Raw genomic sequence first — 57,671 nt, 5'->3', positions numbered from 1 at the left:
TTAAGTTCAAAAAGATTTTTTCTTAAAATGTTAATTGCATGCGGCGATATAACTTGTAACGCTTTAGATATACAAGATACACGTGTCTCTGCTGTTTCGTCATGATCATTCCTTAAACATAACAACGCAAGATGATCTGGGCGGAAAGGATGAATGGCATCTTCGGTATGATAGTCAAAAAAAACCTTGGATCCTGAGTTTTCAATACGATGTTCACAACCTTTGATAGGGTAGACATGATGAAATAATTCCCCATTCTGTTCATCTTCGTACCCAATAGGTTCTCCAATGAGAAGCATGTGCAAGAGTAATACAATTTTACTTGTCGTGATATCCGGCACTGTCCCGATTTGAGCAGTAGTCGGGGTAAGAGGTAACTGTACGTCAATTGGAAGACCACGAAGCAGTAGCATTCCATAATTGTTCGAAGAACGCTTAAAAGCAATCAGATTTGAAACCACCCTATGTGGCAACTGCAGGGATACCACTTCTATCCGGTTCAGTAATTCATCATTAACTTGTTCCATAGAGCCTACAGAATTTGATAGGTTCCTGACATGCTCCCTCTCACTTTCAGAAAGTTCAATAACAAAGCCTGGATCAACCTGCATTGACTCTTCCTCCCGTTCTCTATTTAATAATCAATCTATTCTTGCTTTTAAATAGAGAATCAAGCAAAATTCAGAATTTTTTCATCAATTTGTTTAAAGAGACGAAAATAGACCGTCGTTGCTCCTGTTTCGGAAATACTATATATGCCACCGTCCCAAGAGGCTGCTAGCACTTTCTCTCCAAGATTTCTAATAGCGCTTATTCCGTTTGGAGAGATTCTTTTTAATTGGGGTTCCTCTGAAGAAAAGGGATGCCAAATTGAGACATGTCCCCAGTAATCGCCAGCAAAAACAACATCTGAGCTATTAATTGCCACGGATTTAATCGAAAACCGATGTACGCGATGTTGATTTATAACTCTTCCAGTTTTAGTCTCAATAAAACGCGTAATTTTATCTCGACCTACGACAGCTATATATTCTCCATTTGTAGAGAAACACAGATCATTCACAATAAATGGCGTTACTACAAGCTCACAGTGTGTCCAATCGCGAAGGTCGAACACTCTGATCCGTCCATCACTCGAACCAGTGACTAGCATTTCACCGAATAAGTCTAGAGATTTAACGGCACCGTTATGTGCGCGAATAGTTTTCACTATATCCCTATCACTCAGACTAAATTCATGAATATATCCTCCGTAGGTACCAATATAAAATGCATTTTTCTCTTGAGAGTACTTTATCGTGTTTACTGGTCCGTTTGTGTTTAATGTGTTAATCAATAAATGCTCGTGAACATTAAACAAGCAAACCTGCCCCGCATGATTGCCCCATATTGCAAACTCGCCGTCTAGGGAAATGCAGGTAGCGTTGTTCAACGTTCCATACCTGTTCAAAACATCTTTCCCATTAATACGAAACACTCCATCATCCGAAGCCGTTACGATTGTTCCATTCCCACTAACAGCTATATCATTTATGGAAGGAGTCGCCAATATGTTGTCTGAAGATACACATTTTCCTGAATCAACTTCCCAAAAACAAAACGTTTTTCCGAAGCTGCTTCCAATAATGTTTTTTTCATCAGGAGTCCAAGCAAGTGAACGTTCCCATTGATAAGTCTGGTTTTCAAGTTTTCTTATCAACTTGTAGTCGTCAGTTTTCCAAATATTTATACTGTGATCATATCCGGAAGTTAAAAAATATTGACCGGAGGGAGAGAATACAATTTTCTTGACCCCACGCTCATGTGCAACTAATTCTCGTTCTAACTTTAGACTGTCAATGTTATAGAACAGTACCTTCCCATCATCGCATCCTACAGCAAATTTCCGTCTCGCCTCATCGCCACTGATACAGTCGAGGTCCATTTCCGCAGTTGACAATCTATCGATGATAGAACCTGTATCTATATCCCATTTAAAAACATTCCCATCATCAGCTACGGAAAAGACTAAGTTATCACAAACCCAAATACTGTTAACGCACTTTGAATGTTCCGAGAATTGTCTAATTATACGACCAGTTTTAACGTCCCATACAAGAATTCGATTGTCATGAATATTTGAAGCAGAGATTAGAAGTGTTCCATTCTTTGCAAAAGATATGGCTTCGACATCATCTGCATGCCCTATCAATTTATTCACTAATTTTCTTGTCTGTGTTTCATATATACTAATTGTGTAATCTGCACTGCCACAAGCAAGTAATTTCCCATCATTCGATAGAGCAAGGCAATTCACCAAATGATCATGTGAACCAATAATTTCATGGTTATTTCCATTAAAATCCCATGCTATTATTTTCCTATCATAGCCTCCAGTAAAAATATATCTCCCATCTTTAGAGACAATTACAGCGGTAATGGGACCTGTATGCATAAAATCAACCTCCTAGTTATTAGACCGCATAACTACCCTAAAACCAGTAAATCGAAATTCAGGATCTGGATGTCTTCCATGCCGACGCGCAACCCGTGCCAAGTCTCCTCCACGTGAAAAGGATCCGCCCTTTAGAATTGGATATTTTGGGCCAAGTAATTCCCACAGGTCATCTTTTATTAGTTGACCCCCTGGATGAGGTACATACTTAGAACTGACCCATTCCTCAACATTTCCTCCCATATCGTAGAGGCCAAAATATGAACGGCCTTCCCTAAAGGTACGCACAGGCGTTGTTTTCCCAATGCCTGTTTCATATACATTACAAACGTATGGATCAAACACATTTCCCCATGGATATTCGGAATTCGTACTACCTCGAGCGGCATACTCCCATTCCGCCTCTGTAGGTAAGGTTATACAGCTTCCTAGTTTTCCTGATAACCATTGGCAAAAAGATATTGCTTCCTCAAACGATACACCCCAAACAGGATGGGTTTCTCCACCACCTAATTCCAAATTCCTTAAACTCTCACTTGGGAGATGCCTCGTCTCATCACAATACTTACGAAACAAATTGTTAGTAATCGTGATGTCTGATATAGAAAATGAGTTCAACTGAATAACAGACGGTGGATATTCCTTCATTAACCAACTTTTAAAATCACCACGACACCCCGGCTTTACCAGCAGCCTTTCCTTCCAAAATTCAAAAGCTTGATCAATTTCATCCAAAGTACTGCCAACTCTTACTGACCCACCCGGGATAGGGATCCACTCAAAATCTAAATCCATTGATATCACATCCTATAGAACAAGGATAAAGAAGAACATTATAGGCTGATATCAAGTGATTCCTCCGTATTAACAGAAGTATCAGCCCATACACTCCATTTCCAAACGACCCAGAATGCAGACAAGCATGCTACACCAGCCAATATTAAAAAAGTACCCTGGATCCCTACACCTCTCTTAATAAGAGGTGTTACAAGTGGTGATACAAAAGCAGGAATCCCACCCAGTAAAAGGTATATACCACTGATTCGCCCATATGCAGATTCCGGTGAGTATGCCACTAATAGCATTCCGTCCATTGCTCCAAATGCGCCAGTAAAAAAAGCGTTCAGTATGACTGTGAACAGAACCAATGGCAAAAACGGAATAGGTAGCATTAGTAATACGACAAGTAACCCTATTACACTTATTGCAAGAAACAATCTAAGTCTAAATTTTTTCTGTTCACTTGCCCAAAGCGAGCCAATGAAACTTGCGATGTTTGCAATCGCATAAATTGTACTCACATTTCGAGCAGACAATTTCCAGTTGTGACGAAGATAGTAAATGACTAGCGCATCGACCACTGTTGAAAATGTGAGTGGCACCAAAACAATTAAGTAGTTTACAAGTTGCGGCTTGTTTCGGATAATTTGCCATCCCTCTTTAAGGTCCTGGAAGAATTGAAAGTGAAATTCGCCATTCTTCTGCACCCTAGGCGGATGTACTCCGATCCACCACACAATCATTGGAGCAATATAGGAAATTAAATTGGCCCACAACAACCCCAAGTACCCAATAGTAGGAAGCCCAACTGTGACTAGTAAGGGTCCTAAAATCGTAGATGCAACATACAGCGTAAATTGGCTCCCTCTTGCTTTAACCGCATTCCCCCCAAACATCCCAGGCAATCCACTCATCCATCCTCGCCGATATGCGTTACCCCCAATTTCTACGAAAAGCATTAGCGGTAAAAACGATAATAACATGCTTCCTTCGTGTACCTTTCCTAGCTCATTTATGGTCACCAAATTTATGCCAAGAGCAGCTAGCAATTGTAATGTCAATCCAGGAATAACAAGAACCCGTGATCCAAAGCGATCAGCTAGTGTACCGAAAATGGGGGCTAAAAGCATACTTAACGGCTGCATTGCGACGAAAAAGGAAATCGCAACTAACGATTTAGTAACATCATAGATAAATAACGGAAGTGCAACATTATAAATAGAACTACCCACATTATCTATAAAATTACCGCTCGCAAAGAAGAGAAATTGTTTATCCCGCCAAGGTGACCATTGTACCTGTTTAGTCATACGGTTCTGAGTATTCCTTCCAAAGAAACGGATAGATTCAGTTCAGTTTGCAACCCCATTCGCGGAATGTATGAATAATGCAGGTTTTCAAGAGCCCCTGATGGTCTATCCATACGTTTTCGATCCAACTCAAACATCCCTAGATACCCTCCTCTGCCTCCGACAAGGATAACTGGACAACCATTAGATTTGCGCAATACGTTGAGTCCCTTCGGAATATCGGGTAAATCCTCGATAAGACCAACAAGTTCTCCAGATATATAATCATAGGCCAGCAGTTGGCATCCATAAGTAACACCACAAACCGTATTATCTACAAGAACTGCGTTTTCACACGTATTTTCCATAAACTCCTCCCACTCACGAATAAGCCCGGATCCATCTGCACTAATCTCACGAACGCCTCCACCACCAACTACAAATAGAGAATTCGAATCCTTTAGGTAGTATAAACGTTTTGGGTACCCACCCAATTCCACTGTCCACTTGGGTGAAGTTTGGCCTGGTTCAAAAGAACAAACAGTACAGTTGCGATTCGCAAGAATTCGTTCACCATTAGGCAAATACGTACTTGCCCAAATAGGTAAATCATCAACAGAAAGCTGTTCAATGGTATCCCCTGTGTTCGCCTTTAAAACGAAGCCACCTATGTCGGCTGCCACCAATACTTCCATTAAGTTCGGAGAAACAGAAATGGTATTCAACAGCGGTGGTAAATCTCGAATCCATAAAATTTTATCATCATTACCTGACCGAAAAATTTTTTGATCTCGAGTTACACCAAGGTAGCCATCAGGAAGAGGAACAACACGACGCGTAAAACCGAGCCCGGTCACATAATGCTTTTTGGTTTGAACATTGGGTTCTCCACGGGGAGTAGTGTCGACCTCCATAGTAATCACTCCATCGTCTGTTGCACAAACTAAATGGTTTGGATTGGAAGGAGACCTCTGAATATCCCAAACCGCTTGGCGACGAAACGGAGCCTTAATACATTGTCCATTCTCGTCAATTTTCATGATTTCTCCATCTTGCGTTAAAACATATATTTGCCCATCCCGTCCAAGGGTACAATCGCTTAATTGGTGAGGGAACCCGGTAATAGTCCTTTCAATTTGGAGGTCGCGTTGAGTATTATCAAAAAATGTAAGAACCCCATCAAATCCACCTGAAATTGCTTTTTCAAAATTAGGTGTAAATACAAGAAATTCAATATCATCACGTGCGAACCGAAACTCTTGCTCTATTATTCCATCTAACGAAACCGTAACAATACCATTGTTTAAGTTTAACGGCATTCTGTTACCACCATCGCGGGTGACCCAAAAACGATTGTGTCTTTTATCGTATAAAACTCGATGTAATGAAAATTGATCAAGTGTTAGAGGGTTTCCAAACTCCATTGTATCCAGATTTCCGATGTATAAGTGTCCACGCCTATCGGTAATAGCGTGAATATCGGGATGATCTGTACATATCCATTCTATTGGTATGTCGCCAGTCGGAGAAGTTATAATTCTCTCAACGGCGAATGACTGTAGATTGAGAACCACAAGTTGCATATAACCATTATTCACATAAACCTTATCGCGCCATACGGTGATGCCGTGACTAAGTTTTGGGGAGGGTTCTTCATTTAACATTAACATCTCCGTATCGCAGACTGTATTCGCATTATAGATATTAAGTAGATCCAGATTATCTAACGACCATCTGAGTATATTTCCAGTTCTGTCTCTACCGACAATCCATTTGTCGGCTACATGAATAGCGTAAACGGGTTGCCCATTAGAAATTACGGGAGAAGACCGAATCATCCTCAAGTTCTCATCTAGTAAATGTATTCTACCGACAATATCAGATACCAAAATGCCACAGTCTTGGATATAAAGAACACGTACAACACGATTTGTAAGTTCCATATTAATCCCCCTGTAATTAGATATAGGGTAATCCGGAGTTGAATCCAACCTCCGGATTACCTTGCGTCCAAAATTTACTTGCCAGAGACAGCTGCACGACGAATAGGCTTTTTCATTTCTTCACCCCCCTTCAAAGGAATTAATGTCTTGGAATTCGAAAAGTAGCTGGACGACTTATGTCGTCACCTAAGGAACAAAAAATCTCCAAAATAGGGGTATTTACACTTTTAGGCATACTCGTATAAAAATAACCATCTGAATTTACTGAAAGTTCTATCGCATCTTGATTTCCATCCACATATACAATAGTTACCTTTATAGTTGGGACACCAATGGATTGATAGGCGACTCGTCCAGCTATTCTTAACATTGTTTCATTATCTTCAGTTTCAATTATATCGGCTGAAAAGGTAGTTGGACCGTGATCGATACGCTGTCCTATGGAATACATCGCGCCATGCTTTATAAGTGGAGAATTAATCATGGCCTCATCAAAATCACATCTTAATACCTCCCCAATGAATAAACGATATTCTGGGAGACTTATGACGTTTGAGAGGCGACACTCACAAGCCAATAAACCTCCGCGTATAAGATATGGATTGATATACTTCGCCGGATACAGGTCATACAAATTTGAATTGAGCTTCGTAATATCATTCCAACTGTAACTACCAGAAAAATTAGCTAGTGATGCTTGCTTTTCACTACAGAAAGTTATCCCAAATTCTTTTGTCTCTGCAATCCAGTCACCCGTTATATTCTCTTCATATATACAAACAAGAATATGAGGAGGCATTTTCGAAACCATATACGACCATTCAGCAGCCATCACGTTATGAGATTCACCCTTAGAGGTAGTAATGAGCCCAACGGTGGTTGTCATTGCTCCTGCCATTTTATTTACTTGATCCCTAGTCCACTCCACTAATCACCATCTCCAAAAAATACAAATTAAGTATTATCATAGAAAATATTTAATAAGTAATCTATGTTCAGGCTATTCTAGCGTAAAATTCTCCATCCTAAATTTGATGGTTTATTTTGTTTAGTTGGTATTTTCGATGAATTTAGAATGCACTTTGGGGTTGAACTTGTCAATATCGTATTCTAAATTAATCAAAATTAATTCTTTCGTAAGTGTGCTTTTTTATTTTGCTTTCATCAAAAAGATTAAAAATGGCCTCCCTCAATGTCTAAAAAAAGACATTAAGAAACGGCCATCCCCATCAGCCTTCCGCCATCATGATGTATACGTGGATGAAGAGCTTAACGGTGGATCAATTGTTGATGGACTTGTTGACGTGTTTGAAGTAACGCTCCAAAAGAACAACCCAAACATGCAACAGGCAATTACACTCAACCACTTAGTTTTCATAAATACACCTCCAAATAAAATATTTTACAGTATGATGTTATGACATTTCTATAAAAACAGTCAATTATTAAATATTGATTTAGTGAACTGTACTCTGGTTTACATCTAGTTAATATAATATAATAGAGTAAAAGATTGAGGATGGTGTATATTGAAATTCTCTTCTCATAAATTAAATATGCTTCTCACATCAAAATACAATGAAATTGATACTTCGAAATCATTAAGGGCAATAGCATCCGATATAGGAATTTCAGCGGGATATTTAGCACTGCTAAGAAACGGCTCCAAAAAAAACCCCGGACCTCGTACAGTTGCGAAACTCAGTCAATTTTTTAACATACATCCTAATGAGTTGTTTGAAAATGAAAATGTTGCATCGGCGAAAATGAATTTTTCATCGGTAAAGCCCACGCTTGATCTGTGCGATGAATTAATTTCTATGGATCGTGTTGACAAGGCAATTGACGTATTGAATTCTCTGCTGAAGAACCAAGAGGAAGAACTCCGTCTAGCTAACCTTTATGAGCACGCCAATATGTTGCTAGCTGTTGCATTGGCTCGGAGCGGAAAACTTGAAGAGGGATTACAAATTATTGATAAATATTTAGAAACATCTGTTACCATGGCGGTAAAAGCGTTAGCTTATTATGAAAGGTCGCGTATTAAATACAAATTAGGATATTTCCAAAAAGCAATTGAGGACACTCAAAATGCGATTGAGATAGTATCAGCTAACGATAATCCTGAGCTCTTTAAAAAAACAAGTTATGCACTAGGGATTTATTATGGACGAGTTTCGCGATACGCATTATCCATTATCCATTATGAACAGGCACGTAGGTTTATTGACGACCAAAACAGCGAAGAGAATGCAAACATATTATTCGGCCTTGGGCAAACATATTTATTGATGAATGAACCTAAGACAGCAGAGCACCATCTCTTAACTGCAAAAGGTATTTACGAAGCTTTCGAAAACTTTGAGTCTGTAGCAAATGCCAACCATAATTTATCTCGCTGTAAGTACCTTGAAGGGGACTATGATGGTGCAATTCGTTTAATCCACCAGGCATTAGAACTACATCAGAAAACTCAATCGATTAGAGGCATTGCGTACGATTACGTAGAATTAGCACGTTGCGCTTTTAAGAAAGGTGATTTCATCACCAGCAAAGAAATGTCCAATCGAGCAGTGAATATGTTCGAAACGATTAACGATGAAGGGCAAGCCGCCCGCGCCCGCCTGATTCACTACGAAGCCGCAATATACGCTAAAGACAAATTGAGTAATATTACTGAAACCTTAGACCATATCATCCAGTATTTTAATGCACATAACTGGCTAAGAGAATTTTGTAAAGCTCAAAGAATCTATGCAATTATTCTTGAATCTAATGGAAATCACAAAGAGGCGTTTCAATTATACAAACAGATTACTAACAAATACGAATGTTATCTTGATGAAATTATGTTTACCGATTAACACCATAAAAGTGACCAAAATCGACTGATAGGTTGATTATATTACAAATAATTTGACACTAAATTAGAGTGGTTAAATTTTGTAAATGAATTTGGCACTAAGGTACGCCATGGAGGTATTGAGAGATCCTTTTACAGATAAGGTGAACCCCCTTTGTCAAGACACTGATTTTCTAGTTTAAGTTATGAAAACATTACTGACTTTTCAGACAGCAGCAGGAGGATGTAGTGCAGTGCGCTCCTGCTGGAAATAAACTTCAGCCGGCGTCAGATAGCTCAGTGATTGGTGTGAACGGTCGTAGTTGTATTCTTGAATAAGGCTCCAATTCTCTGCCTTGCTTCCACCATAATCGCTCTGTAATGATATTATCCAGCGCTCTGTTCTTGCCATCCATGCTGATTTGAACTTCGGCTTCCTTGAGTAAACTGATGTACTGATCACTTGTAAAATGGCTTCCTTGGTCACTATTCCATATCTTTGGCTTCGCTTGTCTCAGTGCGGAGTGAACGGCCGTCAGAACGAACGGCAGCTCAAGTGTATCGCTCAGTTGCCAACTCACGATATACCGTGAGTACCAATCAATCACTGCGACTAGGTACATCCAACCGTGCTTGAGGCGGATATAGGTGATGTCGATTCCCCAGACATGATTCGAATGGTTCGGCGTTACATTGCGCAGCAAGTATGGGTAAATCTTGTGCTGCAGATTGCGCTTGCTCAGGTTTGGGCCTGGATAAATGGCCTCAATTCCCATCTCGCGCATGCAACGCTGCACCCGCTTGCGATTGACTTCCCAACCCTCACGCCGCAACATGTGAACGATTTTCCGGCTGCCATACGTCGGGTGCGCAGTGTAGATCTCATCAATCTGATGCTTCAGTTTCACCTCATCTTCCGACGGGCCAGCTGGCTTGTAATAAAGGCTGGATCGGCTCAGGTTTAGGAGATTCGCTTGGGTTCGCAGGGGAACCTGTTCATTCTCCCGCTCAACCATGGACACGCGCTCACTCCTTGTCCGGATCGATGCCACTCTTTTTTTAACCACTCCAATTGAGTGGTGAGTTGACCGACCTTTGCGTAGAGTCGTTCGATTTTCTGTTCCTGTGCCTTTTGTTCCTTCAGGGCCTTGCGTTCATCTACAAACAGGATTGCCATGTTCTCAACGGCGACTTTCTTCCAGTGGCTCAATTGGACGGGGTGAACACCGTACTCCGCAGCAATCTGTGCCATGGTTTTTTCCTCTTTGAGAATCTCTTGGACAACTTTCGATTTGAACTCGGGAGTGTATTGTTTTTTCATAGGCTTAGTGTAACCCAACTATCCTCCTACCTGGTGTCCAGTTTCTTGGGTCCACTATAGGTTGGTCTGACAACAACACTCAACCAGCCAAGGTCGTTCAGGCTCTACAAGCTTTCTCAATACCTGTTGATTCCAAACTTTCTTTCCACGTTCACCAAGCACGATAATATCGCTATAGTCCCCATATCGAATACGGTTCCCACTGTAGTGATAGATGAGCTCAGGCATGAACATCGCCATCCAGATTTCTCATCTGTTCCATTTTCTCGTATAGCCTTTTTATTTCGGACATCACCCGATCCCAAGATTCTATGACTTTCATATCCAAGTTTTTTCCTACTACCGATCGATTGGCTATTAGTCTCACTTCATGTCTTTGGATATCTGCCAATGCTTCTTTGCATGAACTTTCTAATTGTCGATTCCCATAAGCTATTCGCGTGGATTCGTCTTCCATTAAAACGATTTTTTCGGCAATTTCTTGTGTGGCGTCTTCGATTTTTTTTCGTTCTTCAGTACTATTCTTACCATGAGCTTCATCCACAGCATTGGCTGCCTCTAAATAATCCCTGCGATGTTCATCACTGATATAGTGGAGCGCTGCCGCTCCCACCGAGATTTTGTCATTTGATTTACCATACATCCACAACTCATCGTTAGAACCCTGACTATCTTGCTCTTCTTCGATCTTTAACGTTTTCTTGATGACATCTGATTGCATGGGCATAGCTACAGATGTCGTTGGTTTTTTGTCTATAGCATAGATTTCTGCCAGATTGATGGCTTCCTTTTCTCCGAGTCGATATTCCGATTTCATCCGTTGCGCTACAGGGATACTGTCATATAGTTTCTTTTGTTGTTCTTCGGGAAGTTTGGCTAATATAGTGCCAGCTTTTAACCCGATTTTTTCTTGTGAAACCATTTCTTTTAATTCGGGTATCAGTTTTAACAATTCCAGATATCTATAAAAATTTCTTTCTGTCATCCCGTAATATCCAGATATTTCTTTTAAGGTTCTTTTCCTTATTAAATTCATCAAACTGACATTAGGTCCGTTTGAACTTTCCTCAATAGAGGCGTCCGATGTGGCCATTGATAAGTGAATATTCTCTGCATCGACTTTTCTATTCCGATGACCTCCCCGACTATATCCAATCAAATCAACGATAGCTTTGAACGTCTCCGCCATTTTGATAGGATCTTTCTCATCACCCGCACGAAGATGATTATCGATCACCATCGTAAACTCCGCTGTTTCATCATCGACGTCCATGTACTGTACTGGTACCATCTGCATGTCAAGCTCTATCGCGATGCGTTGACGTGTGTGCCCGGCCAGGATGATGTTCGTCCCTGCCTGCACCTTGAGCGGCACTTCGATCCCATTCGCTGCTATGCTATCTCTCAATAGCTGATACTTCCCATCTGTTTTCTTCAATATCGTCCCCACACGTGCTCGTTCAGGATGTGGTGTGAGTTGATGCGGATTGACCCATGCAACATCTGCCAACATACCTACTCCTCCTTGCCCCCATTTTGAGGCTTTTTTGACTAGACGCAGCGTCAAGTTTTCCTCAACTTTGAGCGGCGATCTCACCTCTTTTTCCCCCTCTATGGATTGTCTCACGTCTCGTCTCCGAAAAAGCGCCAAAAAAATGCCAGAATTTTTGATAACAAAAAAAGCATGGCTCTCACCACGCTTCTGATTGTCCTGCTTAATTCAATGCTCATTTCCCTATATTTTTTCGCCTCGACCTCTCCCACAGTTCTCGACGTATCCGCGCTTGCTCCAGCTGCTCTTCTTCTCGCATCGCACTCACCACCGCTGCTACCAAACGCATCAGCATCAGCCGATTCGTATACTCGAGTTCTTCACCGTTTCTCGCCCGTTGCAAACTCCGTTTGCGCTCTTTCGCACGCTCAGCACATAAATGGCAGATCTGCTTCATTTGACCGTTTTTTTGCGAAAAATACCGCTCCGTCCACGGCATCTCTCTTCCGCACTTCTTGCACGCTCGCTTCATATTTACATCTACCATCGTTCTGACCGCTCTCTTAGCCGTTTCAATTCCGCAATCCTTCCCTTGTTTTCCATATACTCGCGCAGTCTATCATAGGGAAAATGCTCACTATCCACCGTTTCCGACATTAATTCCGACCGCAAGCGTTCTTGACGATGTTGCAAATATTCGAGTCGATGCTCCACATACCACTCCAACGATGCGTCATCCACGCCATCCACGCCATCCCCGCCTCTCACTCCCGTTTCAAGTGAACGCGTCGACCCGTCGCCCCATCCGCCACTTTAGCTTTGTATCCGGCCAAGTAAATCCGCGTCACAGCGTCCCGGCCATGGCCTAACTCCTCTGCCACCGCCAACCGCGCCCACTTCTCGTTCCCATCCAGACGGCGCAAATGATACGCATACCGTTCTTGCGCGTATGTGTGACGCAATCCGTGATACGTAAGTTTTGTCTCTCCTTCTGTAAACTCCGATCGTCGGTTGTAAATCCAATTCTCGACCCGCTTTTGTACCTGGTGCGCTTTTTCATTCGAACGCACAAAAAGGCGTTCCTGTTGCGCCAATTCTAACGCTGCCTTCAATGCCGTTCGCGCCTTCCCTGTTAAAGGAACCTCCCGAACCAGACCGCCTTTCCCTTTGATCGTCAGATACCCCTCTGCCAAAGCCTGCTGAACTTGTCCTTGCCGCAAACGGATGGTTTCGTGTATCCGCAATCCCAACACCCGCGCCAGCTTGATGATCAATACCAAGTCCTCTTTCCCTTCCAACCGCGCCCACTTCAACGCGTTCTCTACCTCGCTGTCGCTCCACGCCCTTGGCACTTCACCAAATCGACGACGCTCTAATTTCTTCCCTAGTAATGCGCCAATTTCTTCGTTAGTCACTACCTCTACACCTAGCTCGTGACAGAAGTATCGTATTCCTGACAACTCTGTCTTCACATACCCGGCTGACTTCCCTGTCTCCTGCAATCGCTTCGCATACGCCACGATATGCTTCTCTTTCACATTCGCCAGCTTCTGTAACTTGTACTCTGCTGCAACAAACCGGCAAAATCGATCCACCGCGTGATAATATCGGTATCTTGTCTGCACACTCCCCTGTTTTGCATGCCTGCGCAACTTCTCTACTTGTGCCATCAAGTTACTATATGTACCTACCGTCACTTACCTGCCTCCTTGTGCGCCCTCATTTGAACGTCTCGCCCCAGCTCACGCTAGGGTCTGCGACGCTCAAACGAGGGCTTTTGGGCATAGCTTTCCTAAGGCTGCGCAGAGCATTTCTACTCTATTACTTTTTCTAAATATATATTTTTAAATGATAGTCTTTATATTGTTTGATTTTTTTATCATCATACAAAACTGTCACCTTCTAATTGAAGGGTAAAAAAAATGGTGTTTAGCACCGATGCTGCATCACCCCGATGGGCCTCATGGAACGATGAGTGCAGCTTGCGAGCGATCCATAGATCAGCCACACACTTTGACCACTTCGGTCAAACTCGCAATTCTAGTCCATTGATTCGGTAGACCATGCCCGATGGGATCGATGTCACGTTCGCGCCTTGCGCTTCGTTGCTCCTGTTCCAAAGAGTGTCCCCGTGACCATTCTGGCAGTTCCTGTGATCCCAACCTCATCCGGCCAGTACAGATGAGACAGTTTCCCTGGTTTTTGCGGCTACTCCACGCACGACTTCTTCGCCTCCACTACTCCACCGCTAACTTCTTCGCTGCCGCTACTCCATTAGGGCTTCTTTGTTTTGGCTACTCCATCGAGGCTTCTTTACCGCCCGATGCTGCGCAACCAGGAACGTAGCACCGACCTCCCTGATGGTTGCCAGGTCAGTACTCTCGTGCTTCTTGGCCTCTGCTCTCCACCTGACTTCTTTGCCTCCACTACTCCACCCATCCTTCACTTCTTCGCTCTCGCTACTCCATGACGGCGGGCTTCTTGGCTTCGGCTACTCCGACCAGGTTTCTTGGTTTTGGCTACTCCACACTTCCTGACCTGTATGAGATGTAGGAAGGGAAAATCTCATACTTAGGCAGGATTGCTTACAATGTATCACTTGTTTTTTTTCTATTCAATCCATATTTTTTCAAAGCTATTGGAACTATCTGTGTTTTTTCGACCCTCAAAAAATTGTATACAAACGTTTACGAAGTTTGTTTACATTAGTAAACATTTTCTCTTAATCGCTATATTTCAATAAATAAAAGGGTTTTTACAAATTAATGCGTCAATCAATTTACATCATGTTTACTTTTGTATACATAGAATTTCGCCTAAAATCACGTATACATTTGTAAACAAAGTTTTTTTCAGATAAAATTCTTTTGTTATTAATGTTCTATTTTTTCTTATTTGAAAAGAGGTTTTTCTTGTTTTTAATAGAATGTATACGATTGTTTACGTTTTTTGTTTACAATCGTTTACACGGCAAAGGAGAGAAAATATGTCTTCCATAACTCGTATCGCCGCCGTTGATATCGGCAATGACTCCCTCAAGGCTGTATTCCCTGGACACAAAGTTCATATCCCCAATGTTGTGGCTAATATGTCCGAAGAACGACAAGTGGTTGCACTTGAGCAAAACCCGCTCGACGGTCTACACTGTTCCATCTTGTCTGGTGCACTCAAACAAGGTAAAGGCGTGTTTGCAGTGGGCAAACTCGCATCAGAACAGGAAAATCACGATGAAGTATCTGTTGATATGGACAAAGCTACCAATGACCAAACGATTGTGATGTTATTAACAGCTCTTGCACTGGACGCTGTGCAGTCCTCGCAAGGAGATAACAGCATGATTGAGGCGACGTACAAACTGTCTACAGGCTTACCCTTACGTGAAACCAAGCGCAAACTTCGTCCTATCTTCCGTGATAGATTGCTTCAAAACTCGCATGAAGTCACCTTTCTCGACACGCCGGTTTATCAAGGAAAACGAGTTCGAATCCAATTTGAAGAAGTTTTAGTAGGGAGCGAAGGACACGCTGCCATGGTAGACCTGGTGCTAAACGAAAATGGCAGCATCAAAAACGAAGAACTCATGAATGCCCATGTCCTTATCCATGATATTGGAGGCATGTCTACAGATTCCGCCATTATTAAACCCGGTGGCGACGTGGACAATACGCATTCAGAGGGCCTGAAGGAAGGCGTATCCCCCTATCTCGACCAAATCATTGACAAAGTACTAGACGAATATGGATACACCTTCCGTTCTCGCAAAAACGTCGTGGATGTCATCACCGACGCTCAAGAGCGCTATCAGATCTATGTAAAAGGTAACCGCACAAGCATCAAGTCGATTGTGGACGAAGTATTCTTACCCCTTGCGAGAGAAGAATACAAGCAAATCCGTAAACTTTGGACTCGAATTCCAGAAATCCGCTTTGCGTATCTGATTGGTGGCGGTGCTGTTTTACTCAAAGATTATTTAGAGACGCTGAACCGAGATTCAGAAAACTATCCTTTACGCTTTTTAGAAGCGGAACAATCCGTTTGGTCCATTGCAAACGCATACTACAAGCTGGCGCTTAGTCAGTTTACACAGGAATGATGAACCATGCCGAAACCTAAATCTCGTCGTTCGGAACGGTCAACCCCGTTAAATCACGGAGATGTGTTATCTTTCCGCATACCTAAGAACCTGTCTGAAGAAGAATTGGCTTACTTGAACAAGATCAAAAGCAACGATAGCAAAATGTTAAGCGCACTGTTCTTCGATAAGATCCAGGAAATGGTGAACCATACACCCAAAATCACGATTCCACTTCCATCTGACTTATCACTAGAACAGTATCAGGCGCTCAAAGACGAAAATGCTCAGAAAGTCTTATTCCAAATCGTTCAACAATTTGTATCGTCATCTAGCGAAGATCGCACAGTTGAACAACCTTTCAATGCTCGGACACCGCTTATCCAGAACAATTTCTTAAACAATCTAAAGTCGGGCTTATATAACGACTAACCTGTTCACCCCCTTCTAATCCATACAAAGCGTTAAGTTAACAACAAAGGAGCCACTTGGCTCCTCCTTTCATTCTTTGCCATGTTCCATCTCATCGAAAAAATTGATCAGTCGGCGCATGGCCATACGATAAACTTCTTCTTTGTCTCTTGGTCCAATGGCAATAACTTCCATAACTACTAATTCATCAGCCCGTCGAGGTCTATAAATAATCCGAAGAGACAGATCATTGCGCTTAATCTTTGCAAAACCCGCCAATTCTTTATGCAGCGGTTTGCCATTCCCATCTGGCTTCAGCAGAGGACCTTTTTTAGCCTGTAAAACCAGCATTGAAATAATGTTTGTCTTTTCGTCTTTGCCGTATGATTTGAAATCTTGTTTAGCATTTTTAGAGAACTTGACCTCCACGCCATATTCGCGCAACGTCTGATTCAATTTTTCAATCAGATCAGACATGTCAATCTTCCAACTCCATCTTATCCATACAGGAAACCACTGCTTCCCAAGTGATGTCCTCATCTTCCAGCACATCAGATAGAGACAAATCTGCAACATCGCTCTTTCGCTGTAACGTCACTTCGAGCATATGGAGATCAATTGCGTGTTCCACGATCTCCTGGTACTTCAGGAGTCTTTGAAAATACTCTAAGTCGGCAAGCACTGCTTTGGCATTCTTGTTCTTTCCATTCTGGACAACAAAAACCTCATCACTGGTTCCTTCCGCATAAGTATCTAGAATTTCACTCAATTTTTTGGTTCGGACCAAATCCGTGACACTCAACACATGATCCTGAACGAATTGAAGTACTTCGCTAGTCACAGGGCTTCTCGTACTTTTATGTTCTCGTTTCATTGTAAGAGTCGCACCCACTTTCAATACCTCTTCTCCCCAGTGTATGGTCATTGTGTTGAGTATTATACAACATTTAGAGTATTATCTATCACACTAATTATTGTATTTTTATTGTGATGTTTTCAACACACTAATAAGATGCTTTATCATTTATTTTCTTGTTCCAATTTTTAACCGATGAATCGATACAGGATTCATGAAGGTTATGATAGAAATTCAAGAACGAGGAGGTCGAACGCATGGAGAACGGTAAAATATATTGGTCCCGAGAGGTCGCTACACTGCTTGGTATAGGAGATAGCACTTTAAGAAAGTGGTGTTTAGAGTTAGAAAAGGCTGGATATGCGTTCGTAAGAGATGAGAACGATAAAAGAGCTTTCTTCGATAAAGATGTGCTAGCGCTCAGAGATATGCAGATATTAATCCGAAAAGGGATAACGCTAGAAAACGCTGCAATCTCTTTACAAACAAGGCTAAAACAAAAAGAGCAAGCGGCTATCGTTCTTTCTGGTTTAGAAGATAATAGCCGCTCTGATCAAGCGTTCACCAAAACGGATCTAATTGCGAAAAATGAATTTTTAGAATACCAACAGGCCTTTTTTGAACAACTTGAATTTCAACTATTACCTAAGATTAGAAATGAAATTAAACAAGAATTAGAATTAAAATTTGAAGAAAAAATCACTCGATTAGAGCGTTTGTTGCAAGACTCCGTAGAACGTCGTGATGCTCTGCTAATGGATACATTAAGAAAAATACAAGAAGAAACGCAGCGACAAATCGCTACGGCTCAGGAAACAAAGAAAAAGCGCTTTTGGGGATTATTTTAGTTGGTTTTTTCAAAAAACCGAATCCAATCAGAGTTCGTACTTTGATCAATGATTCCCGGCAACTCCAGCCACATATCTTTCGTTTTATGGTACGCCACAGGTGTAGCCAAGAATTGAGGATTATAGAAAGTCTTTTGTGAGGGCAGAGGATCGACAGAAAATCCTTCGGTTTTCCACGCTTTCTCTGCAATGACCTGGTCACATCCTACCCAAACTACGGCCGGTTCCGGCTTCAGTTTTGGCCAAACCGCTGCGTACTGTTGAATGGCAAAGCCTTCAAACGGTGACAGATACACGACATTCTCGGCATCCACCTTTGTGGGTAGATCTTTGACGTACATCTCTCGTTCTTTCACAGGAATAAGCTTATCGCTCACATTTTGTGGCGTTTTCTTGATGACCACATTGGAAACAGGCGTTGGCTTGCTTCCGCAGCCAGTGATCATTCCAAGACCTATAAGGGATATACTGAAACCTATGAACCATTTGGACTTCATCTTCTGTCACTCCTCTATTGGACTTTAATTCTACGCTACCACAGGCGTGAACTTCACTTTGACTCAATCCGCAGTTTTTTGATGGCCGCCTGCAAATGGCGGCCCGTTGGTTAATACGTTTCATGAAGTTGGAAATAGGAGCCCAGATTCCCACCTAGCCAAGGATGGAGAATCGTAAAACTTGCTGAAGCTGTAGCAATTTGATTGTCTGAACTTTTAGCCCAGAACTGCACGGTATACGTCCCATTCGCAAGGTACTGAAACCACTCTGTCCAATCGCCCGATGTGTTCCCTTCCAAATAGCCTGTAGCTGCGTCATACGTCAGCGGAATTTCAAATGGCATGGTAAAGTCGATGGGCATGCCCCCTGGAACATCTGACCTAAAGGTCAACCCTTGCACAGTGACGTGGGCGGAAACGATATCTGGTCGACTTGGTTTAGCTTTGAACATCAGCATCTCTCCCGCCCAAAAATCACTTTCGGGCCGAATCATGCTTGGGTTGTTGATCTGCATGTACGAGTTATAGTCATCCAGGTTTTTCTGCCAACCTGGTGTGTGATAAACCTCTGCATCCGATAGCGTCAACGGCACCTGCGACCATGTGACCTGCACTTGATTGCTCGCTGCATCCTGCTGACCGTTTTGCGTATTGATCAAGTACGCTTCAAAGGTATCGGTTTGTGGCGAATTTTCCGTCCACTGTCCCGTCCAAGACGTTGCACCATGTGCGCTCGTGCCTACCACCTGATTCGTGGTGATATCCACTACTTTGATCACATCTTGACTACCTGCACCGTTTGGTGCGGTTACAGAAAGAGTGGTTGGATCTCCTGCACTTAGTGCAGTAGGCGAAGCCGATAAATCCAAAACATACTGATACCACGTGATGCTTTGTACTGTAGATGTCGCTGCCACGTTTTGTGCCGTGGTCGTAACGCTAAAGGCTTGTTGTTGATAAATGGGTTGACTGTGATTTTCTTGCAAAACGTACTCCGTCCAGTGATACGTTCCAACAGCACCACTAAACCATCCTTGAGGTAGTTGAGTCAGATACCCCGTTGTCATCCATGCAGACGGTGTATTGGGAACCAGAATTTGTCCATTCATCGTAAGAATTTGCAAGTCTGCTCTGGCAGGATTATTAACAGCACTATAAAATCCATTGGTATTCATCGCCTCAATAATGACTTGATGTTCTCCTGCTGATAAATTGACATTGACTGAAGAAGTATTGGGAGCATTCAAATATCCAGCTGAATACCCATTTTGTAATACAGGTTGTCCATCAATATAAACTGCTTCAAAGTCGTCCGCAGTTGTTGGCACAGACACTTGCACTTCTTGACTGGATGTCAAGTGGAAAGTGGACTCAAAAAATTCTGTTCCATTCGGAACATCCTCTTGATTGCTGGACCAAAAACCATAACCCTCCCCATTCGCCACCGCTTGATAAGGAAACAACGATTGAGGAATATAACTTGGCATAGACTGAAACGACCAATATGGAAAGTATTGATTGCCTGTACCCAGTTGAATTTGTACACCACTCCACTCAGCAGTCCAGTTGATCGCGCCATTATACCCACTGTTATAAACCCACCCAAATGCAAGGCTTGTTGAACCAGAAGGCGGCGTCCAATGCACACTTTGATCTCCAGGCGAATCAAATGTTGCCTGGATATTATCTATTCCAATCTGTTGACCACTACTATTGAACGCTTTGATAAAAGGATTCGAATAATATGTGCCTCCGTTGTACCCAAACATATTGGTTTCCAAAGAGGCTGAAACAGACGATATGGTTTGTCCGGAAGGAGCAAAATACATATGTTCGGCATACTCACCTGTCTGTAAATTCACCTCTTGGTTCAACGGTGTATCTTCTGAAAACCCTGGATTAGGCGTTTCTTGCGGTATATTGCTTAGAATTTGATGACTATTACTGATAAAAGTCATAGGCGCCGTAGAAACAAGAGCCGTAATCGAACTCGAACCATTGACATCAGTTGGCGCCGGATAAGAAACTGAACCCGACCAAGGATTGTACTCATAAACACCATTTCCAGCTGTCCCTACCCAAACGGTACCTTTTGGCCCAATCGTCATGGAAATAGCGTCCGCACCTTGCGACGTTACCGCACTTGCACCACTTTGATTTTCATTCCAGGCATACAACTGATAGTTGTTATACGCTCCGTTATAAATAGTTCCACCTATCCCAGTAATGGCCTCAATACCCCAATCTGCACTGGCATTTGAAACTGTTGTCCAATTCGATCCAAGCGCTGAAATATACCCAATGCCACCATAGGTGTAACTTCCTGCATATATACGATTCAAAGTCGGATCATAGTAGATTGGCCCATCTCCATGTTCATTACCAGCACTTATCCAATTAGATCCATTCCAATAGGCTACTTCTCCATTAGAGTCACTGGCGTACATCACATTATTTTCAAAATCATAGGCCAAACTGACAACTTGATTGGTTGCTTCGAAACCAATTGGCCCGCCACCAGGTAGTGTTGGGATATTCGACCACGTTGTCCCATTCCAAACACCCACGCCTTCATAGGTAGACGCCCACATATCTCCTGTAGATGTGTCGTAAGCCAAAGCCTGAATAGGAACACCCGTCCCCCAGGGACTACCAACATCTATCCATTGAGATCCATTCCAATACGCAGCTCCGTTCGAGGTGCCTGCCCATACCTGATTCGTCACTGGATCATATGCGAGTGCCAAAATTTGACCCTGACCATTCGGATCTCCTACATCTACCCAAGTCGAACCATTCCAATAGGCCACGCCATGGTTGGAGGTACCCGCCCAAACTTCTCCTTGATCGCCTACATTGATCGTTTCACCACTAGCAGGTACGTTCATATTTGGTACTGTCGGATTGCTCGGCTGAACCACTTGTGCCACATATTGATCCGTCAGTGGCGTGGTATACATCTGTGTTGTGACCAGTTCCGTTTGGCCGGGTTGACCTGTTGCGATGACCTGGCCTGTCGTTTGATTCTCTATATCGAGAACATACCCACTTGGCAAGTCCTGTGCCGTTGCTGTCAATGTGCTGGTTTGACCTGTAGGCAAATAGGCCGGATTCACCGTCAGTGTGACGCCGTACCAATCCACGGCCACCATATTTGAGGAAGCATAAGCTCCACCATCCGAAGTATCCGAACTGATGTAGGCTATGAACTGATCCGTTTGCGGTGTCGGTTCCGTGACTGTCGTCGTATAGGGTGTCGAGTTGCTATATCCCACCACCTGACCTGTGCTGGCGTTATAGAGCACCAGAAAATCACCGTTTGGAACATTCTCTCCCGTCACGGTTAAGGTCGTGGTCTGACCTGACGGCAATTGTTGAGGGTTAGCCGATAAACTCAATGAACTCCACACCACTGTTTGCGTATTGGAAGGACTGCCTACATTTTCATAGCTGTCGGATATCTGCGCCACAAACTGTTCGGTTTCTGGTACACCACTACTGTATGGAGCCGTCAATGTGGATGACGTACCACTCGCTACAACTTGTCCGGTTGAAGCATCGTAGATGGTGAGTGCATAGCCGTTTGGGATCGCTTCGCTCGATGTCGCCGTTAATGTCGTGCTCTGTCCTGTAGCCAGAAACTTCGGCTCTGCCGTAAGCGTGACATTGCCCGTCCAAGCGTTCACCCAGTCTACTTTCACCGTTGCGCTGGTTAAGGCATTTCCAGCATCATCATAGACCGTGGCCGTATAATCGACCGCGATGGTTTGCCCCTCCGGCGGACTTTCCGTCTCCCGGTAACTCTCTGTTGCATTGGTTTGGCCTTTCACGTCCCACATATCCGATCCATTACCATCGGGTACCACACTGACGGTATCATTTGCCCCCAGGTTTTCCACGGTATACGTGAGGGTACTCGGTTGCCCAGGCTGCATCGAGGTTGGACTAGCCGTTAGGGTAATCGTCGGCATCTGACTTGTCCAGGTATCCGTCGTGGTCGCTTGAGCGAGTGGTTGCCCTGACTCGCTATACACTGTGGCCGTATAGTCCACCACCGTTTTTTGCCCGTTTTCTGGATTCTCCACTTCGGTATAGTTGGCAGAAGAAGCCGTATCTCTCGTTTCACTCCACATATCTTGCCCACCTGTACCTTTGACCACCACATAGTCGCCAGAACCCAAGTTTTGCGTTTGGTAACTCACCTGAATGGGTTGACCCGTTGTGGTTTGCGCGGGTGAAGACATGCTGATACTCGGCACAGAGCTGGTCCAGGTGACTGTCACAGATGCTGTAGACTCAGCTTGACCTTCGGCGTTATAAACCGTCGCTGTATACGTCACTACTGTCGAATTCCCGTTCTCCGGAAATTCCATTTCATCATAAGCTCCAAAGGCAGAAGTGCTGCCTGTCACATGCCATTCGTCCGTTCCATTCCCCACGGCCGTGACATCTACGGTATCCCCTTGCGCCATATTGCTGACGCTGTACGAGATGTAAGATGTGTTCCCGCTGGTGGTACGAATCGGGCTCGCTCCCATCGTAATGCTTGGTAGCGCAGCCGCCCGCCAAGTGATCGTGCCGGACTCTGCGGTAGCCAATACCGCTCCCTCTGCGTTTTCTACGTAGGCAATATAGGTCACATAGATGGATTGACCGGGAGCTGGATGCTCTGTTTCAACATACGATCCACTGGCACTGGTATCGTAGCTGTTATTCCAGGTATCTGTGCCGTCTCCAGCGGATAAGATGACGACATGATAATATGGTTCCCAGTTGGTGACGGTATAAGAGATGGTCGCACTCTGTCCACCGTTCAAATATTCACTTTGCGACGGAGACAGGCTAATCGACGGCGGTGGTGGCGGTGGGGAGGTTGGTACATAACCGCTTGTCCATTGAACTTGTACCGGACTCGACTCCGCTAAAACTTGCCCCGTGTTGAAATTGATCAACTCTGCTACATAGCTCACCGTTTGTGCAGTGTTATCTGTGGCTTGAGCGGAACCGGATGTCGTATAGCTATCTGCCTCATTTTGACCACTCAAAGTGTGATCTCCCGACTCATCCATGATGGCCACATAGTCCATGTTGTTGTTCATTTCCGCATTCGACATACCCGTCACATTGTAAGTCAAGGTACTGGACTGCCCTGTCGGCAACGATGTGGGAGACGCAGACAGCGTGATCCCGATACCGCCCCCTCCTCCACCTGTCGGCGTACCACCACCACTGTTTGTAACCGTAAATGTGGTTGTGGCTGGCGCAGCCGCCAAACGGTGCACGGCGTCTTTGGTATAGAAGTACGCTGTGTAGTTGCCAGCAGGCAACGCGTTCGCTTGAAAACTTTCGGTCAGAGTCCCATAAGCTCCGCTCTCCTCTGCCATCTGTGACGCATGCTCATATCCACTGCCGACAACCCATGTGGCTTGACCCGTACTGTTGTTGACGATTTCAACAGCGTCATAGTGGTGCTGATAACTGCCATTGTTGACATTTTGCTGCGACGTTACGCTGATATAAAGGGGATCGTTGGTATAGATCGTGCCTGGTGCAGCGGAAGGATCGGACACCGTGATGCTTTCCGCCGTGGGAGGTGCGGAAGGGGTAACCGTATACTGACTGGACAAGATCTCGTTCCCCTCGGCATCATACTGCCCAGTCGGCGTGTTGTGGACGGTCATAGACCCGCCCGAAGTCATGACCACTGTGGCGAGATCGACGAGATCGTAATTTTGAAAATTCGATTTATCGTAAGCCTCCGTATTTCCACCATGCAATTGGATATAACTTTGGACATAGTTGATGTTTCCATCCAATCTGGAAACCCAAGAGTTAATGTCATAAGTATTTGAACCTAACCCACCAATCATGGGATAACCGTCGTTAGTAGTCGTGCCTTCAATATTGATATCCGGAATCTGCCAGTTTCCTTGGCCATCTCCAGGAACATCCGCATGCGCAATGAAGGCATGTACAGTTGTTCCAAATAAACCTGATTCGGTACCAGGGTTTTCGATCTTCATAGTTGCCCCACCATCAATTTGCGTCTGGTTTTGCTGATTCAGCACCAGATTCCCGTATTGAAAGCTGGATGGGTAAAAGGTGTAGGCCAACGCTTTTTCCGTCATAAAGGCAGTCAAGGCCACAACCGCCAGACCCGTTGCGCCGAGCGTGATCCACCATTTTTTGCGTTTCTCCACAGCATACGCTCCTTTGAACTTGTTTCTTTGAGCGTAGCATACGGAAGGTCTTATTAATCATCATTATTTCGTCATTTTTTGTGTTCTCCAGGAAGAATGTGCAACAAACAGTCAAATCAAAAATCATTGACCCATTCCCATTTTTTCTTTTGTAGAGAAGAACTGTTGCACGAATATCTTATAAGTCGTATGCTAAAGATAATAAAAGCGGAAGGGCGAGGCTGGCTAGAACCAGCCCTTCCGCCGGAGTGCTAGGAACGGGGATTAGGTTGGACGCCATCCCCGTTTTCGCCTGTCTCCTTTTCCTGCATCTTCTTGACCGTCTGCCATTCAATCCACGCTTTGCACGTGTTTAGGATGGCAACTATCAAGTTGCAGAAAGATTCAACAACACGAAACATGTCCATAGGCACCCCTCACCCCCTTTCTCGCGGGAGTGAAGGCGGAAGTTACGCACCTTCCATCTGCCATTCTACCAAAAAAGCCCTACACTCGTAGGGCGGTTCTTATACTATGTTTAGTTAAATAGACAACCCACTAGGCAAATCAGAGGCTGACTGCATTCCTAATGTATCTAATACATAAAGAGGCATCAAGGTAGTCTTGCTAGCTGGTATTCCCGTTGTATCTCCAAATGCATTTTCGTCTAACGAATTCAGTCCTATCGAAAATCCTACGCCTGGTTGGAAATGTACACTAAATGTTTTTCCACCGTAATCACCAGCACCATTTGGTCCTCCTTGATATCCGTAGGCCCAGTTTCCGTAATTAACATCCCATGCCACATTTGTCGGACTTCCTTCGGTGTTGGGTAACGTCAACAACCAATCGTTCCCCGACTTTTGCAGCGTCACCTCGTCGTAAAACTTCGCATCTTCCGTCAATACAGCCTCATAGTCCGCTAAGGTATAAGGCGACTGCGCATTCACTTCGTCCGCATACGCCACATAATAGCAAGTTAACGGCATATGCAATTCATAGGCTCCATCAGGCAACACTTTATATCCATTCAACCACCACTGAAGGTTAGACAATACCGTTTGCGCTTGGCTTGGTGTTAAGGTTTGGTTGGCACTCGTAACCCCTGTATTGTCGTAGAGACCATTGATCTCTCCCCAATCGAACGGATTCGTCGAAGCCGTATACTGTATACTGAACCAATGAAAAGATGGGGCAGTTTCCCCATAACCTTGAGCCTCATACCCAATCGCGTGAGATGCCCAATCAGACAGGTAATTGGCTACATCTCCTGCTGTGACGGGCGCAGTAGCACTTGGCGTCACTCCAGCTTCGCTCATCGTTGGATGCGTATACACATCCCACGTTTTGGCGTCAAACATCGCCCACATCTGGTCCGCCATCGATTGCTGTGTCACCACGTTGCTATTGACCGTTGGACTACTTCCTGTACCTGACGGTGTTGTCATATTCCACATCGTACCGTTCCATGTAGCTGTGATCCCTACACGTTTCATCACCTGCATGATGTAGTAGATGGGGACATACGTCGTCTCTACGCCGCTGTATGGATCGGGTGCAACCAGACGTGGTGCATACTCCACAATCGTCCCATTCAATGCTATCGCCAACCGCCCACTGTTGAGACTTTGATTCGCTGGTGGATTGGAGACATCAGGTGCAAGACGATACGTATTCGGAACCGTCAACGACCAAATATAGCTGTCTCCGTTCCAACTCGCTTGAAATCCCAACTTTTGCATGGCCTCATCCAGATAATAAACGGGCAACCAACTGGTACTGTCTCCAGCCCACGGGTCATTGGCGATCAGGTGTACCGCATTCATCACTGAACTGTTGTTCAATGCGATTTCTGTGTTAGCGCGCGCATATGTGTCCGCCATGGCACTGGGTGTTGCCCATAAAGATAGAGTGGATAGTGTCGCGAGTGCTGCCGTTATGCCTACGATGCTTTTTTTCACATGGGTCAGTCCCTTCGATGTTCTTGCCCAAATTGTACCAAGTTAGGGAAGCCTTCAACGGCTTTGCAAACACATTTTTGAAAAGCAAGCCGCCCCAGTCTAACCAAGGCGGCTATTTGTGTTGAACTATCTCGTATAAGCCGAATCGTGATTCGGATGGAGAGACAAAAAAATCATCCATTCCTCTCGTCGATATACGATAGCGCGATGCTCTTTTGTCACTCGAATGGTAAAGATATCTCGACCACCAGGGCCTTTTTTAGACAGGATTTTTTCCCATCTCAATCCCTGATCAGAGTATATTTGTTGCCGAGTCATTTGGCGGATTTTTTTTAAAGTCCGAAGCACATCAAGTTGTTGTTGTTTCTCAAGTGAAAGCCAGTGTTCCTGGAAAACTTCATTATTCAAATCCAGTCTAACACTCATCGTCGTTTTGTACCTGCTTTCCCAACTCTTCTAAATCAGTCTCTTTAGGCTCATGATGTTCAGCCCATTCAATAGCTCTTTTTAAATCTTCAGATACATCCGGTTCGAATAACCATTCTTCACTCTTTGGTATAAACGTACCTTCTTTTAACTGTAAAATCCCATCACCCATATCGATGACACTGAATGTTTTACCCGCATATTTTTTCCCAATGGAAATTTGCCCATTTGAATTAACCAAACGCAAACTTTCTTGCTGCATGTCAGGCATCCCCTGTTATTAATTTTGTAATTTATTATATTCATAAATAACACCCTTGTATACTTGCGTATTTCACAAAAAAAGACAGAAGCATGTTGAGCATCATCGCTTCCGTCTCACCTGTCTTTGACTCAACGAATATTCCCTTTCACATCTCACCGTGGTAGCTTTCCACAACAGGTACCGCTTCGGTAATCGCTGGTACACCCGGCGCATGGCTTGGAATGGTAAATTGCACCACTGCCAGGATCGACGGAGCTGATACAGGCATATCCACCCCATCAGTGGTGTCCACGATCGTGGTCGGGAAGGCCGTCACATCGCTCCAGTCAAAATACGATACCGTCAAAATTTTCGGGGCCACGGTCAGCAGGGTGTTGGGATACGGTTGTAGTGTGGTTGGATTCAAGTCTAAATTTTCCGCCAACGACTGTTCAAACGTGGCTAGTGCAGCCGTTTGATCAAACACAGGTTCACCTGCTGCTACACTAGCCTCTGTCACATCCAGTGTAGCATCGTGATCGGCCAATCGCATGGCAGTTTCAATGCGTGTGTACGCGATTTCCTGCGTGGTCATGTTGAGCACTTGAATATGCGTCATCCCGTAGAGTACGACAAGAAACGTCACCATGAGTATCCACTTCATGAGATGGCCTCGCTATCCACCGTTTCAGAAGCTGTCAACTGCAAAGCATTGGACGCATTACTCGAAAAAAGGCTGATCTGACTCGGTATCGAAATCGTCAGACTCATGGGAGAGCCGACTGTAGTAAACGTGGTTGTCCCTTGCACCAGCACATCCTGGGGCGGATAACCAAGCGTATCCGCCACTGTCGATTGAATGGTATCCAGATCGGAGCTGGTGAACTCCCCCTTGATTTTCGCCTCGGAGAGGGCTGTATAGACGGCGGATTGGAGATACTGCTCTCTCACACCATTGATCATGTCCATATACGGCTGATAGTTCCAAGAAAGGACGATGATCGAAAGCAAAATTACAATGAGGATATTTCTCAACCCAAAGCTCACCAGCTCCGCCCTCCCTACTCGTTACGATACACTGTACGTTTGTTCGGCTTTGGTTAATTGTTGTCCCGCGTAATTTTGCGCGCTGGATTGCTGGTTGTTACTCCAGGCCATATAGCCTACTACCATGACTAAACCTGCCGCCAACGCAATTAACCCATACAACAACCATCGACTGACAGAACCCATGATTTCCTCTCCTCCATCATCTTGTCGCCAAATTTTGCTGCGTGATGTGTACCAAACTCTGACCTGCACTCGTGCTGGCGCTTTGCTTTTCCGCAGCAACCCCACTCACCACATTCGAGAGAACGGGTAATATCACCGCTAAAAGCAAAAGCAAACCCAAAATTGCCCGCCTGGTGACAGACACTTGCCCCCCTCCTTTCCGGCTAACTTAAACATATCAAATGGAATCACTTTTTTATCATCAACATTTCGTCATTTTTTGAAGCCGTCATTTCATAGCTGACTGCAAGATATGTGAGGTATAAATCTGCACCAACACATTGATGTCCCGATCAAGTGCCAGCAGCCCCATCATCACTAAACCCGTCGCCAACAAAGATCTCGCACTGATCTTGGCCTTAAAGTCAGCCTTGCGATCGGCCTGAAAGCTCTCATAGTTCGCTTGGAACACATCCAATGCCACCTTCGCGCCGCCCTCTTCCATTTGCCACAGCATATCGGTCAGCGTTTTGGCCTGCTTCGTACCGACTTCTTCCGCAAACCGTTCCAGCGAGGCTTTGGGGTTTTCCACATATGTCAGCAAACAACGTTGTAAAAACGGAGCCAGACGAGGCACACGCGGCCATTGGCGGCGCAATAAATCATAGACACTGACCGGACGATCCTGAAACACCAACACTTCCTGATACAACAAACGGTAGAGCAGATACACACTCCGATTGCGTTTTTTCGTAGCCTGCTTCTGAAGCAAAAGAAGCAAAGAGTGCATGGGGAAACCTTTATGCGGATCCGTCAACACCACAAAGAACAGCGGTGGCAATACGCCCCATAGTTGTCGATGCCAAACCTGAAACCCTGCCCAAACGAGTAGAAACGCCACGATCATCCAGCGCAACATCCGATAGGTGGAAACTTTCCAGGGAATATCGGCGGCATAAAATAACGTTTGCAGTTCGCTCTCCTCGGATCGGGATCGCATCTTGGCTCTGGCTGCGTACAACCTTCCCATCACACGCGCGCGTAACCGTATCCGTTCCGATTCGGTCTGGACACCCGACACAAAGAAAAAGACTGCCGGTATCACGCCAAGCGCTAAAACCCACCAGGCCCCCATCATCATTCACCTCCTATAAATCCTGCTTGGGACGAAAGAAGATAATCCCAATCGCAAACGATCCCAACGTGGCAAAGAGTGTCAGTACAAACCACCGCAAACCTTCACGAGTCGCAAATTGGTCATAGAGGATATGGTGTGAGAGTTTCAGTTGCAAGATGGCCAGGATGAGCGGCCAGAGCAAAAACGGCACAATCGCAATGAGGAGGTTGTCCGAACTGACCCACTTCTCGTCCTTTCTGGCATCTTCGATGAACTGAAGCTCTTTGCGAGTCATGGCCAATGACATCTCCACATCGAGTTGATCGAGAAAGGCGTGCTCCAAATCGTTCGCCAGTTGCAGTGCCCAAGTCGTGGACATCTCCTCGGAAAATCGACGCAGCGCGCGTCTGGCTTCTTCGGGCGTAGTATAGTTGGCCAACCGATCTGTCAGTCGAAACAAGGCCCGGCGAATGGGACGATCCGGCAAGATTTTGACCGTGGCTTCGAGCGCATGCATCATACTGTGATCGTGCTTGCGATACTCCGCCAACAGCGTATCGAGCAATGTTGAGATTTCATAACTGTTTTGTACGCCAATTTGATACCGTCTCACCTGTAACCATAGATAGGGCAGTCCCGTGACCAAAAGTCCAGCCATCAGTGCAAAAGCGAAACTTTGTACACCCACCAGACAAAAGAGAAAAGTCAATCCTCCGATACTGCCCGACGTGATGAGAAATCTTGGTACCACTGGATCTTTCGGACGTTTTCGCACGGTATAAATCAGCGTTTCCAGATGATGATTCACCCCATGTAACCATGTCTCTTGTTCCCGATCAGGAAGTGTGCGTTTTTGGAATCCTCCATGCACTCGCAGCAACTGCCGATGACCGAACCCGTAATACATCCTGCGCAATCGTTCGATGGTATCTTGGCGCAGTGAACGAAAGAGGATCAAAAACCCTGCGACTGCCAGAGCGTACCAAAATCCTTGCAACGCCAGATTGAGCACACGGTAGATCACCTTTTCCCACCTCCGATGGAAAGACGCCGGACGCTGGTCTCTTCCATCGGGAAGGCCGACGCCAGTGCTGCAAACTCGCTCTCAAACGCCTGGAGCAGTTGGGGCTGTACTTTTTGTCGCAGCCTGGTGAGTAATTGAGGCGGTATCTCATCATGAAACGTCCAGGTCTCGCTTGGCTTGTGGTAACGCATCCAGGGTGTCACTGTAAAGCTTTCCGTGTCCGGATCATAGTCATACGCATGAACTTCGAGGACGCGTTTTTTTCCTTGCTCATCCTCCCCCATCACGATGACCACATCGACACTTTGAGCCGCACGAATGTAGGCTGAACGAAAGTCCAGATTGGCTTGTCCTTCAAGCATCAAGTGCGCCAGTTCCAAAGGAATATTCGCTACATACTGCCCGTGATAACTGCCCAGCCAGCCGTCCGCTCTTTCTCTGGACTGTATGGCCAGCCACACTTCCTGGCTGCGAATCTCCGGAACCAAAATGTAGTGGGCATCCGAGCGTAAAAACGCTGGAAAAAGAGATTCCATACCATCCAACTCAGACCTCAGCGCGATGATATGAGCCGCCCTTTCGGGGAAGTCACGTCGAAGGTGCGCTTCAAACGTGCCCCGTTCCACCGTCAGTACATCGAGATTGGGATCACGGGCTCCGTAGATGACCTTCAAAAATGTGGTCTTGCCTGAACGTCTATGCCCCGTCGTCAACATGGAGAGCATCAGGCGACTCAGTTGTTTCCACCACTCCACGCTCTCGGCAGGAATCGTCCCCATCTTCGCCTCCTCTTCAAAACTGTAGGTGCGAAAGAGGTATTGGCGGAAAACCAGTGCCAGGGTTTCGGATAAAGGCGGCGTAAAGATGGTCACGCGTGTCCCGTTCAACATATCCACTTGCGTCCAGTTCTGTTTGTGATTCACCTGGGTCGACGGATCTTTCAGGGTCAGCGTACGCACCAGTTTTTCAACTTGCTCGATGGAATCAAAGCGATACGGTTGCAGTTCCTTCGTGTTTTTCCCAGGAACACCAAACAGGATATCGACGCCATTGACCATGGCAGACTCCGTGGGTTCTCGAAACCATGCGGCCATCGGCCCGAACCCGTACAAGTGCTCAAAAATCGCTTCTTCCAAGCTTCGATAGTAAGACGGATATTGGGTACGGCGATACACCGGCTCAGCTCGTAAAAAATCGCGAATCTGCTGAAAAAAATAGTGTTTCGCTGCCGCGTCCCCGACCATCGCCTGATGCTTTCTGGCCAAAAACGTCTCATCATCCTGACCCTTGGCCCCTCTTTGCAACAGCTGCGCATCCATATACGCCGAAAACGCGGCGAGCGCCTTATCAAAGGGGATATCCCCAAACATGCGCACTTGCTGTTCCTGTACAGCTTGCAGGTATTGATCGGCTCGAAAGGGGTGTTCGGGTAAAAGCGATTCTATCGTTTTCATTTCACCACCCGCTCTCTTTTGGTATCGATAACGGAAGTCACAATGGTTTCCAGAGCTTTTTTCGTGCGTCGATCATCGAGAAAATACTGAATGGGATCGGGTTGTTGTTCAGCGTACATGTCGAACCGATCCTGATAAGCAATCCCTGCGACTGGCAACATCCCTAAGGATTTGGCCAGCACTTCCTGCTTCCCGTACAACTGATTGCCCACCAGCATCCAGTGTTCCGAACTCAATCCCATCGGCTTCAAACAGTAGTCCATCTGCTGAAAGTATTGCTGTTGTGCCGAGAACCGATCACTGGACACACAGTACCGATGTGTCGCCTGACGAATTCCTTCGAGCGCCAGCGCCGTGTTCAGGACACTCCCCACATCCACGATCACGACATCAAACGTTCTTTTGGCCACGGACAAGAGGAATTGGACGTCCTCTGGCTGGAATTCCAGCGCATGTAAAGCGTTACGCAAACCCGGTAAATAGGACAGCTTGTGGCTCATCGTCACCATGGCTGTTTGCAGTGTCGCCCCATCTATACGCTTCGTTCTGACGGATGAAAGCACATCGTCCAGTGCATGATCTTGTTCTTTGAGCATCCAAAATCCAGGATTGTAGCCGTTTAACCCGATGACCCCCACATGGCCCCCGTGCATCTCGGTCATGACACGACCCAAAGCCAAGGCAAGCAAGGTCGTCCCTACACGCGGTACCACGCCCCACAAAGCCAGTACGGGTTGGTCCGAGAGTGTTTGTCCACGCAGCAAGTGAGGAATGTCTCCCGACAAGACCAGCTGTACGTCCTGCGCTCTCGCAAAAGCGTCCAGGACGGGATCTTTTTCCTCCACTAGATAGTAAACTTTCCCTGTTGGATGCTGTTGTCGCCAGGCGTATAGTTCACTTTTGGACACCTTGCGGCTGTCAATGATCACATCCTCGCGCGTCGCACTCAACTCTTCCAATGAGGAGACGAGTTCCATTCCCTGTATGGTTTCTAATTCCCCTAACACTTTCAAGACCTTTGCCCTCCTTGAGCACTTCCGGATATCAACAGCTTTTCTCCCTCTGCAATGGCTTGGGCCAATTCGTTGGTTTCACTCGTGGTCAATTTCACATCGACTTCATTCGGTACACCTAAACCGTTCACCGGCGCCCCTACGCCAGAAGGTCCTGTGATCGGTGGTGTGGTGACAACTTCCTGATTGTTCGAGGTATGCACGGACAAAACCAATACGTGTGTCAAACTACTCAAAGCGGGCAAAGTCGTGGGTTTCCCGGTACCAGACCCCATCGTGGACGGTAAAAACGTAAGGGTAACAAAATCTCCCGCACGAAGCGTGGGTGACATAGAAGCAATCCAGGATTCTGCCAGCGGAACATCTCTTGTGCCTGGCGTGATCGTGAAAGGATTCGACTGAATCTCATCCACTGTAATGACTTGCTTAGGACCCAAATGTTCTGAAGTATATAGACCCGCTAACTCCTGCACGTTTGAAACAGCTCCTACAGGCACATCCTGACGCGGCATAGACTCTTTCATCCAATCGCTTGGGGATAGCGGTGTATCTGGACTCAAGTCGCTTTTCGCTACCCAAACCGTTTCGCTGTCCAGTTTCGGAGCAATGTAGGCGTTATACATCATGCTACCTCCAACCCCAATGACAAACAGCAAACCCGCCAATGTATACTTCATGGCTGCGTTCAACGTCTTTCCTCCCATCCCCATTTCACCAGTGGTTCCAAGACATCCAAGTGTTCCTCGACACGAAAAAACCGTCCTTCCCATAACGCCCGTTGCACTTTCTCCGGTGGCAAATAGGGGAGTGTAACGGGTGACTCAAACACGTCTCTAGGTATCCGCACCACACTCGTCCACTTGTTCATGACGGTAATGAGCTTGTCTTTGGCTAACTCACGCAATTTCTGATATTTCTCTCCCAAATCCGGCAAAGCCAGATAAGTGGGATCGCAATCAAGCACACACCACACTTGATCGGCGAGAGATAAAAGAGTTTCGTCGAGATCATCGGCATCCACAATCGTCAAACCTTGTTTTACGTACCGCAACACAACCGGAATCCACTTTTCATCCCGAATACTCTTTCCAGGTGGTAATGGAACCAGTTGTACGCCTTCCTTGACAAAGGCCTCTCCCTTGCCGTCTTGCGTCCAAAACTTGACCTTGTCTAGTGGCTTTTCTATCTCCAATTGAAAGTACTCCCAAAGACGCGGCCAGGACCTTGGCCCTTCCAGAATCGTCACAACCATCCCCGGTTGTGTTTCCACACAGGTCTTGGCCAAAAGTTGTGCCACTGTCGAGACACCACTTCGAGGCCAAAGTCCCATGACCACCCAAAGCGCGGATGGAGGACGCGGGTTTAGAACAGGCGATTCCGGAACTTTGCGAATCGGCCAACGAAAACGACTTCGTTTCTTCGCTTCTGCCGCTGCCTCCACGATGGTCGGCACCGACGTTGCCTTGGACTCGGGAAGGTATCTCGCTACCTCTTGGGGCGAACGGGGATGTTCCAGCAGGTCTTCCAATTCTTTGAGCACCATTTCTTCCCCAAAGAAGAGAAAATCATAGACCCGATAGAGACACAGTTGTCGTTTCCACTCCTCTGTCTCTTCCGTCTTACTGCCGACATACACGATGCGTGCACCCGTTTTTTGTACGGTATGCAGTATTTGAAGCAATTCCGCCCGATCTTTGGCTATCCACTCCGAAAGAACCACGGTATCCTCTGGTGTAAAACGAGTTTCCTGTACTTGTTTCGGATAGATCAGCCACTCACTCCCCGAAAAACGGTCCCGCAAATCTACAGGAAACGCCAAATACAACATGCGGTTCACCTCCTAATGTCCAATCTAACGTATTTTTTGTTCTGATATTCGTCAAATAATCCTCATTTTTACGGAACAAATCTTCGTCTTTTATTTTTAAACGTCTCCAAAATACTTTTGTAAAGCAGGTATCCAACTGCCTGCGATCGCTTGGACATACTGTAGCGTTTGACTGTTTTGAGCCACCGTATAGCCTTGCGCCAAAGCTTCTTCCTCCGCACCCCCACCCGCATTGTAGGCGGACAACGTTTCCTCCACATTCTCTCCAAACTGGTGATAGAGTTCCGAGAGATAGAGACTCCCAAGCAAGATGTTCATGCTCGCATTGGACAAATCGGACATAGCTTGATTGCCAACCGGTACGCCGCTCACCACCAAACCAGCGGCGGTGGACGGTTCCACTTGCATGAGACCCATTGCTCCCGCCGAAGAAGTCAAAATCCCTCCAGGTCCAAAGCCGTGTTCACGCCCGCCGGACTCTTGATAGATCACTCCAGCGATGAGAACAGCAGGTATCTGCAACGCATGAGCCACTTTCTCGATATACGAGCGATAACGAAGAATGTTTTGAATGACGTTTCCGCTCGGTGGGGCAATGGGACCGATGCCGCCGAGTCCAACTACACCGCTTGAATAATCCACGACATCCACCATCGCTTGTACATAGGGATCGGAAAGCGTATCATCTACCGCAGCCATGAGTGCGGCTAACAACTGACGATTGGTCTTGGACTTTTGGAGAACCTGTGTATGTCCGCCCAAATGGGCAGGAATGTGTTGCAACAGCGACCATACCCTCGACCAACGATAGTTACGCTGGGTATTGGACCACTCTATCTCTCGTGTATACGTGCCACGATCCGTATTGCCGACCATTCTCGATACCCAGTGATAGTGATTGGTTAACGAACCATCCCACACGTTTGCGGATAGAAGCATGGTCACGGGCGTGATCGTTTCTGACTGGTGATGTTGGATATGGCCATTTTTCGAACGGGTCGTCCAATAGTGAATGGTGACATCGTCATAGGTTTGCCAAACGAATTGAGACTGGAGATACGATGCATACCGATGGGCATCAGGAGGAGAGAGATTGTTCTCCACTTTCCCCACCGCCAACAACACCGCCGCAGGTAAACCCGCTTGTTCCTCCTGTACTTGTGCAATTTGCGCGGCGCTCAACCCTTGCTGCCAGGCATCGGCTACTTCCGTATCATGTGAAAAAAGCGCTTGTTCCTTCGCTTTGGTGGCACTATTGAACTGGATGTTGCCGTTTTTCCCAACCGTGCCGTCCCCTGTGGACTGATAGTCCCCGACCAGAAATCCCAGGAGAGAGATTCCTGCCAAAACCAATAGCCCGATTCCCAAGACATTCCCAAGACCCGCTGAAACAACCAATCTTTGGACTACCCACGGAAACAAGTCTTTCGGCTCTGTAGGTATCTCCAATACGGACAGAATTCCTTTCTTCTTCACGATGTGCGCCTCCGAAATCGCTCCGGGTGACGCATAACCCACTCAACGACACGCGCATCCAGAGTTACCCCCGACAGACGCTCCAACTCTTCCAACGTATCCGTCCATAACCAGGCTTCTTTGTAGGTGCGCTTGCTCTGCAAAGCATCCAGTACATCGGCCACTTTGACGATTCTCGCATGCAAAGGAATCGCTTCACCAACCAGGCCATCTGGATAGCCGGAACCATCCATGTTCTCGTGATGACTGCGCGCAATCTGTTTGGCATACTGAAACAGTAAGGGTTCCGGCAGATGATGGATCAAGGAAAGAGACCACTCTTCGATGAGTTGTTCGCCCACAATCGTGTGTTGCTGCATGCAGATTCGTTCTTCAAAACTGAGCGGATCAGGTTTGAGGAGAAGCTCGCGAGGAATGGCCACTTTGCCTACATCATGAAGCAATGAGGCGAGATATAACCGCTCCGTCGTCTGTGTATCTAGTCCCATATACTGTGCTAGCTTTTTGGCGTTGTCGGCTACCCGATGAACATGCCCCGTAGCATACAAACGATACTCAGCCATGTCCGCTAGATGGTGAAAAAATACCTCGTAAATCGCATGCACATCGGTTGAGTGCGATGACAAAAGTGTGTTCACAAGCACATCCCTCCCACTTCTAAGTTAGCAGGAAAGATGTTTAATAGTTTGTCAACTTTTCCTCATTTTTTAGGGGAGAAAAAACAGAAAAACCACCCGCATCTCCATGCAAGTGGATTCAAAAAGAATCTACTGTTTCTATGCTACAATAGCTATAGAAGCTAGACTTCTCCAACGTATGTTTTTGAGACGGCCACCTGTTGTGAGGCCCGCAACGCATAAGATGGGTACATCTTTTGCAAGGGGGTGGCCGAATTTGAAGAGATTTCGGTTTTTGTTTCGGTGTTTAGGATTCACTATCGAATTGGAATTAGAAAAGTTCCGCAAAAAGCGAGAAAAGAATCTCAATCCCGACCAAAAACCGACAACCAATCCTTGATCTAAGCTTGCCAGAGCTTAGGGATTGGTTGTCATAATCACACTTTAAATTATTCTTTTCTGGCCCTTAACATGCGTTGCAGGCCCAAGATATCCTCATCTGTTCGCAGCAGATGGGGATATTCTTATATTCACCCATTCTTTTCTGTTTTATTATATCACTTTTTTCTTCAACTATATCATTTCCATGCAAATGGATTTCAGAATAGATTGGATTCGAAACGCTCATGCGCGTCTCGTTTTTATTCGCTTTTTTCCTCTGAAGCCGTTGTAGTCGTTACAGTGTGGTACAGAACATCTGACCCCAAACTTCTTCTAGCCATACCCGGTATCAAAAAAAGATCAACCAGGAGCCACAGATACAAAACACCCAAAAAGAACCAGCCCACTACAAAAACTGCCGTGGCCCAACCAATAACACCTAGGATTAACTGGACAATACCTGTGCCGATCCGCCCAAGATAAAATCGATGAATGCCCAAACTACCAAGAAAAAAACACAAAACATACGCTAGTACCATGTTTTTACCGACCACGACCGTTGTCGTTGTGGTGGTTTGTGTGTTTCCCATTGCCCCAACCCTCTTTCTGGTGATTTGTAGAAAATACAAGCAGGTTTATTCTACAAATTTCTACATATTCCTTCCTAATTCGACTAATTTTGTATTAGATGTCCTCTAATCGTCCTTCCATGATGGCTTGCCACATCCGACGACGAATATGTCGAGTTCGATAGCGCCACTGGAAAAACCGATACCGACGATAGAGATACACCGCCCAAATCAAAAACGCGATTCTTGGCCAAGGCAGCGGCAACCAAAAGATATACACCGCCCATACCAGATAGTAGGAAACTTTCCACAATTCAATTTCCACAAACCTGTAATATCGGGAAGCTTTGAACCATCGAAATTTCCCGAACACTTGATCCCCCATCAAGATGAGCAATACGCTGGCAGGTGCAATCCCAAAAGCAATCATACCTGGCACATACCAGGGTATCACTCGATGAATCGTATGAAACACATGGGCTTCCCACGAAAAATCCGGAATGAGCAAATACAACCGCACCAACATATGCCAAAACGCCATACCCAATCACCCTCTCTTCCTTTTTCCGGGGATCACCTTAAAGCGACTACGCTTGTCATACGCCGCCATTTCGACCTCTTCTTCTGATGTTTCCGGCGAATGCGCTCGTACCCAAGCCGTTAATTCTTCTTGTTCGAGACGGGTTTTGAGTTTTTTTCTCTGTTCTTTGTACATTTCCCACTCTGAATATGTCATTCCTGACTTTAATCGATTTTCGTGGTCTTTTCCCCATTCTCCACTTTGATAAAAACACTCCATCGCCGGCATGACCATTCCGTAAAGCATATATATTCCAAGCCAAGGAAGAGAGAAAAGATCAAATAATAATTCCGTTCCTGGATAGGGCAGCGCAAACCATAAGATATAAAAAATTATCAGCGCAATAACCGATACCCAAATTGCCCCTTCCTGAATATCCGGAAATTGAACACTAGTCCCGTCCGTGACGGCATATACGTGTCGTATAGGATAAAAGAAAATCCACAACATGTAGCCCACATAAATCGCGAGTACTATCGGTCCCCACCACGGCAAAAACGCCCGCATGTGATGACACCACTGACTAAAATAGAACATCCATCCATGCAAATGGGCCACCCCCTACAGCTATCTTTGTTGTCTCTATCGTATCATCTGGATGAATCCCCCATGGCTGGCATCCACACTTTTTTCGCTTGTGGGCAAGATTAAGTTCGTGATACGCTATGTCCATCACCACCCACAAAATTGGCACCTAACCTCCGCCAGGTTCGGTGCCATCTGCCTTTTTTGTCCTCACCGTCGATAGGCTACTGCATTTCGTGCGTCATTCAAAAATGCGGGTGTTTTCGCTTTGTGTTCGGCCACCGGATCTTTATAAACCGGAAGATTGACCTTGCCTTGAAGTACCAATTCTTTCGCCTGTTTATCCTTTTGGGCCGGGTGGTAGGCACTGTATGCCTGACGATACGCTTGTTGAGTTTCAAGCGAGTACCGAGATAAATGGGTCCAGTGTTTTCCCCCCTGCCAAAGTCGCTCAAACTGTTCCACTCGCCTTTGAGCCACCTCCGAAGACAATCCCGATCCTTGCAAAGCCTTGTGTAACTGCTCTCGCGCAGTATTGTATTTTTGCTCAGCTGCGGACGGTTGAAACTCATGGGTTTCTGGATCGTAGAGATGAGTCATCGCAGGAACTCGTTGCATGGCCTCATTTCTCTGTAAGGCATCCTGAAGATGCATACGCAAGGTATCCAGTTTTTCTTTCTTGTTTTCCGCTTGCAATAAGTGCCTTTGCACACCCGATGCCAGCCCTTTTGCACCAGGCAAGGCTTTCACTTTCTCATGATGCAATCCTTGCAAGATTTTGGGTGAAATCTTTCGGCTGACGTATCCTAAGGTTCCACCTTCATTTTCCCAGGCTTGTCTCTTGACAGCAGCCCACGTCCCAAAATGACTATTTTGAAGTCCTTGTCTCATGTCTTGATGCGTTCCTTTGATCGCGCTGGCCGTACGTGATTGAAGGATTGGTGTCAACGGATGACGGTTTCCCGTCGCACCCGAGCGTCCGCCACCACCACCTGTTCCCATCGAACTTCCCGGCGAACCTCGACCTGCTGTTTCCATACCGGCACCACCCGCGCCAATTGCATCACCTGAAGCGCCTCCCATACTCTTCATCATGACGATATCATCAGCGGTGGCTCCTGCTTGTATCGCACCTGCGTAGGCTTCGCCATGTTTTTCAATGGCCTGTTTGGCTATTTTAGAACCCCACTTTTGATCGGCTATTTTCAAGCCCCTGCCTACGGTTTGTTTCGCAGCGAACTTGCTGGAGTGGATGGCTGCCTTGCCTGTCACATCCATCGTGGCAGCGGCTCCCCCTGCCATGGCCAAAGTTCCCCACGCCATGCCATGTCCCGAACCGAGCACAGACGTGCCAAACCCTTGCGCCACCACGTCAATCAGCTTTCTGACATACGTGGCCGACAAAAGGAGACCTATCGTACCCGAGAGGGCGACAAAAAGATCGGCAGCAGTCAAGGCTGCCCCACTTTTCGACGGTGACGCTACCGCAGAGGAAACCCCATACACCACGGCCTGGCCAAACGGTACCGCCATTTGGTAGATCCACTCCGTCCACCACATTTTCGTGATGCCACGAGTTTTATCGTTCGCGTAAAACGCCATCGCGAGCGGGAAAAAGATCATCCAGATATAGAGAAAGATGAGACGAAATTGATATACGATCCAAATGATGATCGAGAGTACCGATTGAATCAGGTTGACGATAGAATTGAGCAAGGCCTGGTTACCGCTCGTTTTGAGGCTGGTCCAATTTTCTATCGGATGGAGGTTAATGAAATAATCACTCAGATAGAAGAACATCTGTGTAATGAGGACGGCAAAGTGGCTGCCACCCACGATGAGCACCATGGCCACAAACAAACTCACGATCCCTTTTTTGAGACGATCCCGTTGTACGGCGCTCTCTTCAGCTCGTACGATCTGCATCACCAGTAAGTACACGGAAGCCAAAAAAAACGCCCATCCAAACGCTTCAAAGGCTGTGGCAAATCCACTCAACGTCGATACGGCATGCTGATCGATGAGATCCGAGAAGTTCCCCTCTCCCCAACTCGGATACTGATTCAAGTTTTCAAAAGGAAAGAACCCATGCAAAATCACATTCCCCATGGCGGTGTTGGTCAAGCCCCGCGTATTCGTAGCCGTGTTAACCAACAGTCCCACACCGTTCGCAACCAAGTTGATGACGTTCGCTAAAATCCCCGCAAACCAGTTCATACTGTCACCCACCTTTGTCGCTGACGCATCCGTTCGGCTTCGCTGACCACATACGTCGTGTTATAGAGTTCCATCTCCAGTTCCGATGGATTCACGATGTTGGAAAAACGTTCCTCTCCTACGATCCACAGCGCCTGACCTTTGCTGTAGAGCTTCAACATGTCAAACTCATGGTCCTCGATGCCCGTGATCTTCATCACCGCCTCACGGTCATTTTCAAGCTGTTTCAATAAAATTTTCATCGAGCTGTTTTGTATGATGGCTCGACCATGTGTATTTTCCGAAAACTTGAGGAAGTCCTGGCTGGCAGCCATCGCAGAGCCCGAATACTTGCGAAATCTTCGATAGATATCTTCAATCGCCGCGGCTTGATACGGCGAATCGAGGAGTTTTTGCGCTTCATCAATCACCACTCGCTTGCGCCGTTCCGGATTCTTCTTCATGAATTTTTCGATCAGCCATTCCAGAATCACCTGCATCCCCAGTTGCTTGGCCATCGACTTCTCACTCAATCCGGAAACATCAAAATGAATGATTCGCTCTTTTTCCAGTTCGCTCATCGAGACCGTACTGTAACAGTCAAACATGCCCTCTGTCCCGCCTTCTTTAAAGCGCCGAAGACGTAGTAGCAGGTCTTTTAAGCGCGAGTCGGTTTCTGCAACCTGTTCCAACTTGCGATAAAAGTCAGAAAACCGAGGTTGAGGGCGGTACTTATATCGCAACACCCGGTCCCCTTTGACATCCCTTTCAAACTCCGCTTCCTCTTCACGTAAGGAAGCTGGATCTTCGGTAAAACCAAAGTCCACCTCATACATCTTTTGTAAAAGTTCATTCACCACTGCCGAGGTGTAGGCATCCAGAGGATCATGCTCTCCGTATAGATGAGCCATGGTCAGAATGAGCCGTTCCATCTCCGATATTTTGCCCTTCACATCCACATACGTGCGATAGGATCCATCCGGCATTTTTTCGGTTCCTTCTCCGATTTCAAACGGATTGAACCGATGTTCCGAGCGTTCGTGAATCCGATAGGATGTACCGCCTAAGGCTGCTGTTAGGGCACGGTACTCTCCATCGTAATCCAGGATCGCGTGCTGTACGCCAAAAACGGCCGAACGCGCGATGAGCGCTTTGGTCAAAAAGCTCTTGCCACCTCCTGAAGTGCCAATGACAAAGATGTTATGATTCACAAGGTCTTTGTGCCAACAGTCCAACCGATTCAAATGACCGCTGGTCCAGTCTATCCCAATGGGCACGCCATATTCGTGACTGAAATGAGCATTACTAAAAGGAAACGCATTCGCCAAGGCCGATGAGGTCATCTCTATCGGATGCCGCAACACATTCAGCCCAATAGGAGCCACTGCTTTTAATCCCAAATCGTGTTCTTTGTAGGCTTCCCGGATGAGAAATCCATCAAATCCTTTGCGTTCAATCCGTTCACATGCAGCTTCAAACTCATCCCGATCGGGTGAACTGACCGTAAAGATGATCGTCACATAAAACAAACGCTCCAACCCCAGACGCAATTCCTCGCGCTCTTTTTCAAGTAGACTGTACTGTTGTTGTAAAAAGGCAATCTGTTTGTTGGTCCCTGCTTTTTGCTCCGCGAGAATATCCGACTCGATTTTTACCATCATTTTCGTTCGCTTACTCATGGCCAGAGAGGAATCGGCCGGTTCGACGTGGAGCGCCACATGCACATCCGCCCCTACTTGAAAAAAGCTTCGCAGATACCCAAAGTCGAGTGTAGACGGCAGCGCTGTGACATAGTACGTTTTGGTGAAGCCGCTTGGGGAGACATACACTTCTGTGTCCTTGACTTCCAGTCCATCTGCGACCGTCATCAGATCGCGAAGAACAGGTGCGTGTTCCCCAAGAACGCTGGGATCTTCCCAAAGAACGGTTCTTTTTTTGTTTCTCCCACCAACAAAGCCCATGGACTCAACCCCTTTCTTCCTCTGGAATGTCATCGGTACCGGTGACTCGCGGCGCATGCATTCCTCGTTGTAAAGCGTCTCGATAGCGTTGAGTGATGGCCCTTTGGCGATGCCAAAAGTTCTGAATCGCTTCTACTACCTGATGAGGCCGCAACAGCTCGTACCGAATTCCCATATCCGACAGTCCCTCGACCATGATGCGTTCTTCATTGTGAAGCCGTTCCAACTGCACTTCTTCACTTTCTCCTCCTACTTTCGGCAAAACACTCATGACTAGGAGATTTTCACGATCGGTTCTCGGTTTTTGAGCTTCCTGTTCGAGATGCGCCAACAAATGTTCCGAAAAAGCCGAAAACGCCTCATTGTTCACATCCGTTATGGTTTCTTGAACAACCTCTTTGGCGTAGTGGAGATAGTCGGTATAGTTGGCTCTGCGGGCTTGAACCGAAATTTGAAACGGATTCTCCATGCGTTGAAGCGTTTGTTTGAACGTTTCACGAAGTCGAAGAATATCTTGCATGGACAAAGCGAACAGATTGATGTCGCCTACGCGTAAAATCCGACGAAATTTCCCCTCTACCTCTAAGGTCCCATCTTCCCGAAAGGAATCCATCGGCAAAAAGTCTTGTAGCGCGCCCTGCACTTTCTTTCGAGATCGTGACGGTCGCTGTTTCTTTTGATCTCGCCAAACAAGCCAAACCATGACCAGGACCAGGACCGCCCCAAGAATCAACCCCTTCATACCTTCCCCACCTCCTCTCGATGCACACGGATACGATAGGTTCGGTCATACAGAAAGAGTTTGGGACGTACATAAAATCGAATCGAAAGCCATAGTATTTCTGCCACAGAACGCCCATTTTTCGTGGTGGTTGCAAACCACAGTCCGATACCTGCCCCGATTCCAAGCGATAGAAACCGGGAAACACCCAAAAGCGGCGCAATGCCATAGGCTAACGCCATCACCGGAGTCGAGAACAGGACTCCGGTGAAAAAGTGTAGGAGATGTCGGGTGCGCAGGCCTGCCACAAGCGTTTCCCCTTCCGTCATAGGTACAGGTGAAACCACTTCAAGCATCCGATATCCCTTCTTTCTTACAAGTTGTGCTGCCCAAAGTTAAAGAGTGCGCCCGCAATAACGCCAGCTCCCCCAAGAAACACACCAGCAATGGCCACATACCAAAGATGCGTTTTGGCTTCTTCGCGTTTTTGAGCGTGGTGGGAACCCGCCATAAATCCAATGATCGCCTTATACAAGTGGAATAAGAAAAAGGCACCCGCCACAGCAGCAATAGCCGTTAGGCCCCAAGACACAAGACTGTTGATGATACCGGATACCGAACCTCCCTTCCCGGATAATGGATTGGTAATTTGAGACTGTGCGTCTGCCGTCATGGTGGATCCCGCCACGATCACACTTACCGCTGCTGTGGTAGCCCACCCTCTGAGCGATTTCAACATGTTGATCTCTCTCCTATCCATGCAAGTGATTGTTAATGGAAACCAATATGCCAGGCAAAAGGATCGAGGCTACGAAGCCCAAAATGGCATAGAGGACAATGTGAGCCCCCGTCCGTTTGATGCGACTGTTGTGTCCAATCGCACCCACCACAAAGACCAGTGCCCCGACCAGGACCGCAATTTCCGACAGATAGTAGATCCACGCAAACACGGTCTCGATGAGCGAACCAAAGCTGTGTGTGATCTGACTTAGAAAGGTAAAGGGATTGATGGGATGAAATCCTAACTGTCCAAGCGTGTTCGTGACATTGGGGATCTGTGGCGCAACATTATTCCCCACGTTCGCGCCTCCTTTAACGATCGTTTGCGAATTCCCTATCCTCCTTTCTGTTCTACACAAGCGTATCAGATATTTAGTTTTTAATACCTTCATCTTTTCGTCATTTTTAATTTTTGTTTTATGACCATTCGATTGATTTATCAAAGATAAATATGAGAAAAAGTTGATGATAATTTCGTCATTTTTTCGTGATAACCTAAGAAAAAGGGGGAATTTACATGGAAGAGCAGATCACTTATATAGACCGAGTCAAACACGTGACATCTGAACACCGGACGGTGAATGAGGCGCTTTCGTTTGCGCAAACGATTGAGGAGAAGGCGGAGCAAATCCGGATTCTAACGGCCAACGAACATACCGAAGTCACCGTGTACACAGAAGCGGCGATTTATCACTTTGATCAGTTTCGCGCCGACTATGTGGGACATGCCTCAAAAGCTCTACTGTCTCTCTTGGAGCATTTTGGCGTATACTTGCCGATGACCTATTTGACCGCTCATCAAAGTATGGATATTTACCTTCAAGGCAATAAGATCGTCACAGCCGAAGAGAAAGAGTATCCTATAGCTCGTCGAGGTGGTTTGTACGAGTTGGTCGAACCCGTCCAATGGATGATATCTTCAGAAGTGTTGGACACGATATACCAACTCGCACAAACCTATGATCTTTCTCCGGTTGAACTCGTCGAGAGTGCCGTAGGTACACTCGTTCGATTACATGAACTCAGCGCTCTACATCAAATAACATTGGATGAAATTTTTCTCGCTTTTTCGAAGATGGGGACTCCTTCTCCTGTCGAAGTGACATCGTAAGTTGTAAGAGTGTTTTTCGTTTGGCTGGTGTCATCATCAGCCAAACTCCCCTCCCCACTTTGAATTTCAACTCTTTTTGCATGCGATCTACAGTCGAATCACTGATGTTTAAATACATGGAACAACTGGTGCGACTGCACTTTTGGATATAGTACAAGTCTAACAATTGAGCTAGTTCATCCCGATCAATAAAAGCACGTATCATGGTAATAAACTCATCTAATTGTGTTTTGTATCTTCGCAACGCTGATTTTTTCGAAGTTCCTTTTTCTGAAAGTTTTAGTTCAATTTCTTCTTGTGCATGAACCAAGCTAGGATAACCCTTTAAAATATGGTCTCCAATGTCAATCAGTTCTGAAGCTTCAAGTTCTTGACGTTCTGTTAATTCCAGGATAGGTAGGATCCGTAGATTAGGGTCTTTTATACCGTGAATTGGCCTCCAACCTTCATCGGATTGATATTTCACCATGACCGCTATATTTTCTCTATCAAAATCATGTCCCAGCACATTTGTGATCTTTTTGAGATTTTCCATCATATCTTTGGCATAATCCCGACTTTGCAAATAGGTGGAATCTTCACCCGCAGCAATAAAATAATCTGATTTTTGAAACGCATTGCAAATTTTTTTGGCGTTGAATACTTTACCCTCCATCGAATCATACCCCCAACATACGATATCGCTTGATTGTCCAATCTGAATCGTTGGATCAGCTGTATCTATCCCCTTTATCAGGAGCCTTTTTTGTATGAATTCGGACTTAACCGTCCGGAAAAAGCTCGTAAAAAGCTGGATACCTAGGATCTTTGGGTTTCGGTGAATTGATGGATAGATGAACATCATTGGAACGATAGCTTGTCCTGGAACGTTGATGAGTGGTTGCCTGGTCTCCGTTGTTGGCCTTGGTTTCAAAGGAAATCAGTGTCGGTTCAGAACGCTTGGCCAGTTCTAATTCCCACTGACTTTCGATGACAGCCAGGCAGTATGCTGCTGGTGCTCTCAGTTTCTTTCCAGGATGATACAGTTCAAACTGTTTGAAAGCATGATCCATGCCCTCCAGTATAAATGTTTTGGGGACACCACTCGCAAGAAGACTCACCAGTTTTCTGTAGTCTTCTTCCCGGACAACGAAAGGCCGACCGAGATAGATCATGATTTTTTGTTCAAAAGCTTGGCAGGCAGGTTCGACGACCTGTGAGTGAAAGTCTGTGTGATTGGGGTCCTTCGGGTTAGGGATTTCTTCCCAAATAGGTTCCAGAGCAGCATGTCCATTCATCGTATAGATAGGTTCCTGGTTCATTTCTAAAGATGCGGTTGTTTCTGGATTTTCGTTCTTATCCCAAGCGTATTCTTTCATAGTGTTGCTAGGTGATGAAGAAGATGAAGTGGGCATGTCAGAAAAAAGAGTTGATGTCGAAAAATTTTTTTCTTCAGCTTCTTGATTTTCCACGGTTATGTCTATATAATTCGCGCGCGCATGCGCGTTAATCTTATTCTTATTATTTATAGATCTATTCAAAGATCTATTCAGTGGTACCTCAGGTCCGGTACCTACTGGTACTTCAAGTTCCACTGGATGATTCGGACCCACTGGAACCTCAGGTTCCAGTGGTACTTCAGGTACCACTGGCTTTTGATATTCAACTTCCCAGTCGTCAACGGGATTAGGTAAGGGATGTTCCCCGACTAGTTTTAAAGCAGAATCAATCAAGGGTTTGAAATTGTAAACCATGGTTCCCAGTTGTTTATTGGTTTTGTTTCGCCGTCTACCAATCATGAGCAAATTTTTGGATTCCAAGCTGTCAATCCATTTTCGAACTTGCCTTGTACTGCATTGCAAATGGTCGGCTATCTTTTCGTGGCTGGGGTATGGATCTTGATAGTCATGCTTATACGTTAAAATGCAGCACAACAAACCAAACTCACCGTGTTCGATACCGAGTTTTCGATAATTACGAACAATGATATTAGGTATGCCAAGGAATCCTTCGTCTAAAAGTCGAGTCCCCCAAATGATTTCTAACGGAGATTTTTCGATGGAAGTGTTTGTGAAGTTCAAGCGATCCACCCCACTTTCCGGGCAGAACCTTTACGTAGAGAAAGTATGGTGTTTATGTATGGGGTACATAAATTCAAAATCTTCAAAACCAAAACCTCCCTAGTGTTAGTTGTGAAAAAGAAATAAATACCAGGGAAGTTATCTACCCAAAGACCTTGTATGACTAACATTTTTTGAGTATAATGTAGTCACCGTTTGTTTTATTTATTGGTTTTGGGTAGATAACTTCCTGTTTTTTGGAATCGGTTATATTGAACAATGGGACTTGTTCAATATAACCGATTTTCCTTAGGTGGGCTTTTTGATCGAGACATATGAGTTCACTCCTTTTCTTTAGGAATTAGGAATAACGAATATAGCAAAAAAACGGCTACCTGGGTGTCTTGAAACCAAGGAGCCGTCAATTTTTCAAAATCATCATCAGTATGTAAAAGGTTTTCGTATACCTTACATCGAATCTGATGGTGATCTTGGAGTTGGGCACTCCTTGATCGGTGACGATAGGTTTAGGGTTGAAACCTATTCATCACACTCAGGTCGAGCTTATCAGCCTTCAGGGGCTGAGAGCTTTTTTAGTTGTCCTCTACTTTATTTTGGTAGAGGACGGCTGACCTGAGTTTACCAGATTCGAACAAAAAAGTGAATCATACTTGTCGAAAACGAGAGAATAGCGTCGATTTCAACCAATTCACTTTATGATTCATAAGCTATCATAAATAATAACGAATAGATCGTCACAAAATCCTCATGTTTGTGGTGTGTTTGACAATTGTTGTTCCTCAATAATTTTTCTTGCTTCTACACACTCGATTTTATAGGCAACGACACCGATTGACCCTTCCTCAACCATAAAATGAGGTTCGAGTAACAACTCTCCTTGAATGACAATTCGACTCCCCTTTAGTTTGATTCGTGCTTGTTTATACTCTTTAGCCATTTGCTCCCATTGTTTGTGGTTAACAAGGACTGTCCATTTGACTGTTTGGGAAGGCAATGGTAGACCCTTTGGAGCGTTGGGAGACCCTTTAGTTTCAAATCCTAAGGAGTGCATGACAGCTTTATGACGCTCACCAGGTTTTTTGATTGAATAACTATGTGGATAATTACAAAAACTTCTTACGATATCAGATATTGTGATCTTCCCACTCATATTTCTCAATCCTTTGAAATTATTTTTAAAATACCAATTAATTCCCTTCCATTAATTTGTAAAATGCTTCATACCTAGGATCTCTTTTTTCTTTTTTGTTTACTTTAACTATCCCATTTCGAAGTAAGGAACCGATAAATCCTGCTGGATTTCTTACACTATCTTGAGTTGCAAGATCAGCAGCATATAGTACATCATCTGAATTTGCGATTTGTAGCCACGCTTTAATCGTTTTTAATTGAGCATTGATTCCCTTTTCTTGCAATATATTTTGTAATTCTTTACACACATTTATTTGTTCGTCATAATTTGTTGTTTCAGAAGTTAAGGTAACCGCAATTTCGTTATTCCATGTAGTGTGTGTTGTTCTATATGTTTTCTTTAATGAGTTTTGTTTATTGTGTATTGTTTGTGTTCGCTTGACGGACGGGGCCCGTTCATCCTGCGGATGGGGGTAGTTCGCTTGGTGAACGGGGGTAGTTCGCTTGACGGACTGGGGTAGTCCGTCAGACGGACGGGGGTGATTATCTCCTAGTATGGCAACATCATCTGGATGAGTGATAGTGTATAAGTTGGAATCTCTAGCCCCATTTTCTTTGTATTGTTCTTGACGTATGAGTAGGCCGATAGTTTCAAGTTCTTTAAGCGCTTCAGCAACCTTTGTTCTACCCCACCCAATTGCTTCTCCTATTGTTTTATAGCTTGGAAAACTTTGACCTTCTCTGTCGGCGCATCTACAGAGAAATATATAAACAGCTTTTGCGCATGCGCTGATCGGCATTTCATAAATTCCATTTGGCGTTTGAAAAAAGTTACTAGTCCAGCCTTTTCTAACGCGATCTTGTTCGGCCATTTGTGTTCCTCCTTTAGGAGGACGAAAAAAACGCTTTCTAGCCTAAAAATATAGAAAGCGTCCCAGTTTCTCTCAGTTTGTAAATTTAGAGAAAGCATTGCATATGCCCTATAATTTGATATAATAAGCACATACAATTTAACAGCTGGGACAAGAAACTCCGTAGGCGGCCAAACCTTTAACGGGGTTTCTTTCTTTTTCCGTCCACTATTTTCTTGTCTCTTAATCTACCACAAAAAATTGATAACGTACATTACAACATTCGACAACTTATTTTTTTTGTTTATCGAAGAGGAATGCCAACGTGTAAGAGTAGCAATCACTTCCATTAGGAATGGGAAATGGTCATTTTTCTTCGAGTTGATTTAACCCTGCTTCCAACAACTCATTGATAAACTTAGTTTTAAATCCTCTTGAGTAACGTTTAGAAATTTTTTCGAGCCGTGAAATCAGATCTTTTCTAATGACAAATGTGTGCTTAGCGTATAATTCGTCATAACTTTTTTTTGCTTTTTTTTCTTGCTCATATTGTTTGATAACGCTTGCAATATTAAAGTTTTTATCATCTCTATATACATCCACGTCTTTAGTTTTTGTTAATGTATTTTCATAAACATCAATAGTATCTGTTTCTTGATTACTTAATGCATTTAGATTTTCTTTATTAGTTTTAGATGTATTTAATTTGTTGTCTAATTTGGTATTGTTTTTTGGTGTACTTACACTGTATACCAAATCAGTTTGTAAGTTTGTAATTTCCGATCCCATAAGTTCGTTTAAAACTTCTTTTTTGTGTGATGGCGTTTCTGTTCGGGAAGGCATTAAACTTTCAAATCTTTTTTTCCTATCATTCGGTGACACGATTTAACAGCTCCTTTACAAATTCCTCATACATGGCCAACGCTTCACGATCAGCACGACTTTTTGTCTGTATACCTTCTATACTAAATTCGATAATTCTAGATTTTCGTCGTATTACAGTATTGAATACGAAATCTTCATATTCCTCTTTAACTCGTTCCATTATGTAATTGCCAATAGATGTTCTTGCGTCAAGTAGGGAAGTGAGAATACCTGCAATTCGCAATTTTGAGTTAATCTTTTGTTGAGCAGCTTCTACTAATTCCAAATATCTATCTAATGCGTCGTACGCAAATGGTTCTGATTGCATAATTACTACACAATAATCACTTGCGCAGACTCCGTTTAAAGTTAACCCGCCAAGATTGGGAGGTAAATCGACAAATATAAAATCATATTGGTCTCGAATTATATTTAGAGTTCGTAGAAGAACCGTCATTTGTTGATTTACCGGAACCTCTGTATATATCCACTTATCAAATTGTGATAAAAAATCCTCGGCAGGAAGTAGATGGAGATTGTCGGATATTTGATATATGTATGGCCTAGGATCTCCATCTTTACAGGCTTCTAGTATAGTTTTATGTACAAAATCGTAAGGACTACGCCTTGTAAGAAATTGTGTTAAATTGCCCTGGCTGTCGAAATCTACTCCCAGTACATGAAATCCTTTTTGAGCCAATAAGTATGAAGTAATCCCTGTTGTTGTGCTTTTGCCTACACCTCCTTTTTGGAGTCCGATGCTGATAATTTTACCCACAAAAACACCTCCGTATTCAATTGGATTATAATATAAGAACATTATACAGGTTTGTTTTAATAGTGTGAGTAATATTTTTATATAGACAGTGTACTATCACTAAAAAAGTGTACCAAATAAGTGTGTCATAAGTGTGGGTTAAACTCTGATATTATTGATTCAGGAAATTACTGTATCTAAGTAAAGCAATCGGTCAAAAAATCGTTGCCAAAATGATGCAGGATAACAGAATCAGGATCTGTACAGTGCGCAAATACAAGGCGACGACGAACTCGAAGCACAATCAGTGCACGAGAACGTATTAAATCAAACGTTTCAAGCACAGCGTTCCAATCAGGTTTGGATGTCGGACATTACATATGTCTGGACCGAGGAGGGATGGTTATTCCCGTCATATTCGTAGTAAGAGTTTGACGCTCGATCCTCCGTGTCCAATTTGTGAAGTGAATAGGTTCCTTGCGATGTGGATGGCCGTTGAAACAAAAATGCCGTTCGCGCAAATAACCTGTGCGAGACTGACAGCTTTGTTGTACGTTGCGGCCTCCCTGTCCAATTCTTCGCTTGTGATAAAACCAAAACACTACATGCAGGGTTGACCTAACAGACTATCGATGGGTGATAGTCGTAGTTATCCCAATTGGTTGCTGTTGATAGCACTAGAGTTGAAGCAAGCAGTGAGTCGTATCGAACTAAGCAAAAATGGGCGATTCGGAGACATTCACATCAAGTTGCATGTGTTGTAAGGGAAAGCTGGTTCGTTCCATATTAGGGTTAGTCCTTCTGGATTGACCTGTTTTCGTTTCTCGCTATTGTTTAATTGTTCAAGTCAGTGGGCAGGGACAGATACCACACCATGAAGAATATGCAAGAAGGCAGGTAGAAAGCATTCGGGGATAATATTACAAACATAAAGGGGTTTGCTTCACTATGTTTAAGAAAATTATGAACTTGTCAGAAGCTATCACATACAATCAAGCACAGGAAATTTGTGAACGGAACGGTGCAGTTGCCTACCCGAAAGTAAGGCTTGCAGATATTCTGCCGATTGAAAACAGTGGTATTTCCGATGAGTTGTTTAAGTTTGCCTTGGCTTCACACTTTGACGTGATTGTTACGAATCGTGAAGGGTATCCGCTTTTTGCTGTTGAGTTTGACGGGGTACAACATGTCCAATCCCCAAAACAGATTGAACGTGATAAGAAGAAAGATGCGTTGTGTGAACGGTTTGACATGCCACTGTTAAGAATCAACACAGAATATCTCAACGATTATTACCGACAAATGAACTTGTTAAGCTGGTGTATTGAAACTTGGTTTGCTTTGCAATGGTTCAGCGAAGCACAAGAAAACGGTCAAATACCTTATAATGAACCATTTATGCCACCAATGAGTTTTAACCACATTCCGGGGTATAATAAGAATTTTCCTTTATGGCTTTCTAAGGATGCTTTAGGAAGGATTGCCAAGCTATATGAACAAAACGTTATTGTGGATATGTCACCGTCAACCATAGTTTGGAGTGACAAGTCAAATAACGAATATCACTCCCTTGCATGGGTGTTAATTGACGAAAATAGGGCGGTTCTCACAACGGCAAACATCAAGGGTCAAAACTTCCCTATTTCAATGGTAGACGTAGTGGAAGACATTGCGTTGATTCAACTGAATAACAAACTGGTTCAGACGTTGGATAACGAAGTCAGTGCAGTGTCACCTGAAGCCATAGACCAAGCCATTAGTGATATGGAAGCAAAAAAATACGTACTTTCACATTTATCCATTAGCAGTCGTCCTAAAACAAAACGTTAGTAGGTACAATTGGATTTTTTTGGAATGGGTCCCTTAAGGCTTTAACGATCTTGCGCCAGAATTCTTCCTCCTCTAAGGCGGCGAGATGAATGGCGTGTATTTCTTCTCATGATATACTATCAGTAGTAATGGTAAAGAAGGAATATATCATATGGAACTTGAGAGTAATAATCATTCAGTGTTCTTGATGTATTACCACCTGATTTTGGTGATTAAGTACCGGCGTAAAGTGATTGATGATGCCATTTCGGACCGTTTGCGTGAGATTTTTGAGTACATACAGCCAAATTACAACATCACGCTTCAGGAATGGAACCACGACCGCGATCATGTACATATTTTGTTCAAGGCTCATCCCAATTCCGAACTATCTAAGTTTATCAACGCTTACAAAAGCGCGTCATCAAGGATCATCAAAAAAGAATTTCCGCACATACGAAAATCGCTTTGGAAAGAGTATTTTTGGTCACGCAGTTTCTGTTTGCTTACGACAGGAGGTGCTCCAATTGAGACCATCAAAAGGTACATCGAAAACCAGGGAGAACGAAACCGTTAGTGTGTTGCGCTTTCGTTTGGAACCCACGAAAGAGCAAGAGCAAACACTCTTTCACACCTTCTCTTTGTGCCGAAGATTGTACAACGAGGCGCTTGAGGAAAGGGTGACCGCTTATCGCGAAAACGGAGTCTCCATTCGCTATACAGAACAGCAAAACCGCCTGCCAGTGTGGAAACAGGAACATCCCGAGTACAATGAAGTTCATTCGCAAGTGTTACAAAACGTGTTGCAACGTTTGGATCAGGCGTTTGTAAACTTCTTTGAGAAACGGGCAAAGTTCCCGAAGTTCAAAAACAAATTCATGTTTCGATCCATCACCTACCCGCAAGCAAGAAACACATATTTTCGTGACAACAAGGTGTATCTTCCGAAAATCGGTTGGGTCAGGATGAGGGCACATCTTCCATTTGATCCTGTGTCTATCAAAATGATCAATGTCAAATTTCATGATAGCAAGTGGTATGTGAATCTTACCTATGTGACAGAAGCAGTTGCGCCACTCAGAGAGATTCAAAACGCGGCGGGCATTGATCTTGGATTGCTTTCGCTGATTGCCACCTCGGATGGGGAATTCTTCGAAAATCCCAAGTGGTTACAGAAGAGCGAAAAGCGCCTGAAGCGCAAGCAACGACAGCTTTCCCGCAAAAAGAAAGGCAGCAATAACCGCGAAAAGGCTAAACGTGAACTCGGATATATTCACGACCATGTGGCAAACCAGCGTAAAGACCACCTGCACAAAGTGAGCCGATCGCTGATTGACCGTTACGACCTCATCTGCATGGAGGATTTGCAAGTGAAAGGGATGATGAAAAATCATCGACTTGCGAAATCCATTGTAAACGTAAGCTGGGGCAAACTCGCTACCTACCTGGAATACAAAGCCAAAAATGCTGGTAAGCAACTGATTAAAGTGCCACCGCATCATACGTCGCAACTTTGTAGTGGCGGATGCGGAACGATTGTAAAGAAAGACCTATCGGTGCGAATCCATAAATGCTCTGTATGTGGATTAGAAATTGATCGTGACGTAAACGCAGCGATCAACATTCTACATCGAGGGTTAGAAATACTACAGCAAGTTAGCTAACTTATATGCGCCATATAGGCATGGAACGTGCCGAATCCACGCTTGTGGAGATCATGTAAGACCTGTTACAGCAGGCGATGGTCGATAAAGCAACGGATTGACACCCGTAAGTTGGACATAGCTCTCTTTTTCTAGCGTTTTCTTAGACTTTCACATTTTCTTTCGGTTTTAATCCGGTATCACAATGCTTTTTGTGAAACTCGACCGGCGATAAGTAGTGCAGGCTGGAATGCATCCTTCTTTCATTGTAATATTCCATGAATGAAACTACTTCCCGATATGCCTGTGTATAACTCTCAAATTCAAAGCGAGAAAAACAGTCATCTTCCAGTATCCTGTGAAAAGATTCGATATGAGCATTCATATTTGGTGTCTTTGGCGGTATCCGCTCATGCTCCAGCCCAAGTTGTTCACATGTGGATTCAAACAGGTGACTGACAAACTGTGGCCCATTGTCGGAACGAATTACAGGCAACTCGGATTTCCCGTATAATTTTCGTTTCCAGAGCGCACTTTTCAGTGTATTTGCAGCATCTGTAGCCTCGCAGCGCAACCCAATATGGTAGTCCACAATTTGTCTGTCATACACATCAATATACGACAGCACGAAGAAGAATCGATCTTCACCCGTAATATAGCCATACTTAATATCCACTTCGAACAATTGATTCGGACCCGTGATATCTCGGTTTCTAGCCAATTTCCGAGGATGCTTTTCCTTCAATTTGCGTTGTGGCTTAAGGATCTTCAATTCCTTGCAAAGCCGATATACCTTTTTCTTGTTGATAACCAACTGGTACTTTCTCTTTAATAAATAGGTTAACTTGAGATATCCATAGGCAAAACCATCTCCTTCTATTTCATTCATAATCCATTCCTTGGCCTGCTCGTCACTTACCTTGCTGCCATCTTGTGTATAGGTATATTCGGTTACAGGACGCCCTCCAGCAGTCGTTCTCGGCTGTGGTTCATGTGTCTGCTGATAGTAATAGGTGGACCTAGAAACCCCCACGATGCGCAGCACGATGGTGACTGAATACCCGGCTGTGATCCACTTGTGTGCAATAGCTATTTTATCCGCAAGTGAGGGTTGGCTTTTTTTAACAGGTCACGCAAAATGTGATTTTCGAGTGCCTGATCAGCTAATACCTTTCGTAATTTATCATTCTCAGAAGCCAACTCTGAACGCTCTTCAACGACCTGTTGGTAATCATCTGAAGTGACATGTGTTGGTATACCTTTTGATTTTCCAGGCGTTATACCTGTCTTCTTAAACTCACGAGTCCATCTACCAACCATATTGGCATTTAGATCGTGCTTCCTTGCCACAATAGTAGGACTACCAGTTTCCAGACATTCCTGGACGATCTGTTGCTTGAACTGTGATGAAAATTTCCGTCGTTCCATAAAGACAACCTCCTGTTGCTTCTAGTCTCCTATACTTTAGAGAGGTTGTCCAACCTGATTTCGGGGCTTAAGAGGGAACAAGTCAAGCTTCTAGTTCTCAGACACTCTATAACAATTCATATCAATATTATACTGCGGATGGCACAGCTGCTGGTACAGAAATTAATCTTAAAATCTTTGGGGATTGGTGGGTACCGGTGGATGTACAAGTAAACGGACAATGGTGGTCTTGACGAAATAGTAATGACTATACGTACTTTTGTAAGGAATCATTATTAAACATAATCAACAACCTCCAATTTCAACTATAATAAAATGAAATTGGAGGATTGTAATTTATTATAATTTAAAATACACAAATTATTAGAGAAATGAAAATCTCAGCGAGAAAATTGGAGGATAAATGAAACAGGTTTTTTTTAGTGAATTGTATAGGTTGTTACATAGTTGGCGTCGTTGGGGAATTTCATTAGTGGTTATGTGTGCTTTTCTATATCAGGGAATCTATAGCTATTCAAGTGAATCCATTACAAGTTCTACAAGTTCTTTCTTGGCATATCTGTCTGCATTAGGTATTGGATCGCAAGCTTATTGGGTAGGGATATTACCCATAATTGCTACGTGGATTGCAGCAGATAGTTTTGCATGGGATAGAAAAACTTCTTTTGTCTATTTTTATTTATCCAGAATTTCTCGAATAAATTATGCTATTGGCAAGTGGTGTGCAATTCAATTGTTTACGATGTGTGTATTTTTGGTAGGTTTAATTTTTTGCTTTATCCTTTCACTTTTAAAATTCCCAATCAAATTGCCGGATTGGAGAATAGTTAAAGGAGAATATACAATTTATCAGTACCATCAACCTTTATCAATCATCAATCCATTTCCTGTATTTTTTCATAATTTCTTTTTTCAGCATCCTTTTATGTATTTATTATTATTTAGCGTGATCATTATTTTATCGGCTT

Annotated in this window: 59 protein-coding genes and 2 pseudogenes (2 of these 61 cut by a window edge); 12 read left to right on the top strand and 49 right to left on the bottom strand. The window is 44.7% G+C overall.

Translation table 11 applies throughout. The features are described from left to right. From ACOJUR_RS15920 to ACOJUR_RS15895, 6 genes are all read right to left on the bottom strand, one after another. Positions 1-611: the 5' portion of a TauD/TfdA family dioxygenase gene (locus ACOJUR_RS15920; RefSeq protein ID WP_420950669.1), read on the bottom strand. It extends 403 nt beyond the left edge of the window; 611 of the gene's 1,014 nt are visible here — the first part of the coding sequence; its start codon is at positions 609-611; its stop codon lies beyond the left edge, outside the window. A gap of 59 nt (positions 612-670) precedes the next feature. Next, positions 671-2,434, bottom strand: a complete 1,764-nt coding sequence (locus ACOJUR_RS15915; RefSeq protein WP_420950668.1) for a WD40 repeat domain-containing protein — start codon at positions 2,432-2,434, stop codon at positions 671-673. A 12-nt stretch (positions 2,435-2,446) separates the two neighbouring features. Then, positions 2,447-3,229 carry a formylglycine-generating enzyme family protein gene (locus tag ACOJUR_RS15910; RefSeq protein ID WP_420950667.1) on the bottom strand — a complete coding sequence of 261 codons (783 nt, stop codon included), beginning with the start codon at positions 3,227-3,229 and terminating at the stop codon, positions 2,447-2,449. Positions 3,230-3,267: 38 nt separating this feature from the next. Beyond that, entirely contained in the window at positions 3,268-4,524 is a 1,257-nt protein-coding gene (locus ACOJUR_RS15905) for an MFS transporter (RefSeq protein ID WP_420950666.1), read from the bottom strand. After that, positions 4,521-6,446 carry a WD40 repeat domain-containing protein gene (locus ACOJUR_RS15900; RefSeq protein WP_420950665.1) on the bottom strand — a complete coding sequence of 642 codons (1,926 nt, stop codon included), beginning with the start codon at positions 6,444-6,446 and terminating at the stop codon, positions 4,521-4,523. Before ACOJUR_RS15900 ends, ACOJUR_RS15905 begins: the two co-directional genes overlap by 4 nt. A 139-nt stretch (positions 6,447-6,585) precedes the next feature. Continuing rightward, a complete protein-coding gene (locus ACOJUR_RS15895; protein WP_420950664.1) occupies positions 6,586-7,374 on the bottom strand; it encodes a flavin reductase family protein in 789 nt (262 codons plus the stop codon). 160 nt (positions 7,375-7,534) lie between these two features. Between ACOJUR_RS15895 and ACOJUR_RS15890 the strand changes: the two genes are divergently transcribed. Both ACOJUR_RS15890 and ACOJUR_RS15885 read left to right on the top strand, forming a co-directional pair. Next, positions 7,535-7,867, top strand: a complete 333-nt coding sequence (locus tag ACOJUR_RS15890; RefSeq protein WP_420950663.1) for a hypothetical protein — start codon at positions 7,535-7,537, stop codon at positions 7,865-7,867. Positions 7,868-7,975: 108 nt separating this feature from the next. Further along, the gene (locus ACOJUR_RS15885; RefSeq protein WP_420950662.1) at positions 7,976-9,310 is read left to right on the top strand and encodes a helix-turn-helix domain-containing protein; all 1,335 of its coding nucleotides are present in this window, start codon (positions 7,976-7,978) and stop codon (positions 9,308-9,310) included. Positions 9,311-9,514: 204 nt separating this feature from the next. Here ACOJUR_RS15885 and ACOJUR_RS15880 read toward each other — a convergent pair. From ACOJUR_RS15880 to ACOJUR_RS15850, 7 genes and pseudogenes are all read right to left on the bottom strand, one after another. Further along, positions 9,515-10,609, bottom strand: a pseudogene (locus tag ACOJUR_RS15880) (IS3 family transposase). Positions 10,610-10,663: 54 nt separating this feature from the next. After that, a complete protein-coding gene (locus tag ACOJUR_RS15875; protein ID WP_420950661.1) occupies positions 10,664-10,837 on the bottom strand; it encodes a hypothetical protein in 174 nt (57 codons plus the stop codon). Next, positions 10,830-12,206: a ParB/RepB/Spo0J family partition protein gene (locus ACOJUR_RS15870; RefSeq protein WP_420950660.1), complete on the bottom strand. Its 1,377-nt coding sequence runs from the start codon at positions 12,204-12,206 to the stop codon at positions 10,830-10,832. Before ACOJUR_RS15870 ends, ACOJUR_RS15875 begins: the two co-directional genes overlap by 8 nt. Positions 12,207-12,336: 130 nt before the next feature. Further along, a complete protein-coding gene (locus ACOJUR_RS15865; protein WP_420950659.1) occupies positions 12,337-12,558 on the bottom strand; it encodes a hypothetical protein in 222 nt (73 codons plus the stop codon). A gap of 83 nt (positions 12,559-12,641) precedes the next feature. Next, on the bottom strand, positions 12,642-12,851 hold the full coding sequence (locus tag ACOJUR_RS15860; RefSeq protein ID WP_420950658.1) for a hypothetical protein: 210 nt from the start codon (positions 12,849-12,851) through the stop codon (positions 12,642-12,644). A gap of 14 nt (positions 12,852-12,865) precedes the next feature. Then, on the bottom strand, positions 12,866-13,798 hold the full coding sequence (locus ACOJUR_RS15855; protein ID WP_420950657.1) for a tyrosine-type recombinase/integrase: 933 nt from the start codon (positions 13,796-13,798) through the stop codon (positions 12,866-12,868). Between the two features lie 303 nt (positions 13,799-14,101). After that, positions 14,102-14,263, bottom strand: coding sequence for a hypothetical protein (locus tag ACOJUR_RS15850; RefSeq protein ID WP_420950656.1), 162 nt, complete (start codon positions 14,261-14,263; stop codon positions 14,102-14,104). A gap of 824 nt (positions 14,264-15,087) precedes the next feature. Here ACOJUR_RS15850 and ACOJUR_RS15845 point away from each other — a divergent pair. Then, positions 15,088-16,194 carry a ParM/StbA family protein gene (locus tag ACOJUR_RS15845; protein WP_420950655.1) on the top strand — a complete coding sequence of 369 codons (1,107 nt, stop codon included), beginning with the start codon at positions 15,088-15,090 and terminating at the stop codon, positions 16,192-16,194. A gap of 6 nt (positions 16,195-16,200) precedes the next feature. Next, a complete protein-coding gene (locus ACOJUR_RS15840) occupies positions 16,201-16,605 on the top strand; it encodes a hypothetical protein (protein ID WP_420950654.1) in 405 nt (134 codons plus the stop codon). Between the two features lie 69 nt (positions 16,606-16,674). On the opposite strand, the gene ACOJUR_RS15835 is transcribed toward ACOJUR_RS15840, so the two are convergent. Together ACOJUR_RS15835 and ACOJUR_RS15830 are read right to left on the bottom strand one after the other, a co-directional pair. Next, a complete protein-coding gene (locus ACOJUR_RS15835) occupies positions 16,675-17,061 on the bottom strand; it encodes a type II toxin-antitoxin system RelE family toxin (RefSeq protein WP_420950653.1) in 387 nt (128 codons plus the stop codon). A gap of 1 nt (position 17,062) precedes the next feature. Next, positions 17,063-17,458 carry a hypothetical protein gene (locus ACOJUR_RS15830; protein WP_420950652.1) on the bottom strand — a complete coding sequence of 132 codons (396 nt, stop codon included), beginning with the start codon at positions 17,456-17,458 and terminating at the stop codon, positions 17,063-17,065. Positions 17,459-17,697: 239 nt separating this feature from the next. On the opposite strand from ACOJUR_RS15830, the gene ACOJUR_RS15825 reads away from it, so the two are divergent. Next, complete coding sequence (locus ACOJUR_RS15825; protein ID WP_420950651.1) at positions 17,698-18,288, top strand: DUF3967 domain-containing protein; 591 nt, start codon at positions 17,698-17,700, stop codon at positions 18,286-18,288. Here the strand turns inward: ACOJUR_RS15825 and ACOJUR_RS15820 are convergent. From ACOJUR_RS15820 to ACOJUR_RS15690, 27 genes are all read right to left on the bottom strand, one after another. Next, positions 18,285-18,785, bottom strand: a complete 501-nt coding sequence (locus ACOJUR_RS15820; protein ID WP_420950650.1) for a hypothetical protein — start codon at positions 18,783-18,785, stop codon at positions 18,285-18,287. The two genes, ACOJUR_RS15825 and ACOJUR_RS15820, sit on opposite strands and share 4 nt — an antisense overlap. 110 nt (positions 18,786-18,895) lie before the next feature. Then, positions 18,896-24,985 (bottom strand): hypothetical protein, encoded by a 6,090-nt coding sequence (locus ACOJUR_RS15815; RefSeq protein ID WP_420950649.1) that lies wholly within the window; start codon positions 24,983-24,985, stop codon positions 18,896-18,898. 251 nt (positions 24,986-25,236) lie between these two features. Next, positions 25,237-25,392 (bottom strand): hypothetical protein, encoded by a 156-nt coding sequence (locus ACOJUR_RS15810; protein ID WP_203115667.1) that lies wholly within the window; start codon positions 25,390-25,392, stop codon positions 25,237-25,239. Positions 25,393-25,506: 114 nt separating this feature from the next. Beyond that, complete coding sequence (locus tag ACOJUR_RS15805; RefSeq protein ID WP_420950648.1) at positions 25,507-26,925, bottom strand: hypothetical protein; 1,419 nt, start codon at positions 26,923-26,925, stop codon at positions 25,507-25,509. A 126-nt stretch (positions 26,926-27,051) separates the two neighbouring features. Further along, complete coding sequence (locus ACOJUR_RS15800; protein WP_420950647.1) at positions 27,052-27,351, bottom strand: hypothetical protein; 300 nt, start codon at positions 27,349-27,351, stop codon at positions 27,052-27,054. Further along, entirely contained in the window at positions 27,341-27,613 is a 273-nt protein-coding gene (locus tag ACOJUR_RS15795) for a hypothetical protein (RefSeq protein ID WP_203115664.1), read from the bottom strand. Before ACOJUR_RS15795 ends, ACOJUR_RS15800 begins: the two co-directional genes overlap by 11 nt. A gap of 148 nt (positions 27,614-27,761) precedes the next feature. Next, positions 27,762-28,259 carry a hypothetical protein gene (locus tag ACOJUR_RS15790; RefSeq protein WP_203115663.1) on the bottom strand — a complete coding sequence of 166 codons (498 nt, stop codon included), beginning with the start codon at positions 28,257-28,259 and terminating at the stop codon, positions 27,762-27,764. Then, the gene (locus ACOJUR_RS15785; protein ID WP_420950646.1) at positions 28,256-28,642 is read right to left on the bottom strand and encodes a hypothetical protein; all 387 of its coding nucleotides are present in this window, start codon (positions 28,640-28,642) and stop codon (positions 28,256-28,258) included. The genes ACOJUR_RS15790 and ACOJUR_RS15785 overlap by 4 nt, the downstream gene beginning before the upstream one ends. A gap of 21 nt (positions 28,643-28,663) precedes the next feature. Continuing rightward, entirely contained in the window at positions 28,664-28,828 is a 165-nt protein-coding gene (locus tag ACOJUR_RS15780; RefSeq protein WP_420950645.1) for a hypothetical protein, read from the bottom strand. A gap of 16 nt (positions 28,829-28,844) precedes the next feature. Beyond that, a complete protein-coding gene (locus ACOJUR_RS15775) occupies positions 28,845-29,012 on the bottom strand; it encodes a hypothetical protein (RefSeq protein WP_165612062.1) in 168 nt (55 codons plus the stop codon). 84 nt (positions 29,013-29,096) lie between these two features. Further along, complete coding sequence (locus ACOJUR_RS15770; protein WP_420950644.1) at positions 29,097-29,942, bottom strand: hypothetical protein; 846 nt, start codon at positions 29,940-29,942, stop codon at positions 29,097-29,099. A 13-nt stretch (positions 29,943-29,955) separates the two neighbouring features. Next, positions 29,956-30,948 (bottom strand): hypothetical protein, encoded by a 993-nt coding sequence (locus ACOJUR_RS15765; protein ID WP_203115871.1) that lies wholly within the window; start codon positions 30,946-30,948, stop codon positions 29,956-29,958. Beyond that, complete coding sequence (locus tag ACOJUR_RS15760; protein WP_420950643.1) at positions 30,945-32,402, bottom strand: ATPase, T2SS/T4P/T4SS family; 1,458 nt, start codon at positions 32,400-32,402, stop codon at positions 30,945-30,947. The genes ACOJUR_RS15765 and ACOJUR_RS15760 overlap by 4 nt, the downstream gene beginning before the upstream one ends. Beyond that, the gene (locus ACOJUR_RS15755; protein ID WP_420950642.1) at positions 32,399-33,415 is read right to left on the bottom strand and encodes a CpaE/TadZ family protein; all 1,017 of its coding nucleotides are present in this window, start codon (positions 33,413-33,415) and stop codon (positions 32,399-32,401) included. The genes ACOJUR_RS15760 and ACOJUR_RS15755 overlap by 4 nt, the downstream gene beginning before the upstream one ends. Further along, a complete protein-coding gene (locus ACOJUR_RS15750; protein WP_420950641.1) occupies positions 33,412-34,104 on the bottom strand; it encodes a CpaB family protein in 693 nt (230 codons plus the stop codon). The genes ACOJUR_RS15755 and ACOJUR_RS15750 overlap by 4 nt, the downstream gene beginning before the upstream one ends. Continuing rightward, entirely contained in the window at positions 34,101-35,243 is a 1,143-nt protein-coding gene (locus tag ACOJUR_RS15745; protein WP_420950640.1) for a hypothetical protein, read from the bottom strand. The genes ACOJUR_RS15750 and ACOJUR_RS15745 overlap by 4 nt, the downstream gene beginning before the upstream one ends. Positions 35,244-35,339: 96 nt before the next feature. Next, positions 35,340-36,719 carry a lytic transglycosylase domain-containing protein gene (locus ACOJUR_RS15740; RefSeq protein WP_420950639.1) on the bottom strand — a complete coding sequence of 460 codons (1,380 nt, stop codon included), beginning with the start codon at positions 36,717-36,719 and terminating at the stop codon, positions 35,340-35,342. Then, positions 36,716-37,357, bottom strand: a complete 642-nt coding sequence (locus ACOJUR_RS15735; RefSeq protein ID WP_420950638.1) for an HD-GYP domain-containing protein — start codon at positions 37,355-37,357, stop codon at positions 36,716-36,718. The genes ACOJUR_RS15740 and ACOJUR_RS15735 overlap by 4 nt, the downstream gene beginning before the upstream one ends. 620 nt (positions 37,358-37,977) lie before the next feature. After that, complete coding sequence (locus tag ACOJUR_RS15730) at positions 37,978-38,307, bottom strand: TM2 domain-containing protein (RefSeq protein ID WP_420950637.1); 330 nt, start codon at positions 38,305-38,307, stop codon at positions 37,978-37,980. Positions 38,308-38,401: 94 nt separating this feature from the next. After that, positions 38,402-38,827 (bottom strand): hypothetical protein, encoded by a 426-nt coding sequence (locus tag ACOJUR_RS15725; RefSeq protein WP_420950636.1) that lies wholly within the window; start codon positions 38,825-38,827, stop codon positions 38,402-38,404. A 6-nt stretch (positions 38,828-38,833) separates the two neighbouring features. After that, positions 38,834-39,313, bottom strand: a complete 480-nt coding sequence (locus tag ACOJUR_RS15720; RefSeq protein WP_420950635.1) for a hypothetical protein — start codon at positions 39,311-39,313, stop codon at positions 38,834-38,836. Between the two features lie 288 nt (positions 39,314-39,601). Next, on the bottom strand, positions 39,602-41,608 hold the full coding sequence (locus ACOJUR_RS15715) for a hypothetical protein (RefSeq protein ID WP_420950634.1): 2,007 nt from the start codon (positions 41,606-41,608) through the stop codon (positions 39,602-39,604). Beyond that, the gene (locus ACOJUR_RS15710; protein ID WP_420950633.1) at positions 41,605-43,548 is read right to left on the bottom strand and encodes a VirB4 family type IV secretion system protein; all 1,944 of its coding nucleotides are present in this window, start codon (positions 43,546-43,548) and stop codon (positions 41,605-41,607) included. The genes ACOJUR_RS15715 and ACOJUR_RS15710 overlap by 4 nt, the downstream gene beginning before the upstream one ends. Before the next feature lie 4 nt (positions 43,549-43,552). After that, positions 43,553-44,290 (bottom strand): hypothetical protein, encoded by a 738-nt coding sequence (locus ACOJUR_RS15705; protein ID WP_420950632.1) that lies wholly within the window; start codon positions 44,288-44,290, stop codon positions 43,553-43,555. Next, positions 44,287-44,625, bottom strand: a complete 339-nt coding sequence (locus tag ACOJUR_RS15700) for a hypothetical protein (protein WP_420950631.1) — start codon at positions 44,623-44,625, stop codon at positions 44,287-44,289. The genes ACOJUR_RS15705 and ACOJUR_RS15700 overlap by 4 nt, the downstream gene beginning before the upstream one ends. A gap of 17 nt (positions 44,626-44,642) precedes the next feature. Next, positions 44,643-45,008 carry a hypothetical protein gene (locus ACOJUR_RS15695; RefSeq protein ID WP_203115857.1) on the bottom strand — a complete coding sequence of 122 codons (366 nt, stop codon included), beginning with the start codon at positions 45,006-45,008 and terminating at the stop codon, positions 44,643-44,645. A 13-nt stretch (positions 45,009-45,021) separates the two neighbouring features. Then, a complete protein-coding gene (locus ACOJUR_RS15690; RefSeq protein WP_238413786.1) occupies positions 45,022-45,348 on the bottom strand; it encodes a hypothetical protein in 327 nt (108 codons plus the stop codon). A 218-nt stretch (positions 45,349-45,566) separates the two neighbouring features. Between ACOJUR_RS15690 and ACOJUR_RS15685 the strand changes: the two genes are divergently transcribed. Beyond that, positions 45,567-46,160, top strand: a complete 594-nt coding sequence (locus tag ACOJUR_RS15685) for a hypothetical protein (RefSeq protein ID WP_420950630.1) — start codon at positions 45,567-45,569, stop codon at positions 46,158-46,160. On the opposite strand, the gene ACOJUR_RS15680 is transcribed toward ACOJUR_RS15685, so the two are convergent. The 6 genes from ACOJUR_RS15680 to ACOJUR_RS15655 form a co-directional block, all read right to left on the bottom strand. After that, on the bottom strand, positions 46,072-46,815 hold the full coding sequence (locus tag ACOJUR_RS15680) for a hypothetical protein (RefSeq protein WP_420950629.1): 744 nt from the start codon (positions 46,813-46,815) through the stop codon (positions 46,072-46,074). The two genes, ACOJUR_RS15685 and ACOJUR_RS15680, sit on opposite strands and share 89 nt — an antisense overlap. Positions 46,816-46,921: 106 nt before the next feature. Further along, positions 46,922-48,220, bottom strand: a complete 1,299-nt coding sequence (locus ACOJUR_RS15675; RefSeq protein ID WP_420950628.1) for a helix-turn-helix domain-containing protein — start codon at positions 48,218-48,220, stop codon at positions 46,922-46,924. A 745-nt stretch (positions 48,221-48,965) separates the two neighbouring features. Then, positions 48,966-49,370, bottom strand: coding sequence for a hypothetical protein (locus ACOJUR_RS15670; RefSeq protein ID WP_420950627.1), 405 nt, complete (start codon positions 49,368-49,370; stop codon positions 48,966-48,968). A 37-nt stretch (positions 49,371-49,407) separates the two neighbouring features. Continuing rightward, entirely contained in the window at positions 49,408-50,223 is an 816-nt protein-coding gene (locus tag ACOJUR_RS15665) for a helix-turn-helix domain-containing protein (protein WP_420950626.1), read from the bottom strand. Positions 50,224-50,568: 345 nt separating this feature from the next. Continuing rightward, on the bottom strand, positions 50,569-51,084 hold the full coding sequence (locus tag ACOJUR_RS15660) for a hypothetical protein (RefSeq protein ID WP_420950625.1): 516 nt from the start codon (positions 51,082-51,084) through the stop codon (positions 50,569-50,571). Further along, entirely contained in the window at positions 51,071-51,844 is a 774-nt protein-coding gene (locus tag ACOJUR_RS15655) for a ParA family protein (RefSeq protein ID WP_420950624.1), read from the bottom strand. The genes ACOJUR_RS15660 and ACOJUR_RS15655 overlap by 14 nt, the downstream gene beginning before the upstream one ends. Before the next feature lie 257 nt (positions 51,845-52,101). On the opposite strand from ACOJUR_RS15655, the pseudogene ACOJUR_RS15650 reads away from it, so the two are divergent. From ACOJUR_RS15650 to ACOJUR_RS15630, 5 genes and pseudogenes are all read left to right on the top strand, one after another. Then, positions 52,102-52,232, top strand: a pseudogene (locus ACOJUR_RS15650) (IS3 family transposase); the annotation flags it as partial. 223 nt (positions 52,233-52,455) lie between these two features. Then, positions 52,456-52,587, top strand: coding sequence for a hypothetical protein (locus ACOJUR_RS15645; RefSeq protein WP_420950623.1), 132 nt, complete (start codon positions 52,456-52,458; stop codon positions 52,585-52,587). Positions 52,588-52,771: 184 nt separating this feature from the next. Next, positions 52,772-53,653: a DUF2726 domain-containing protein gene (locus ACOJUR_RS15640; RefSeq protein WP_420950622.1), complete on the top strand. Its 882-nt coding sequence runs from the start codon at positions 52,772-52,774 to the stop codon at positions 53,651-53,653. Between the two features lie 151 nt (positions 53,654-53,804). Then, complete coding sequence (gene tnpA, locus ACOJUR_RS15635; protein WP_420950621.1) at positions 53,805-54,209, top strand: IS200/IS605 family transposase; 405 nt, start codon at positions 53,805-53,807, stop codon at positions 54,207-54,209. After that, positions 54,151-55,296, top strand: a complete 1,146-nt coding sequence (locus ACOJUR_RS15630) for an RNA-guided endonuclease InsQ/TnpB family protein (protein ID WP_420950620.1) — start codon at positions 54,151-54,153, stop codon at positions 55,294-55,296. Before tnpA ends, ACOJUR_RS15630 begins: the two co-directional genes overlap by 59 nt. Before the next feature lie 142 nt (positions 55,297-55,438). Here the strand turns inward: ACOJUR_RS15630 and ACOJUR_RS15625 are convergent. Then, a protein-coding gene (locus ACOJUR_RS15625) for an IS3 family transposase (protein ID WP_420950619.1) occupies positions 55,439-56,703 on the bottom strand; the annotation gives its coding sequence in 2 pieces (ribosomal slippage) (positions 55,439-56,382 and positions 56,382-56,703; 1,266 coding nt in all). Between the two features lie 403 nt (positions 56,704-57,106). Here ACOJUR_RS15625 and ACOJUR_RS15620 point away from each other — a divergent pair. After that, on the top strand, positions 57,107-57,671 hold the 5' portion of the coding sequence (locus tag ACOJUR_RS15620; RefSeq protein WP_420950618.1) for a hypothetical protein. 278 nt of this gene lie beyond the right edge of the window; only the first 565 of its 843 coding nucleotides appear in the window; its start codon is at positions 57,107-57,109; its stop codon lies beyond the right edge, outside the window.

This window comes from Alicyclobacillus tolerans (genome assembly GCF_048984885.1).
Lineage (GTDB): Bacteria > Bacillota > Bacilli > Alicyclobacillales > Alicyclobacillaceae > Alicyclobacillus_I > Alicyclobacillus_I tolerans.
Note: the sequence above shows the minus strand (reverse complement) of the source record. Positions and strands in the feature narration are given on the sequence as shown.

What these genes read in the sequence shown, in the direction of transcription:
- ACOJUR_RS15915 (WP_420950668.1), bottom strand. Translation starts at nt 2,434, where the DNA reads ATGCATACAGGTCCCATTACCGCTGTAATTGTCTCTAAAGATGGGAGA.
- ACOJUR_RS15645 (WP_420950623.1), top strand. Translation starts at nt 52,456, where the DNA reads ATGGGTGATAGTCGTAGTTATCCCAATTGGTTGCTGTTGATAGCACTA.
- ACOJUR_RS15865 (WP_420950659.1), bottom strand. Translation starts at nt 12,558, where the DNA reads ATGAAGCAGATCTGCCATTTATGTGCTGAGCGTGCGAAAGAGCGCAAA.
- ACOJUR_RS15665 (WP_420950626.1), bottom strand. Translation starts at nt 50,223, where the DNA reads ATGGCCGAACAAGATCGCGTTAGAAAAGGCTGGACTAGTAACTTTTTT.
- ACOJUR_RS15700 (WP_420950631.1), bottom strand. Translation starts at nt 44,625, where the DNA reads ATGCTTGAAGTGGTTTCACCTGTACCTATGACGGAAGGGGAAACGCTT.
- ACOJUR_RS15875 (WP_420950661.1), bottom strand. Translation starts at nt 10,837, where the DNA reads ATGCCTGAGCTCATCTATCACTACAGTGGGAACCGTATTCGATATGGG.
- ACOJUR_RS15640 (WP_420950622.1), top strand. Translation starts at nt 52,772, where the DNA reads ATGTTTAAGAAAATTATGAACTTGTCAGAAGCTATCACATACAATCAA.
- ACOJUR_RS15670 (WP_420950627.1), bottom strand. Translation starts at nt 49,370, where the DNA reads ATGAGTGGGAAGATCACAATATCTGATATCGTAAGAAGTTTTTGTAAT.
- ACOJUR_RS15730 (WP_420950637.1), bottom strand. Translation starts at nt 38,307, where the DNA reads ATGGGAAACACACAAACCACCACAACGACAACGGTCGTGGTCGGTAAA.
- ACOJUR_RS15760 (WP_420950643.1), bottom strand. Translation starts at nt 32,402, where the DNA reads ATGAAAACGATAGAATCGCTTTTACCCGAACACCCCTTTCGAGCCGAT.
- ACOJUR_RS15790 (WP_203115663.1), bottom strand. Translation starts at nt 28,259, where the DNA reads ATGAAGTGGATACTCATGGTGACGTTTCTTGTCGTACTCTACGGGATG.
- ACOJUR_RS15835 (WP_420950653.1), bottom strand. Translation starts at nt 17,061, where the DNA reads ATGTCTGATCTGATTGAAAAATTGAATCAGACGTTGCGCGAATATGGC.
- ACOJUR_RS15715 (WP_420950634.1), bottom strand. Translation starts at nt 41,608, where the DNA reads ATGAACTGGTTTGCGGGGATTTTAGCGAACGTCATCAACTTGGTTGCG.
- tnpA (WP_420950621.1), top strand. Translation starts at nt 53,805, where the DNA reads ATGGAACTTGAGAGTAATAATCATTCAGTGTTCTTGATGTATTACCAC.
- ACOJUR_RS15705 (WP_420950632.1), bottom strand. Translation starts at nt 44,290, where the DNA reads ATGAAGGGGTTGATTCTTGGGGCGGTCCTGGTCCTGGTCATGGTTTGG.
- ACOJUR_RS15685 (WP_420950630.1), top strand. Translation starts at nt 45,567, where the DNA reads ATGGAAGAGCAGATCACTTATATAGACCGAGTCAAACACGTGACATCT.
- ACOJUR_RS15825 (WP_420950651.1), top strand. Translation starts at nt 17,698, where the DNA reads ATGGAGAACGGTAAAATATATTGGTCCCGAGAGGTCGCTACACTGCTT.
- ACOJUR_RS15695 (WP_203115857.1), bottom strand. Translation starts at nt 45,008, where the DNA reads ATGTTGAAATCGCTCAGAGGGTGGGCTACCACAGCAGCGGTAAGTGTG.
- ACOJUR_RS15810 (WP_203115667.1), bottom strand. Translation starts at nt 25,392, where the DNA reads ATGGACATGTTTCGTGTTGTTGAATCTTTCTGCAACTTGATAGTTGCC.
- ACOJUR_RS15780 (WP_420950645.1), bottom strand. Translation starts at nt 28,828, where the DNA reads ATGGGTTCTGTCAGTCGATGGTTGTTGTATGGGTTAATTGCGTTGGCG.
- ACOJUR_RS15910 (WP_420950667.1), bottom strand. Translation starts at nt 3,229, where the DNA reads ATGGATTTAGATTTTGAGTGGATCCCTATCCCGGGTGGGTCAGTAAGA.
- ACOJUR_RS15800 (WP_420950647.1), bottom strand. Translation starts at nt 27,351, where the DNA reads ATGAGTGTTAGACTGGATTTGAATAATGAAGTTTTCCAGGAACACTGG.
- ACOJUR_RS15845 (WP_420950655.1), top strand. Translation starts at nt 15,088, where the DNA reads ATGTCTTCCATAACTCGTATCGCCGCCGTTGATATCGGCAATGACTCC.
- ACOJUR_RS15795 (WP_203115664.1), bottom strand. Translation starts at nt 27,613, where the DNA reads ATGCAGCAAGAAAGTTTGCGTTTGGTTAATTCAAATGGGCAAATTTCC.
- ACOJUR_RS15680 (WP_420950629.1), bottom strand. Translation starts at nt 46,815, where the DNA reads ATGGAGGGTAAAGTATTCAACGCCAAAAAAATTTGCAATGCGTTTCAA.
- ACOJUR_RS15840 (WP_420950654.1), top strand. Translation starts at nt 16,201, where the DNA reads ATGCCGAAACCTAAATCTCGTCGTTCGGAACGGTCAACCCCGTTAAAT.
- ACOJUR_RS15745 (WP_420950640.1), bottom strand. Translation starts at nt 35,243, where the DNA reads ATGTTGTATTTGGCGTTTCCTGTAGATTTGCGGGACCGTTTTTCGGGG.
- ACOJUR_RS15725 (WP_420950636.1), bottom strand. Translation starts at nt 38,827, where the DNA reads ATGGCGTTTTGGCATATGTTGGTGCGGTTGTATTTGCTCATTCCGGAT.
- ACOJUR_RS15820 (WP_420950650.1), bottom strand. Translation starts at nt 18,785, where the DNA reads ATGAAGTCCAAATGGTTCATAGGTTTCAGTATATCCCTTATAGGTCTT.
- ACOJUR_RS15770 (WP_420950644.1), bottom strand. Translation starts at nt 29,942, where the DNA reads ATGGGGGCCTGGTGGGTTTTAGCGCTTGGCGTGATACCGGCAGTCTTT.
- ACOJUR_RS15905 (WP_420950666.1), bottom strand. Translation starts at nt 4,524, where the DNA reads ATGACTAAACAGGTACAATGGTCACCTTGGCGGGATAAACAATTTCTC.
- ACOJUR_RS15710 (WP_420950633.1), bottom strand. Translation starts at nt 43,548, where the DNA reads ATGGGCTTTGTTGGTGGGAGAAACAAAAAAAGAACCGTTCTTTGGGAA.
- ACOJUR_RS15830 (WP_420950652.1), bottom strand. Translation starts at nt 17,458, where the DNA reads ATGAAACGAGAACATAAAAGTACGAGAAGCCCTGTGACTAGCGAAGTA.
- ACOJUR_RS15900 (WP_420950665.1), bottom strand. Translation starts at nt 6,446, where the DNA reads ATGGAACTTACAAATCGTGTTGTACGTGTTCTTTATATCCAAGACTGT.